The 57,252-nt window shown below is 52.2% G+C and carries 58 protein-coding genes (2 of these 58 running past the window's edge); 20 read left to right on the top strand and 38 right to left on the bottom strand.

From position 1 onward, the window contains the following. From entC to HV041_RS14125, 7 genes are all read left to right on the top strand, one after another. Positions 1–732: the 3' portion of an isochorismate synthase EntC gene (entC, locus tag HV041_RS14155; protein WP_048212328.1), read on the top strand. It extends 444 nt beyond the left edge of the window; 732 of the gene's 1,176 nt are visible here — the last part of the coding sequence; its start codon lies off the left edge, out of view; the stop codon is at positions 730–732. Positions 733–786: 54 nt separating this feature from the next. Next, positions 787–2,397 carry a (2,3-dihydroxybenzoyl)adenylate synthase EntE gene (gene entE, locus HV041_RS14150; protein ID WP_048212327.1) on the top strand — a complete coding sequence of 537 codons (1,611 nt, stop codon included), beginning with the start codon at positions 787–789 and terminating at the stop codon, positions 2,395–2,397. Positions 2,398–2,410: 13 nt separating this feature from the next. Continuing rightward, positions 2,411–3,268, top strand: a complete 858-nt coding sequence (locus HV041_RS14145) for an isochorismatase (RefSeq protein WP_115600785.1) — start codon at positions 2,411–2,413, stop codon at positions 3,266–3,268. Next, positions 3,268–4,023 (top strand): 2,3-dihydro-2,3-dihydroxybenzoate dehydrogenase EntA, encoded by a 756-nt coding sequence (gene entA, locus HV041_RS14140; protein ID WP_048212325.1) that lies wholly within the window; start codon positions 3,268–3,270, stop codon positions 4,021–4,023. The genes HV041_RS14145 and entA overlap by 1 nt, the downstream gene beginning before the upstream one ends. 2 nt (positions 4,024–4,025) lie before the next feature. Then, positions 4,026–4,439, top strand: coding sequence for a proofreading thioesterase EntH (gene entH / locus HV041_RS14135; RefSeq protein WP_048212612.1), 414 nt, complete (start codon positions 4,026–4,028; stop codon positions 4,437–4,439). 184 nt (positions 4,440–4,623) lie between these two features. Then, positions 4,624–6,729: a pyruvate/proton symporter CstA gene (gene cstA / locus HV041_RS14130; RefSeq protein WP_016152202.1), complete on the top strand. Its 2,106-nt coding sequence runs from the start codon at positions 4,624–4,626 to the stop codon at positions 6,727–6,729. Between the two features lie 63 nt (positions 6,730–6,792). Beyond that, positions 6,793–6,990: a YbdD/YjiX family protein gene (locus HV041_RS14125; RefSeq protein WP_003022064.1), complete on the top strand. Its 198-nt coding sequence runs from the start codon at positions 6,793–6,795 to the stop codon at positions 6,988–6,990. 98 nt (positions 6,991–7,088) lie between these two features. On the opposite strand, the gene HV041_RS14120 is transcribed toward HV041_RS14125, so the two are convergent. Beyond that, positions 7,089–8,177, bottom strand: a complete 1,089-nt coding sequence (locus tag HV041_RS14120; protein ID WP_182294234.1) for an oxidoreductase — start codon at positions 8,175–8,177, stop codon at positions 7,089–7,091. Between the two features lie 132 nt (positions 8,178–8,309). Between HV041_RS14120 and HV041_RS14115 the strand changes: the two genes are divergently transcribed. After that, positions 8,310–9,470: a pyridoxal phosphate-dependent aminotransferase gene (locus tag HV041_RS14115; protein WP_121584349.1), complete on the top strand. Its 1,161-nt coding sequence runs from the start codon at positions 8,310–8,312 to the stop codon at positions 9,468–9,470. A gap of 13 nt (positions 9,471–9,483) precedes the next feature. Here the strand turns inward: HV041_RS14115 and HV041_RS14110 are convergent, their stop codons facing one another. The 4 genes from HV041_RS14110 to dsbG form a co-directional block, all read right to left on the bottom strand. Beyond that, positions 9,484–10,101: a ParB/RepB/Spo0J family partition protein gene (locus tag HV041_RS14110; protein WP_048212322.1), complete on the bottom strand. Its 618-nt coding sequence runs from the start codon at positions 10,099–10,101 to the stop codon at positions 9,484–9,486. Beyond that, positions 10,086–11,309 (bottom strand): phosphoadenosine phosphosulfate reductase, encoded by a 1,224-nt coding sequence (locus HV041_RS14105; protein ID WP_165712215.1) that lies wholly within the window; start codon positions 11,307–11,309, stop codon positions 10,086–10,088. Before HV041_RS14105 ends, HV041_RS14110 begins: the two co-directional genes overlap by 16 nt. A gap of 122 nt (positions 11,310–11,431) precedes the next feature. Continuing rightward, the gene (locus HV041_RS14100; RefSeq protein ID WP_048212320.1) at positions 11,432–12,373 is read right to left on the bottom strand and encodes a LysR family transcriptional regulator; all 942 of its coding nucleotides are present in this window, start codon (positions 12,371–12,373) and stop codon (positions 11,432–11,434) included. Between the two features lie 225 nt (positions 12,374–12,598). Continuing rightward, a complete protein-coding gene (gene dsbG, locus HV041_RS14095; RefSeq protein ID WP_048212319.1) occupies positions 12,599–13,345 on the bottom strand; it encodes a thiol:disulfide interchange protein DsbG in 747 nt (248 codons plus the stop codon). A 374-nt stretch (positions 13,346–13,719) separates the two neighbouring features. Between dsbG and ahpC the strand changes: the two genes are divergently transcribed. Further along, a complete protein-coding gene (ahpC, locus tag HV041_RS14090) occupies positions 13,720–14,283 on the top strand; it encodes an alkyl hydroperoxide reductase subunit C (RefSeq protein WP_002894394.1) in 564 nt (187 codons plus the stop codon). A gap of 187 nt (positions 14,284–14,470) precedes the next feature. Beyond that, positions 14,471–16,036 (top strand): alkyl hydroperoxide reductase subunit F, encoded by a 1,566-nt coding sequence (gene ahpF / locus HV041_RS14085; RefSeq protein WP_121584350.1) that lies wholly within the window; start codon positions 14,471–14,473, stop codon positions 16,034–16,036. A 122-nt stretch (positions 16,037–16,158) separates the two neighbouring features. On the opposite strand, the gene uspG is transcribed toward ahpF, so the two are convergent. Together uspG and rnk are read right to left on the bottom strand one after the other, a co-directional pair. Continuing rightward, entirely contained in the window at positions 16,159–16,587 is a 429-nt protein-coding gene (gene uspG, locus HV041_RS14080; protein ID WP_005120854.1) for a universal stress protein UspG, read from the bottom strand. A gap of 196 nt (positions 16,588–16,783) precedes the next feature. After that, positions 16,784–17,194: a nucleoside diphosphate kinase regulator gene (gene rnk / locus HV041_RS14075; RefSeq protein WP_005120853.1), complete on the bottom strand. Its 411-nt coding sequence runs from the start codon at positions 17,192–17,194 to the stop codon at positions 16,784–16,786. A gap of 273 nt (positions 17,195–17,467) precedes the next feature. Here rnk and HV041_RS14070 point away from each other — a divergent pair, with 273 nt between their 5' ends. Together HV041_RS14070 and HV041_RS14065 are read left to right on the top strand one after the other, a co-directional pair. Next, entirely contained in the window at positions 17,468–18,298 is an 831-nt protein-coding gene (locus tag HV041_RS14070; protein ID WP_121584351.1) for an alpha/beta hydrolase, read from the top strand. A gap of 96 nt (positions 18,299–18,394) precedes the next feature. Then, positions 18,395–19,018, top strand: a complete 624-nt coding sequence (locus HV041_RS14065; protein WP_121584352.1) for a flavin reductase family protein — start codon at positions 18,395–18,397, stop codon at positions 19,016–19,018. 41 nt (positions 19,019–19,059) lie between these two features. Here the strand turns inward: HV041_RS14065 and rna are convergent, their stop codons facing one another. From rna to citC, 8 genes are all read right to left on the bottom strand, one after another. After that, positions 19,060–19,866 (bottom strand): ribonuclease I, encoded by an 807-nt coding sequence (gene rna / locus HV041_RS14060; protein ID WP_121584353.1) that lies wholly within the window; start codon positions 19,864–19,866, stop codon positions 19,060–19,062. 110 nt (positions 19,867–19,976) lie between these two features. Then, entirely contained in the window at positions 19,977–21,440 is a 1,464-nt protein-coding gene (gene citT / locus HV041_RS14055) for a citrate/succinate antiporter CitT (protein WP_048212313.1), read from the bottom strand. Positions 21,441–21,463: 23 nt separating this feature from the next. Next, positions 21,464–22,369 (bottom strand): triphosphoribosyl-dephospho-CoA synthase CitG, encoded by a 906-nt coding sequence (gene citG, locus HV041_RS14050; RefSeq protein ID WP_061067504.1) that lies wholly within the window; start codon positions 22,367–22,369, stop codon positions 21,464–21,466. Continuing rightward, positions 22,338–22,892: a citrate lyase holo-[acyl-carrier protein] synthase gene (gene citX, locus HV041_RS14045; RefSeq protein WP_182294233.1), complete on the bottom strand. Its 555-nt coding sequence runs from the start codon at positions 22,890–22,892 to the stop codon at positions 22,338–22,340. Before citX ends, citG begins: the two co-directional genes overlap by 32 nt. Before the next feature lie 3 nt (positions 22,893–22,895). After that, positions 22,896–24,428, bottom strand: a complete 1,533-nt coding sequence (citF, locus tag HV041_RS14040; protein WP_048212310.1) for a citrate lyase subunit alpha — start codon at positions 24,426–24,428, stop codon at positions 22,896–22,898. A 9-nt stretch (positions 24,429–24,437) separates the two neighbouring features. Then, the gene (locus tag HV041_RS14035) at positions 24,438–25,346 is read right to left on the bottom strand and encodes an aldolase/citrate lyase family protein (RefSeq protein ID WP_048212309.1); all 909 of its coding nucleotides are present in this window, start codon (positions 25,344–25,346) and stop codon (positions 24,438–24,440) included. Next, positions 25,343–25,639: a citrate lyase acyl carrier protein gene (gene citD, locus HV041_RS14030; protein WP_005120843.1), complete on the bottom strand. Its 297-nt coding sequence runs from the start codon at positions 25,637–25,639 to the stop codon at positions 25,343–25,345. The genes HV041_RS14035 and citD overlap by 4 nt, the downstream gene beginning before the upstream one ends. Beyond that, on the bottom strand, positions 25,636–26,712 hold the full coding sequence (gene citC, locus HV041_RS14025; protein WP_048212308.1) for a [citrate (pro-3S)-lyase] ligase: 1,077 nt from the start codon (positions 26,710–26,712) through the stop codon (positions 25,636–25,638). Before citC ends, citD begins: the two co-directional genes overlap by 4 nt. A gap of 389 nt (positions 26,713–27,101) precedes the next feature. Between citC and dpiB the strand changes: the two genes are divergently transcribed. Both dpiB and dpiA read left to right on the top strand, forming a co-directional pair. Then, a complete protein-coding gene (dpiB, locus tag HV041_RS14020) occupies positions 27,102–28,763 on the top strand; it encodes a sensor histidine kinase DpiB (protein ID WP_061067507.1) in 1,662 nt (553 codons plus the stop codon). Then, positions 28,732–29,412: a two-component response regulator DpiA gene (dpiA, locus tag HV041_RS14015; RefSeq protein ID WP_005120841.1), complete on the top strand. Its 681-nt coding sequence runs from the start codon at positions 28,732–28,734 to the stop codon at positions 29,410–29,412. The genes dpiB and dpiA overlap by 32 nt, the downstream gene beginning before the upstream one ends. A 149-nt stretch (positions 29,413–29,561) precedes the next feature. Here dpiA and dcuC read toward each other — a convergent pair whose 3' ends face one another. Continuing rightward, the gene (dcuC, locus tag HV041_RS14010) at positions 29,562–30,944 is read right to left on the bottom strand and encodes an anaerobic C4-dicarboxylate transporter DcuC (RefSeq protein ID WP_121584354.1); all 1,383 of its coding nucleotides are present in this window, start codon (positions 30,942–30,944) and stop codon (positions 29,562–29,564) included. A gap of 457 nt (positions 30,945–31,401) precedes the next feature. On the opposite strand from dcuC, the gene pagP reads away from it, so the two are divergent. Continuing rightward, a complete protein-coding gene (pagP, locus tag HV041_RS14005) occupies positions 31,402–31,965 on the top strand; it encodes a lipid IV(A) palmitoyltransferase PagP (RefSeq protein ID WP_048212304.1) in 564 nt (187 codons plus the stop codon). 189 nt (positions 31,966–32,154) lie between these two features. Beyond that, on the top strand, positions 32,155–32,364 hold the full coding sequence (gene cspE / locus HV041_RS14000; RefSeq protein ID WP_000034825.1) for a transcription antiterminator/RNA stability regulator CspE: 210 nt from the start codon (positions 32,155–32,157) through the stop codon (positions 32,362–32,364). Between the two features lie 51 nt (positions 32,365–32,415). Here cspE and crcB read toward each other — a convergent pair whose 3' ends face one another. Then, positions 32,416–32,799, bottom strand: a complete 384-nt coding sequence (crcB, locus tag HV041_RS13995; RefSeq protein WP_043015566.1) for a fluoride efflux transporter CrcB — start codon at positions 32,797–32,799, stop codon at positions 32,416–32,418. Positions 32,800–32,889: 90 nt separating this feature from the next. Between crcB and HV041_RS13990 the strand changes: the two genes are divergently transcribed. Further along, on the top strand, positions 32,890–33,678 hold the full coding sequence (locus HV041_RS13990) for a deaminated glutathione amidase (RefSeq protein WP_048212303.1): 789 nt from the start codon (positions 32,890–32,892) through the stop codon (positions 33,676–33,678). A gap of 128 nt (positions 33,679–33,806) precedes the next feature. Further along, a complete protein-coding gene (gene tatE / locus HV041_RS13985) occupies positions 33,807–34,010 on the top strand; it encodes a twin-arginine translocase subunit TatE (protein ID WP_048212302.1) in 204 nt (67 codons plus the stop codon). 97 nt (positions 34,011–34,107) lie between these two features. Here the strand turns inward: tatE and lipA are convergent, their stop codons facing one another. From lipA to HV041_RS13935, 10 genes are all read right to left on the bottom strand, one after another. Next, the gene (gene lipA / locus HV041_RS13980; protein ID WP_003022702.1) at positions 34,108–35,073 is read right to left on the bottom strand and encodes a lipoyl synthase; all 966 of its coding nucleotides are present in this window, start codon (positions 35,071–35,073) and stop codon (positions 34,108–34,110) included. Positions 35,074–35,279: 206 nt separating this feature from the next. Continuing rightward, positions 35,280–35,921, bottom strand: coding sequence for a lipoyl(octanoyl) transferase LipB (lipB, locus tag HV041_RS13975; protein ID WP_048212301.1), 642 nt, complete (start codon positions 35,919–35,921; stop codon positions 35,280–35,282). 113 nt (positions 35,922–36,034) lie between these two features. After that, entirely contained in the window at positions 36,035–36,298 is a 264-nt protein-coding gene (gene ybeD / locus HV041_RS13970; RefSeq protein WP_000850547.1) for a DUF493 family protein YbeD, read from the bottom strand. A 106-nt stretch (positions 36,299–36,404) separates the two neighbouring features. After that, complete coding sequence (gene dacA / locus HV041_RS13965; protein WP_048212300.1) at positions 36,405–37,616, bottom strand: D-alanyl-D-alanine carboxypeptidase DacA; 1,212 nt, start codon at positions 37,614–37,616, stop codon at positions 36,405–36,407. Positions 37,617–37,758: 142 nt separating this feature from the next. Next, positions 37,759–38,862, bottom strand: a complete 1,104-nt coding sequence (rlpA, locus tag HV041_RS13960) for an endolytic peptidoglycan transglycosylase RlpA (protein ID WP_061067511.1) — start codon at positions 38,860–38,862, stop codon at positions 37,759–37,761. A gap of 10 nt (positions 38,863–38,872) precedes the next feature. After that, positions 38,873–39,985 carry a peptidoglycan glycosyltransferase MrdB gene (gene mrdB / locus HV041_RS13955; RefSeq protein ID WP_003022718.1) on the bottom strand — a complete coding sequence of 371 codons (1,113 nt, stop codon included), beginning with the start codon at positions 39,983–39,985 and terminating at the stop codon, positions 38,873–38,875. Positions 39,986–39,987: 2 nt separating this feature from the next. Next, entirely contained in the window at positions 39,988–41,889 is a 1,902-nt protein-coding gene (mrdA, locus tag HV041_RS13950) for a peptidoglycan DD-transpeptidase MrdA (RefSeq protein ID WP_048212298.1), read from the bottom strand. Between the two features lie 30 nt (positions 41,890–41,919). Next, positions 41,920–42,387 (bottom strand): 23S rRNA (pseudouridine(1915)-N(3))-methyltransferase RlmH, encoded by a 468-nt coding sequence (gene rlmH, locus HV041_RS13945; protein WP_003022725.1) that lies wholly within the window; start codon positions 42,385–42,387, stop codon positions 41,920–41,922. A 3-nt stretch (positions 42,388–42,390) separates the two neighbouring features. Then, the gene (gene rsfS, locus HV041_RS13940; protein WP_003022728.1) at positions 42,391–42,708 is read right to left on the bottom strand and encodes a ribosome silencing factor; all 318 of its coding nucleotides are present in this window, start codon (positions 42,706–42,708) and stop codon (positions 42,391–42,393) included. A gap of 255 nt (positions 42,709–42,963) precedes the next feature. Further along, positions 42,964–43,575 carry an adenosylcobalamin/alpha-ribazole phosphatase gene (locus tag HV041_RS13935; RefSeq protein WP_165712213.1) on the bottom strand — a complete coding sequence of 204 codons (612 nt, stop codon included), beginning with the start codon at positions 43,573–43,575 and terminating at the stop codon, positions 42,964–42,966. Between the two features lie 97 nt (positions 43,576–43,672). Between HV041_RS13935 and cobD the strand changes: the two genes are divergently transcribed. Then, positions 43,673–44,767: a threonine-phosphate decarboxylase CobD gene (gene cobD, locus HV041_RS13930; RefSeq protein ID WP_121584356.1), complete on the top strand. Its 1,095-nt coding sequence runs from the start codon at positions 43,673–43,675 to the stop codon at positions 44,765–44,767. Here cobD and nadD read toward each other — a convergent pair. Genes nadD through leuS form a run of 4 tightly spaced genes read right to left on the bottom strand, consistent with a single transcriptional unit; the run spans position 44,742 to position 49,606 of the window. After that, entirely contained in the window at positions 44,742–45,383 is a 642-nt protein-coding gene (gene nadD / locus HV041_RS13925; RefSeq protein WP_086523834.1) for a nicotinate-nucleotide adenylyltransferase, read from the bottom strand. The two genes, cobD and nadD, sit on opposite strands and share 26 nt — an antisense overlap. A 1-nt stretch (position 45,384) precedes the next feature. Beyond that, entirely contained in the window at positions 45,385–46,416 is a 1,032-nt protein-coding gene (gene holA, locus HV041_RS13920) for a DNA polymerase III subunit delta (RefSeq protein WP_121584357.1), read from the bottom strand. Beyond that, positions 46,416–47,009 carry an LPS assembly lipoprotein LptE gene (lptE, locus tag HV041_RS13915; protein ID WP_048212293.1) on the bottom strand — a complete coding sequence of 198 codons (594 nt, stop codon included), beginning with the start codon at positions 47,007–47,009 and terminating at the stop codon, positions 46,416–46,418. The genes holA and lptE overlap by 1 nt, the downstream gene beginning before the upstream one ends. A 14-nt stretch (positions 47,010–47,023) precedes the next feature. Then, entirely contained in the window at positions 47,024–49,606 is a 2,583-nt protein-coding gene (gene leuS, locus HV041_RS13910) for a leucine--tRNA ligase (protein WP_086523620.1), read from the bottom strand. Positions 49,607–49,841: 235 nt separating this feature from the next. Between leuS and HV041_RS13905 the strand changes: the two genes are divergently transcribed. Continuing rightward, positions 49,842–50,324, top strand: a complete 483-nt coding sequence (locus HV041_RS13905) for a zinc ribbon-containing protein (protein WP_005121423.1) — start codon at positions 49,842–49,844, stop codon at positions 50,322–50,324. 96 nt (positions 50,325–50,420) lie between these two features. Here HV041_RS13905 and rihA read toward each other — a convergent pair whose 3' ends face one another. The 7 genes from rihA to corC form a co-directional block, all read right to left on the bottom strand. Further along, positions 50,421–51,356, bottom strand: coding sequence for a pyrimidine-specific ribonucleoside hydrolase RihA (gene rihA, locus HV041_RS13900; protein WP_121584358.1), 936 nt, complete (start codon positions 51,354–51,356; stop codon positions 50,421–50,423). Between the two features lie 116 nt (positions 51,357–51,472). Beyond that, positions 51,473–52,198, bottom strand: a complete 726-nt coding sequence (gene gltL / locus HV041_RS13895) for a glutamate/aspartate ABC transporter ATP-binding protein GltL (RefSeq protein ID WP_003022754.1) — start codon at positions 52,196–52,198, stop codon at positions 51,473–51,475. After that, complete coding sequence (gltK, locus tag HV041_RS13890) at positions 52,198–52,872, bottom strand: glutamate/aspartate ABC transporter permease GltK (protein WP_003022757.1); 675 nt, start codon at positions 52,870–52,872, stop codon at positions 52,198–52,200. Before gltK ends, gltL begins: the two co-directional genes overlap by 1 nt. Then, on the bottom strand, positions 52,872–53,612 hold the full coding sequence (gene gltJ, locus HV041_RS13885; protein WP_003022759.1) for a glutamate/aspartate ABC transporter permease GltJ: 741 nt from the start codon (positions 53,610–53,612) through the stop codon (positions 52,872–52,874). Before gltJ ends, gltK begins: the two co-directional genes overlap by 1 nt. Positions 53,613–53,774: 162 nt before the next feature. Beyond that, positions 53,775–54,683 (bottom strand): glutamate/aspartate ABC transporter substrate-binding protein GltI, encoded by a 909-nt coding sequence (gene gltI, locus HV041_RS13880; protein ID WP_048212290.1) that lies wholly within the window; start codon positions 54,681–54,683, stop codon positions 53,775–53,777. 356 nt (positions 54,684–55,039) lie between these two features. Further along, positions 55,040–56,578 (bottom strand): apolipoprotein N-acyltransferase, encoded by a 1,539-nt coding sequence (gene lnt, locus HV041_RS13875; protein WP_121584359.1) that lies wholly within the window; start codon positions 56,576–56,578, stop codon positions 55,040–55,042. Positions 56,579–56,602: 24 nt separating this feature from the next. After that, positions 56,603–57,252, bottom strand: partial view of a CNNM family magnesium/cobalt transport protein CorC gene (corC, locus tag HV041_RS13870; RefSeq protein ID WP_048212288.1) — the 3' portion only. Its footprint extends 229 nt past the window's final position; 650 of the gene's 879 nt are visible here — the last part of the coding sequence; its start codon lies beyond the right edge, outside the window; it ends in the stop codon at positions 56,603–56,605.

Here is a 57,252-nt window from a genome sequence, read left to right as displayed (position 1 = left end):
GTGCTGTCTCGCCTGATTGATGTGACCGCCGACGCCAATATCGACAGTGGTGCGCTGCTGGAGCGGCTGGTAGCGCAAAACCCGGCAAGCTACAACTTCCATGTGCCCATCGACGATGGTGGTGTACTGATCGGCGCCAGCCCGGAATTGCTGTTACGCAAAGAAGGCGACCATTTCAGTTCGCTGCCGTTGGCGGGATCTGCGCGTCGCCAACCGGACGATGTTCTGGACCGGGAGGCTGGGATCCGTCTGTTAGCTTCCGAGAAAGATCGCCATGAACACGAACTGGTCACCCAGGCGATGAAAGCGGTTCTGCGCGATCGCAGCAGTGAGTTGCAACTTCCTTCGTCTCCGCAACTGGTCACCACGCCCACGCTCTGGCATCTCGGTACCCCGTTTGAAGGTAAAGCCAATGCCCAGGAAAACGCACTGACGCTGGCTTGTCTGCTGCATCCAACACCGGCGCTAAGTGGCTTCCCGCATCAGGTCGCACGTAAACTTATCGCCGAACTGGAGCCGTTCGATCGCGAACTTTTCGGCGGCATTGTTGGCTGGTGTGATTCGCAGGGCAACGGCGAATGGGTCGTGACGATCCGCTGTGCGAAACTGCTGCGTAATCAGGTACGTTTTTTCGCCGGAGCCGGCATTGTACCCGCCTCGTCACCGATTGCGGAGTGGCGTGAAACAGGTGCCAAGCTATCCACCATGTTGAATGTTTTTGGACTGCATTAAGCGCCTGGTCTACCAGGCTATTCAGGCCTTATCGACAGGCTCTAAGGAGCAATAATGAGTATTCCTTTCACCCGTTGGCCGGAAGAGTTTGCCCGCCGCTACCGTGAAAAAGGCTACTGGCAGGATTTGCCGCTGACCGACATTCTGACCCGCCACGCCGATTGCGACCAGACGGCGGTGATTGACGGGGAACGCCATCTTAGCTACCGCCAGTTAAACCAGGTGACGGATAATCTTGCCTGTAGCCTGCGTTGTCAGGGGATCAAATCCGGCGAGACCGCACTGGTGCAGTTAGGCAACGTGGCTGAGCTGTATATCACTTTCTTCGCACTGCTCAAACTGGGCGTGGCTCCCGTATTGGCACTGTTTAGCCATCAGCGTAACGAACTCAACGCCTACGCAGCGCAAATTAAACCGGTGTTACTGATTGCCGATCGCCAGCATGCGTTATTCAGTGACGACGAGTTTCTGAATACCTTTGTTGCCGAACACGATTCAGTGCGCGTGGTCCAGTTGCTCAATGATGACGGCGAACACAATCTGCAAACGGCTATAAGCCAACCCGCAACGGCGTTTACCGCCACGCCATCGCCTGCCGATGAAGTGGCGTATTTCCAGCTTTCCGGCGGCACGACCGGGACGCCAAAGCTGATCCCGCGTACCCACAATGATTACTACTACAGCGTGCGCCGCAGCAACGAGATTTGCCATTTCACTGGAGAAACGCGCTATCTGTGCGCTATTCCAGCGGCGCATAACTACGCCATGAGTTCGCCTGGCGCGCTGGGCGTTTTCCTCGCGGGTGGAACAGTGGTGCTGGCGGCAGACCCGAGCGCGACGTTGTGCTTTCCGTTGATTGAACAGCATCAGGTAAACGTTACGGCGTTGGTACCGCCAGCGGTGAGTCTGTGGCTGCAGGCAATTCAGGAGTGGGGCAGTAACGCACAACTGGCTTCGCTGAAACTGTTGCAGGTGGGAGGCGCGCGGCTTTCGGCTTCGCTTGCCGCTCGCATTCCGGCGGAAATAGGCTGCCAGTTGCAGCAGGTCTTCGGTATGGCGGAAGGGCTGGTGAACTACACCCGTCTGGACGACAGTCCCGAGCGCATCATCAATACCCAGGGGCGTCCGATGTGCCCTGACGATGAGGTTTGGGTGGCAGACGCTGACGGTAATCCTTTACCACAGGGCGAGACCGGACGCCTGATGACGCGCGGTCCGTACACCTTCCGGGGTTACTTCAATAGCCCTGAACACAATGCCAGCGCGTTTGATGCTAACGGATTCTATTGCTCTGGTGATCTGATCGCCATCGATCGGGATGGTTACATCACCGTGCAGGGGCGCGAGAAAGATCAGATTAACCGCGGCGGGGAGAAGATCGCTGCCGAAGAAATCGAAAACTTGTTACTGCGCCATCCGGCGGTGATTCATGCGGCATTGGTCAGTGTGGATGACGAACTGATGGGCGAGAAAAGCTGCGCCTGCCTGGTGGTGAAAGAGCCGCTGCGCGCGGTACAGGTGCGTCGTTTTCTGCGCGAACAGGGCGTGGCGGAATTCAAATTGCCGGACCGTGTCGAGTGCGTTGAGTCATTGCCGCTGACCCCGGTAGGCAAAGTGGATAAAAAACAATTACGTCAGTGGCTGGCATCACGTTCACCGGCCTGAAGGAGAAGAAGAAATGGCAATCCCTAAACTGCAGGCTTATGCGCTGCCAACGGCGCTTGATGTTCCGGCAAATAAAGTTGACTGGGCATTTGAACCAGAACGCGCCGCGCTGCTAATCCACGACATGCAGGACTATTTTATCGGCTTTTGGGGCGAGAACTGCCCGATGATGGAACAGGTAGTGGCCAACATCGCCGCGCTGCGTCAGTACTGTAAAGCACATAATATTCCGGTCTATTACACTGCGCAGCCGAAAGAACAAAGCGATGAAGACCGTGCGTTGTTGAACGATATGTGGGGACCCGGCCTGACGCGCTCGCCTGAACAGCAAAAAATCGTCGATGCGCTGGCACCGGACGAAGCGGATACCATTCTGGTTAAATGGCGTTACAGCGCGTTTCATCGTTCACCGCTGGAGCAGATGCTAAGAGACACTGGACGTAACCAGCTGATCATCACCGGCGTGTATGCGCATATTGGCTGCATGACCACCGCGACTGATGCCTTCATGCGTGATATTAAGCCGTTTATGGTCGCAGATGCGCTGGCAGACTTTAGCCGTGATGAACACCTGATGTCACTGAAATACGTGGCGGGGCGTTCCGGTCGCGTGGTGATGACCCAGGAGTTACTGCCGACACCTGTTCCGGACAGTAAAGATGCGCTGCGCAGCGTGATTCTGCCGCTACTCGATGAGTCTGAAGAGCCAATGGATGACGAAAACTTAATCGATTACGGTCTGGACTCAGTACGTATGATGGCGCTGGCGGCTCGTTGGCGGAAAGTGCATGGCGATATCGACTTTGTGATGCTGGCGAAAAAACCGACCATTGACGCCTGGTGGACGCTGCTCTCCCGCGAGGTGAAGTGATGGCCGGATTTGACTTCACAGGGAAAACCGTCTGGATAACCGGCGCGGGAAAAGGCATTGGCTACACCACGGCGCTGGCGTTTGTTGATGCCGGGGCACAGGTTACGGGCTTCGACCGCGAGTTCGCGCTGGCAGAGTATCCCTTTGCCACTGAGGTGATGGACGTGGCGAACGCGCAGCAGGTGGCGCAGGTATGCGAGCGTTTGCTGGCGAATACCGGGCGTCTCGACATACTGGTGAACGCCGCAGGGATCCTGCGTATGGGACCAACCGACGCGCTGAGCGTGGAGGACTGGCAGCAAACCTTTGCCGTCAACGTGGGCGGAGCATTCAATTTGTTTCAGCAGACGATGGCGCAGTTTCGTCGCCAGCGGGGCGGGGCAATTGTCACCGTCGCATCGGATGCGGCGCACACGCCGCGTATCGGCATGAGTGCTTATGGGGCGTCAAAAGCCGCGCTGAAAAGCCTGGCGCTAACCGTGGGACTTGAACTGGCGGGCAGCGGCGTGCGCTGCAATGTGGTTTCGCCAGGCTCGACCGATACCGACATGCAGCGTACGTTGTGGGTCAGTGATGATGCGGAACAGCAGCGTATTCGAGGGTTTGGCGAGCAGTTTAAGCTCGGCATTCCGTTGGGGAAAATCGCCCGGCCGCAGGAGATCGCCAACACGATTTTATTCCTCGCCTCCGATCTGGCCAGCCACATTACGTTGCAGGATATTGTGGTGGACGGCGGCTCCACGTTGGGGGCATGACGATGATCTGGAAACGTCATTTAACGCTGGATGAACTGAATGCCACCAGTCAGAACACCATGGTGGCGCATCTGGGCATGGTTTATACCCGACTGAGTGATGATGTGCTGGAAGCCGAAATGCCGGTGGATGAGCGTACGCATCAGCCGTTTGGTTTGCTGCACGGCGGCGCGTCGGCGGCTCTGGCGGAAACGTTGGGGTCAATGGCGGGTTATCTGATGACTCGAGACGGGCAGTGTGTGGTGGGAACTGAGTTGAACGCCACGCATCACCGCGCAGTATCGCAGGGGAAAGTGCGCGGTGTGTGCCAGCCGTTGTATCTTGGGCGACAGAATCAAAGCTGGGAAATCGTCATCTTTGATGAACAGGGGCGGCGCTGCTGCACCTGCCGTTTAGGCACGGCGGTGATGGGGTGAAGTCACCCGGCAAAGTAAAATGAAATTGCAGGGTTAACAGGTAAATGAAGTGATCTAGTTAACAATGCAATGTAAATACTCAGTGATACTTCGGGTTTGCATGGTTGTCAGGTTGTTAAATCCAGAAAAGATGTTATAGAAACAAAATGTAACATCTCTCTGGATAGGACAACGGATAACAACTATGAATAAATCAGGGAAGTACCTCGTCTGGACAGTGCTCTCCGTAATGGGAGCATTTGCCCTCGGCTATATCGCATTAAACCGTGGTGAACAGATCAACGCGTTGTGGATAGTCGTGGCGTCGGTCTGTGTCTACCTTATCGCTTACCGTTTCTATGGCCTGTACATCGCGAAAAATGTACTGGCGCTGGACCCGACGCGTATGACGCCAGCCGTGCGTCATAACGACGGTCTGGACTATGTTCCCACCGATAAAAAAGTACTGTTTGGTCACCATTTTGCAGCGATTGCCGGAGCGGGTCCGTTAGTTGGACCGGTGCTGGCGGCGCAAATGGGCTATCTGCCAGGGATGATCTGGCTGCTCGCCGGGGTAGTGCTGGCCGGCGCGGTGCAGGACTTTATGGTGCTGTTTGTTTCTACCCGTCGCGATGGTCGTTCCCTTGGCGAACTGGTGAAAGAAGAGATGGGCCCAACGGCAGGCGTCATTGCGCTGGTGGCCTGTTTTATGATCATGGTGATTATCCTCGCGGTACTGGCGATGATTGTCGTGAAAGCGCTAACCCACAGCCCGTGGGGAACTTACACCGTAGCGTTCACTATCCCGCTGGCGATTTTTATGGGGATTTACCTGCGTTATCTGCGCCCGGGTCGCATTGGCGAAGTGTCGGTCATCGGTCTGGTGTTCCTGGTATTTGCCATTATTTCCGGTGGCTGGGTGGCGGAGAGTCCTACCTGGGCCCCTTATTTTGACTTTACCGGTGTACAGCTGACCTGGATGCTGGTGGGCTACGGTTTCGTGGCTGCCGTGCTGCCGGTCTGGCTGCTGCTGGCACCGCGCGATTACCTTTCTACCTTCCTGAAAATCGGTACCATTGTGGGTCTGGCGGTAGGGATCCTGATCATGCGCCCGACGCTGACCATGCCTGCGTTGACCAAGTTTGTTGACGGTACCGGCCCGGTCTGGAGCGGTAACCTGTTCCCGTTCCTGTTTATTACCATCGCCTGCGGCGCAGTCTCTGGTTTCCACGCGCTGATTGCCTCCGGCACCACGCCGAAGATGCTGGCGAATGAAGGTCAGGCCTGTTTTATCGGCTATGGCGGGATGCTGATGGAATCCTTTGTCGCCATTATGGCGCTGGTAGCGGCCTGTGTTATCGATCCGGGCGTCTACTTTGCGATGAACAGCCCGATGGCGGTACTGGCACCTGCCGGAACCACCGATGTGGTTGCGTCAGCGGCACAGGTCGTGAGCAGCTGGGGCTTTGTTATCACGCCTGATACGCTGCATCAGATCGCGAACGATGTCGGCGAACAATCCATTATCTCCCGCGCAGGCGGCGCGCCGACGCTGGCGGTGGGCATGGCGTATATTCTGCACGGTGCGCTGGGTGGCATGATGGATGTGGCATTCTGGTATCACTTCGCCATTCTGTTTGAAGCCCTGTTTATTCTGACGGCAGTAGACGCCGGTACGCGCGCCGCGCGCTTTATGCTGCAGGATCTGCTGGGCGTGGTGTCACCAGGGCTGAAACGTACCGATTCGCTGCCAGCGAACCTGTTGGCGACGGCGCTGTGCGTACTGGCCTGGGGTTACTTCCTGCACCAGGGCGTGGTGGATCCATTGGGCGGTATTAACACCCTGTGGCCGCTGTTTGGTATCGCCAACCAGATGCTGGCCGGTATGGCGTTGATGCTCTGTGCGGTGGTGCTATTCAAGATGAAACGCCAGCGCTACGCATGGGTGGCGCTGGTGCCAACCGCCTGGCTGCTGATTTGTACCCTGACCGCTGGCTGGCAGAAAGCGTTTAGCCCGGATGCGAAAATCGGCTTCCTGGCTATCGCCAACAAATTCCAGGCGATGATCGACAGCGGTAACATTCCGGCGCAGTACACCCAGTCGCAGCTGACGCAGTTGGTGTTTAACAACCGCCTGGATGCGGGTCTCACCATCTTCTTCATGGTAGTCGTTGTGGTGCTGGGTCTGTTCTCCATCAAAACTGCGCTGGCAGCGTTGAAAGAGGACAAACCAACGTCGAAAGAGACGCCGTACGAGCCGATGCCTGAGAATGTCGAAGAGATCGTGGCGCAGGCGAAAGGCGCGCACTAATATTCTCTTAACCAATGAGCCCTCTCCTGAACGGGGAGGGCGTTTGTACGACAGGGAATCACTATGTTTGAAACACTCGCCAAAGCCGGGAAGTATTTAGGTCAAACCGCCCGGTTAATGATCGGTGTGCCGGATTACGACAACTATGTTGAACATATGCGCGTCACGCATCCGGACCAAACGCCAATGACCTACGAAGAGTTTTTCCGCGAGCGCCAGGATGCGCGATATGGGGGCAAAGGCGGCGCGAAGTGCTGTTGATTTTTTGCCGGATGGCGTTAACGCTTATCCGGCCTACAACAATGCTTTGACCGTAGGCCTGAAAAGGCGAAGCCGCCATCAGGCAACCTGCACCATAGTCATACCGTAAACGACTCTACCTTTTCGAATGCTGCGCGCAGTGTCTCCGACGTTAACGTTACCGGCAGGGCGTGAATGGACTCCACCGGGCGCAGGGTGTGCGCAATCACTTTATCGATTTCTGCGCGATTATTGATATCCACGTCCAGTTGAGCTAATCGGGTTGGCAGGTTGAAGCGCTGATAGGCGGTGATTAACTGCGCCAGCACAGCATCTTGTCCCAACAACGCACTCTGCACCAGGATGCCGTACGCCACTTTAGTGCCATGTAAAAACTTCTCTGTTTGTGGGAGGACGGTCAGGCCATTGTGAACAGAATGCGCCGCCGCCACGCGGGTGTAGCGCTCGCCCAGACCACCAACCATACCACCGCCAGCAATGATCGCATCCACCACGTCGCAAAACGCACGGGTCAGTTCACCACGCTGCTTATCTGCCAGCGCCTGCTCGCTGCTTTCCAGTAGGATGTCGCGGATCGTCTGTGCGGCATTGATACCCAGACGAACAGTTAATGGCAGGTTTTCCGGCTGAGGCGCAAGTACGACGGCCTCGTACCACTTCGCTAGCGTGTCGCCGATACCTGCCAGTAGATATTCCTCTGGCGCATTGAGAACGATCTCGGGTTCGACCAGCACGAGGAAATTGGCATCAGGGAAAATTTCAAAATGCAGCGCCTGACCTGCATCGTTGTACCACACGGACAGCGGCGTCCAGGCAGCGCAGGTCGCCGCAATCGTAGGAATACCGACAAACGGCAAATCCAGACGACGGGCCAACGCTTTAGCGGTGTCGAGCAATGTTCCTCCACCCACGCCAATCACCACGCTGTGATTCTCTCCCGACTCTTTTGCCAGTTGAGTAACATCGGTTTCGCTGCAATGTCCCGTAAACAGTAGGCGCTTAGCCTCGGCAAGATGAAAGGCCTCTGGCAGATAAGGCCGGGCTGCATTGATGGCGCGCTCACCATATACCCAGACGGCGCGTGAGAGTTGATCCTTTGTGAAAAAATCGTTGAGTCTCGACAGGCTGCCGCGATGGGAAAAATAGTTAGCCGGGCCGGTGACGACGCGAATCTCGGTATTACTCATGTTGTGTTGTCCTTTTGGCTGTCCTGTCCAGGCAGGTTATTTTTATATAGACGTCTGAACGTCTTGATTGCCAAATACTAGCATCGTGCTATAGTGGCTTCAACCACAACATTACACGCTGGGATAACAATAATGAGTAATAACCCGCTGATTCCGCAAAGCAAACTGCCTAATCTGGGCACCACTATTTTCACGCAAATGAGCGCGCTGGCGCAGCAGCACCAGGCCATTAACCTCTCGCAGGGATTTCCTGATTTTGATGGTCCACTCTTTTTACAAGAACGTCTGGCGTATCACGTCGCGCATGGCGCAAACCAGTATGCGCCGATGACGGGCGTACAGCCGCTGCGAGAGGCCATTGCGGATAAAACCGCGCAGTTGTACGGCTATAGACCCGACGCAAATAGCGAAGTGACCGTTACTGCGGGGGCAACGGAAGCATTGTACGCCGCGATCACGGCACTGGTACGGCCTGGCGATGAGGTGATCTGTTTTGACCCGAGCTACGACAGCTATGCGCCCGCGATCGAATTATCCGGCGGCGAGGTTAAACGCATCGCGCTGCAACCGCCGTCTTTTCGCGTCGACTGGCAGGAATTTGCTGCGCTAATCAGTGACCGCACCCGGCTGGTGATCCTAAATACACCGCATAACCCCTCGGCTACGGTATGGCAGAAGGCGGACTTTGAGGCGTTATGGCAGGCTATTAACCGGCATGAGATTTATGTTGTCAGTGACGAAGTCTACGAGCATATCTGTTTTGCCACGCATGGGCATGCCAGCGTGCTGGCGCATCCGCAACTAAGGGCGCGCGCAGTTGCCGTTTCATCATTTGGCAAAACCTATCATATGACGGGCTGGAAAGTGGGGTACTGTGTTGCGCCACCGGCTATCAGCGCGGAGTTACGTAAGGTCCATCAGTATTTAACCTTCTCGGTCAACACGCCGGCACAACTGGCGCTGGCGGATATGCTGCGCGAAGATCCGACGCACTACCGTGAGCTGCCCGCGTTTTATCAGAGAAAACGTGATGTGCTGGTGAATGCGCTGCGTGACAGTCGGCTGGAAATACTACCCTGCGAAGGGACGTACTTTTTGCTGATTGATTACAGTGCTGTTTCTGATCTCAACGATGTGGCGTTTTGCCAATGGCTGACTAAAGAGGTCGGCGTGGCGGCGATACCGCTGTCCGTTTTCTGCGCCGATCCTTTCCCACATAAGCTGATTCGCCTGTGTTTTGCTAAGCAAGAATCGACGCTGCTGGCAGCGGCAGAACGCCTGGTTACGCTGTAGTGACGCGATTTCGCTACTTCACCGTCCAGGCTTTGGAGAATCGACGGTCGGCAAATAACTCTTGCAGACCGTTGATTTGCTTCAGACGTAAGACTTCGTCGCTATCCATCCCCAGTTCTTTACCGATTTTCTCTTCGCTCCAGCCTAATTGTGATAATTCACGAACGATTTCCGACATGGCATGGATTTGATGCCGCCCACGGGCACGATTGTGGCGGATTGTCGCCGCCATGCGCTCATGACGCCCGCGTTGCAGACAGGCAACGGGCAGATAACCTTTCAGGCGTGATTTTAGCGATGATTTGTTTTTGCCGATTTCATGTCGATGGAATCCGTCGACGATTTCATATTCTTCCGGGGTTGATTGAACCACGACGATCGGTTGTGTGAAGCCATCGGCTTCAATGGATTTCAGCAGTAGCTTTTTCTCCGGCGGCGCAACGTTATTTGGGTTGTAATCATTTGGCGAAATAGCGCTGTTTTTGATCCACAGAACGCAGTCTACCGGTTCTTCACGGAAAGGACTGACGCTATGGATTGCCATCCTGAATTCATTGATTGCTTCAATTCGTTCTTCTTCTGAAAGGCCAGAAAGAAAACCGGTGAGTTCCTGAGTTAGTCGTCGTTGCATAAGATCCCCCATTCCTGGCGTTTGGTTTTCATACGTTCGTTATAACGCTGATAGTTTTTCATTTTTGTGGGACTGAATGAGAGTGCCCGACACCAGTAGTCATTATTCAGCAGTACTTTGCAGATCCGTCTCCATGAGGGGATATCTTTAGAACCAATATCGTTTTCCTGGGTTTGAGGAATATTATCGATCCCTTTTTTCTTGTACCACTGTAAATAGACGGCGATTTTGTTGCGGTAGTGCTCTGCGGTCTGTTGCGGCATGCTGTCTAATAGCAGCATGGCGTACGCTTGCCAGCTTAAATGCTCAGGTTTTAATATTTTCCGGTGGCCGTAAAAATGGTTGTCATGACCGGCGTATATTCCGCCGCTTTTAACGCCGCTAACCCGGGTGCACATGGCTGCCCATCGCTGTGGCTCAATAACATGATACAGCCACAGTCCCTGGCGTTGTTCCGGGCCAAAGGGTTCGCAAATGCGCATATATCGTGTTGGCACGCCAGCCTGGTACATCAGGTTATACAGGGGGTTGCATGGCATTTTTGTTTTCGCAAACCATGTCCATATATCGGCTGTTTTCCAGTCATACACCGGATAGATATACCAGGTGTGTCCTCCCGGTGCGGCGGTAGTCCACGGTTTGTCATCGGCAAAACGTTGCTTACGTGAATGGGCAATGGCGACAAAACGGTTATATGACTCGTCGGCACGGATGCCTACCATCATTGCCGCAGGACGTTTTTCTGAAAACCAGTCAGCGAACTCACGAACGAATTGTTCAAAGGTCATGCCGGGTTGGTAGAAATGAAAGAAACTGGGATCGGTAATCGCATCTGCTGGTGGTTGCCGCACCCATTGTGTATTGGGTTCCCAACACTGCCATTCCGGTTGAAATTGTGAGAGAGAATTTTGGGTGGTGAGCGGTATTGCTACCCAATAAAAACGTTCTATAACGTCAGAATAGTGTTCTCGTAGCGCTTCAACATAGTCGATAGTACAAGAGAACTGGGCTTCCCAGTCAATAAACAATACGCTTATTTTTTTATGTAACTGGCGTGCAAGAGTGGCGGTGAGATGCATCATGAGCCCGGAGTCTTTCCCTCCAGACAGTGAAACGCACACGCGAGGCAGTGTTTCCAAAGTCCAGGTAATGCGTTCCTGAGCGGCTTCCAGCACGCTCTGACTCAGAAGGATTTTGTAAACAGACATAGCAAGTCCATACTGAAAGAATAAAAGAGTAACATCTCTAATGTATACTTTGAATAAGATATGCCAATTTACGAAGCGTGCAACCTTTAAATATATTCACTTAATGTATTTAAAATATTTTTTTATTTAGTGTATGTATGGTTCTTTGAGATGTCGCTTTTTTCGGTTTTTTTGTTTATTTTTGTTATGGAGTTCTCAAAGTTTTTGTTGTTAAGTGAGGCCCGGTTGTACATTAAAAATAGATTTATTGATGGCGGCTTAATATCTGTTCTGATTTTCTTTAAATTGAATAATGACGAATATAATTCAAAGGTTGGTTTAGGAATGAAACCAATGATATCTGTAATGGATATAATGTTGATAATAGACATTAGTGAATCACTAGAGAACCCGGTTTTACGATTGGCGAGAAAAGCATTTGTTTCCGACTGGTGCTCTTTTACACCAGCATCGTCAGAGAGAAACCGCGAAAACTGTTCTTCCAGTATTTCATTTAACGTTGTTTTTTCATTTATTCTGGGGTGGTTTTTGCCACAGACCAATACGGTCTCAATTGTCCTGAATGGGGTGCATATAATTGAGCGGTTAACGATCGGTGATGTCGTGATGACAACATCCGCTTTACGGTAGGCGAGTAAGTCTTCAGCGGTTTCCGATGTTATCAGAATATCACGATGTTCAATTTCAACATATTTGTCTTCCCTGATAGATTTAATTAACTCACTTATGTAGGCATTGCTGATAATTTGCGGACTGTAAATGACGAATTTTTTCTTCAGACTGGAGCTGTGCATGATATTTATTGTTTCTTCCAGACTGTTGAGATTGTTCTCAAGGTGATGGTGTAGATTGACCGCCGTTACGGTAGGCGTAATACCTTTCCCTGCCCGAATAAACAAAGGATCATTGAATTGAGTGCGAAGCCTTTGTAGCGACTGGCTAACGGCTGAGGGGGTAATAAACAGCGTTTCGGCGGCTTTGCTTATGCTCAGATTCTGATAGATACACTCGAAAATAACCAGCAGGTTCAGATCGAATTTTTTGAGGTCGTAAAGGTTAGCCATACGCTAATTCCTGTTTTAGTTTAGTTGTGAAATATTTCATTTTGTTATGTATAAGTTGTAATGCATTATCGTTTCATATACATGTAAAACTTAATGAATAGTTTACTACTACTTAAAATAGCACAGGCAGGGTTATTTTTTCGGTAAAAAGTGCTAACGGGTTAATTGATATAGAAAAGAAGAATGATTGATATGAAAATAATATCAATCATTCGTTGCGTATATTTATTTGGCTCCCATGATAATATCCAGCTTCTCTTTATCGGGCAAACCTACTGCCTGTTGCAGGGTATTATCTTTGCTCATGTAATAAATGGCGGGTGTGACATTGGCGCCTAAATCGTCCATTAGTTTTTGGTTGATATTCAGCGTCTTCATTTGCTCGGCAGGCGGGTTTGCTGGCAGTGCCAGCGTCATTTTGCCGCCGGAGGCTTCATAGTCGTGCCAGGTTTTAGCGGGGTCCTTGCTTGCCAGAATGGCCGCAGCGGTTGCCGGGCTTTCGGGTTTTATTACGCCAACCAGCAACGTGCGCAGTTGGACTTTACCGGCGTCCACCCACGGGCGCGCCTGCTGCCAGAACTGTTTACAATAGGGACAGAAGGGATCGGCAAACACATACACAATAACTGGCGCGTCTTTTTTGCCATCCAGAATCCACGACGCTTTTTCCATGCGTTGCCACATCTCGCGCCCGGCAGGGGCATAGATCTCTTTTTCTATCAGCGCATTACTCAGGTTTTCACCTTTCTCGTTATACATATAGCCGGAGATCGCCTGTTTTCCATCAGGCGTCACATAGATAGTGACCCCCATGTCCTGATATTTGCCCAGATAACCTTTCATGCCTCCCGGGGCGTCGAACGACTTCAGAATCGTAATGCCCTGTTTCTCAATCGCTTTCACGGGGGCAGGAAGCTCTTCAGCGTGGACGACTGCAGGGAGCAGAGCTAAGAGTAATGTACGTTTAAACATTGATTTTCCTTATAAAATTAGAAGGAAAGGGAGTTAAGTTGCAAAACCTATCGCAGCCATAGGTAAGATCGACAGTCTGTCGATTGCCCTTTCGGTAGTTGGGTGATGTAATCCCAATCGCTGTTACGACCTTGGTTAAGGTAATGTAGAGCGCAACACATAGCCAGTTCTGCTGGCACTGAAGTTACTTGCGGGTAACTCGGGTAATGAGGCTCCCTGCAAAGGGAGCCTTTTTTACTTTTAGAATAGGGTTTACACCATGCGGTTGAGTCGGTTGTTAGTTAACGCTTATTGATTTGATAAAGGAAACGCATTAGCCCTTATCAATGATTTTCGTTAACTTATCCCTCAACGAAAACACGGAGGAAGTACAGATGTCTTTGATTAATACCAAAATTAAACCTTTCAAAAACCAGGCGTTCAAAAACGGTGAGTTCATCGAAGTAACCGAGAAAGATACCGAAGGTCGTTGGAGTGTCTTCTTCTTCTACCCGGCTGATTTTACGTTCGTATGTCCGACCGAGCTGGGCGACGTTGCTGACCATTACGAAGAACTGCAGAAACTGGGTGTGGACGTTTACTCTGTTTCTACTGACACTCATTTTACTCACAAAGCATGGCACAGCAGCTCTGAAACCATCGCGAAAATCAAATATGCGATGATCGGCGACCCGACTGGCGCCCTGACCCGTAACTTCGACAACATGCGTGAAGATGAAGGTCTGGCTGACCGTGCAACATTTGTTGTTGACCCGCAGGGTATCATCCAGGCAATCGAAGTTACCGCTGAAGGTATCGGCCGTGATGCGTCTGACCTGCTGCGCAAAATTAAAGCTGCACAGTATGTCGCTTCCCACCCAGGTGAAGTTTGCCCGGCTAAGTGGAAAGAAGGCGAAGCGACCTTAGCGCCATCTTTAGATCTGGTCGGCAAGATCTAAGTCTGTTTTGCCTTGCGGCGCTGCGCTTGCATAGGCCTACGAAACCGTAGGCCGGGTAAACGAAGTGCCACCCGGCAATCAATGGGCGCAGACGCGCCCATTTCATTCCAGCACCATGACGCAAGTTGCATTGATGCGGCCCCGCGAATTCGGCTTGCATGATGATGTTTTCAGAGAGGGAAGAATAATGCTCGACACAAATATGAAAACCCAGCTCAAGGCTTATCTTGAGAAACTGACCAAACCTGTTGAGCTGATTGCTACGCTGGATGACAGCGCTAAATCGGCAGAAATCAAGGAACTGCTGACTGAAATTGCTGAACTGTCAGAAAAAGTCACCTTTAAAGAAGATAATACTCTGGACGTACGTAAGCCATCGTTCCTGATTACCAATCCTGGTTCTCACCAGGGGCCGCGCTTTGCCGGTTCTCCGCTGGGGCATGAGTTTACCTCTCTGGTTCTGGCGCTGTTGTGGACCGGTGGTCATCCGTCAAAAGAGGCACAGTCACTGCTGGAGCAGATCCGCGACCTCGACGGGGACTTTGAGTTTGAAACCTATTATTCGCTTTCCTGCCATAACTGCCCGGATGTGGTGCAAGCGCTCAACCTGATGTCTGTACTTAACCCACGCATCAAGCATACGGCGATTGATGGCGGTACATTCCAGAACGAAATTACCGATCGTAACGTCATGGGCGTACCGGCGGTCTATATGAACGGCAAAGAGTTCGGCCAGGGTCGTATGACGCTGACTGAAATCGTAGCGAAAGTGGATACCGGTGCAGAAAAGCGCGCAGCGGAAGAGTTGAATAAGCGTGATGCTTACGATGTGCTGATCGTCGGTTCGGGTCCTGCCGGGGCAGCGGCTGCGGTGTACTCTGCACGTAAAGGTATTCGCACCGGTCTGATGGGCGAACGCTTTGGCGGTCAGGTTCTTGATACCGTTGATATCGAAAACTACATCTCTGTACCGAAAACCGAAGGCCAGAAACTGGCTGGCGCACTGAAAGCACATGTTGATGATTACGATGTTGATGTTATTGATAGCCAGAGTGCGAGCAAACTGGTTCCGGCAGCTCAGGAAGGTGGTTTGCATCAGATTGAAACGGCTTCCGGCGCGGTGTTGAAAGCACGCAGCATCATCATTGCTACCGGTGCAAAATGGCGCAACATGAATGTTCCGGGTGAAGATCAGTATCGCACCAAGGGCGTAACCTACTGTCCGCACTGTGATGGCCCGCTGTTTAAAGGCAAGCGTGTCGCGGTGATAGGTGGCGGTAACTCGGGTGTTGAAGCGGCTATCGATCTGGCGGGTATCGTCGAGCACGTGACGTTGCTGGAATTTGCCCCGGAAATGAAAGCCGATCAGGTTCTGCAGAATAAAGTCCGCAGTCTGAAAAACGTCGACATTATTCTGAATGCGCAAACCACAGAAGTGAAAGGCGACGGCAGTAAAGTCACCGGTCTGGAGTATCGTGACCGCGTCAGCGGTGATATCCACAATGTGGAACTGGCGGGTATCTTTGTGCAGATTGGCCTGTTGCCAAATACCAACTGGCTGGAAGGCGCCGTTGAGCGTAACCGCATGGGTGAAATCATCATTGATGCCAAGTGCGAGACCAGCGTGAAGGGCGTTTTCGCGGCCGGAGACTGCACCACCGTACCGTATAAGCAGATTATCATTGCGACTGGCGAAGGTGCCAAAGCATCATTGAGCTCGTTTGATTATCTGATTCGCACCACAACCGTATAAGAAAGTAAGACTCACCTGCAAAAGAAGCGAAATGCCCGATAGCACAAGCATATCGGGCCTACAAATGGGATATCATCGGTTTGTAGGAGAAAGAGGCTACCGGAAGGTAGCCTCTTTTTTTATTAGCGAACTACCAGCACCGGTAAGGTAGCGTGGCGGACAACGCTGGAGGCGTTAGATCCGAGCAGATGGGTGCTGATTGATGGGTTACGCGATCCGATGACCACCACATCTGCATTCAACTCTTCACCCAATTCGTTTACCACATCACGCACGCTACCAAAGCGAACGTGCTGCTTAATGCGGGAAGGATCGATACTGAAGTGACCGACCATCGTTTGCAGACGGGTTTCCGCTTCGTGTTGCAGATGCTCTTCAAAACGACGAACGTCAGCGGCAAAACGGTGCAGACTCAGACTGGCAGAACCCGGGAGCACATGCAGCAGATGGATCACCCCTTTATCTTGTGCCAGAAATTCTGCATGGCGAACAGCCTTGTCGCTCAGTTCCATTTCGAATACATCAACAGGCATTATGATTGTGTTGTACATAAACATTCTCCTTGTCATTACATGAACACATAACAGCATAGTATTAAAAATGATTCTGTCAGTCACGACACAGATTTATGTTTTGCGAACAGGAGAAAAGGAAGTGTAGTAAGTGAAAGAAAGCAGGGGTTGAAGCGGAAAGAGGATGCGGATGCATCCCCTGTAAGATAAAGCGAGTCGCTTTGATAAGACAGAGTTAGCGCAGGTAGTCGCCTGCAGCTTCAGGCTGGTACTCAAGCTCGATGACTTCGAGGTGGGTCGATGTACCGCCCGGTAATTCCCAATGGATCGTATCGCCAACGCGCAGGCCCAGAAGCGCTGCACCGACTGGCGCCATTACCGAAAGCTGTGTACTGCTGTCAGTCATATTGGCCGGATATACCAGGGTACGTACACGCACTTCGCCATCGCTCAGATTGCGGAATTTCACGCGGCTGTTCATGGTCACCACGTCGTGCGGCATGGTTTCCGGGGAACACATTTGGGCGCGATCCAGTTCAGCGTTTAATGCGTCCGCTATCGGTAAACCAGCAAACGCAGGTTGCTCCAACAGGCGGTCAATGCGTTCCGCATCGAGGTCGTTAATGATAATAGTTGGTCTGGACATTTATTACTCCATGTCGTCGATACTGCGGATGCGCAGGTAAATAATCCCAAAAGAAAACCCTCACCGTCAGGCGGCAAGGGTTTAGCTTTTATGATGATACTGAGACTTACCCCATGTTTGAAGTGATTTAGTTCACATTCAGGCAAATCATCAATATTGCTGCAGATGAAGGGGGTGGCAAAAAACGTGATCGTTCTCAAATTTGCATTATGCTTTTTAAGCGCTCGCTGCGGGCGCGCCACGACAACTCAGTGTTCCTCGACAGGAGATCTCATGAGCCAGTACGACAAACTTACCTTAAAAGATGGCAGTTATTTGCATTTCAAAGACTGGGGAAGCGGCCAGCCCATTGTGTTCAGCCATGGTTGGCCGCTAACCGCAGATGCATTTGAAGATCAGATGTTGTTTCTCGGGTCGAAAGGATTTCGTGTGATAGCCCATGACAGACGAGGGCACGGGCGTTCGGCCCAGCCCTGGGATGGCCACAATATGGATCAGTATGCTGACGATTTGGCCGAACTTACCGCGTATCTCAATCTCAAAGATGCTGTGCATGTCGGGCACTCTACCGGCGGTGGCGAAGTTGCTCGTTATATTGGCCGCCATGGGACGCAGAGGGTCGCAAAAGCGGTACTCATTGGTGCGGTAACGCCCATCATGATCAAAACCGACTTTAACCCGAATGGTGTACCTAAGGAGGTGTTTGATGGCATTCGTGAAGGCGTTGTGAACGATCGTGCTGCCTTTTTCTATGAGCTGACGGCCGCATTCTATGGCTACAATCGACCGGGCGCAAAGGAGTCGAAGGCGGTCCGTGAAAGTTTTGTCGAACAGGGCTTACAAGGATCAATCAAAGCACTGTACGACTGTATCCATGCGTTCTCGGAAACAGACTTGCGTGAAGATCTCAAAAAAATGACCATCCCGACGTTGGTGATCCATGGTGACGACGATCAGATTGTCCCGTTTGAAACCTGCGGTAAGGTCGCGGCAGAAATCCTACCAGATGCGCAGTTGAAGGTGTATGCCGGTGGATCTCACGGTATTTGCACCACCCATAAGCAACAGATCAACGGTGACCTGCTCAACTTTATTCAGTCGTAATCGTTGGCAGATTGTTCTACGCTGATCTTCTTTTTCCAGGGGGATGAGCGAAGCATAATTTGTGCTGCGCTGACGTTAACTTCAACAGGGAACGCTATGTATTTCTATCAACCGTCACAGGGACACGGCCTGCCACATGACCCGCTAAATGCCATCATTGGACCGCGCCCGATTGGCTGGATTGCGTCGAGTGACAGTAACGGTCGGCATAATCTGGCACCGTACAGTTTCTTTAACTGCTTTAACTATCATCCACCGATTATCGGTTTTGCCAGCAGCGGCTGGAAAGACAGTGTGCAGAATATTATCGAAACAGGTGAGTTTGTCTGGAACCTGACCACCCTTGAGCTGGCCACTGCGATGAACGAAACGTCAGCCAGCTTGCCGCACGGCGAGGACGAGTTTTTTGCCGCCGGGCTTAGCAAGGCAGATAGCCGGATAGTCAACGTGCCGCGCGTGGCGCAAAGCCCGGTCAATTTTGAGTGTCGTTTATCACAGAGCCTGCAACTGACGGCCGCAGATGGCTCACCGGTTGATACCTGGCTGGTATTGGGGGAAGTGGTGGGCATCCACATCGATGAAACGCTGCTGGAAGACGGCATCTATCAGACGGCGAAAGCGAAGCCGGTACTGCGTGCTGGTGGGCCAACGGCGTATTATTCGATCAGTGAAACACACCGTTTTGATTTAGTTCGCCCGGACGCCCGAGCAAAACGCTAAGCTTACGGACCGACGCCAGCTTGCAGCGTCGGTCGCAAGTTTCAATATCCCACTTTGTCGATAATAAACTGTTTACCACAGCTACCTGGATGTGGTTGCGGTAAGAATGACTGTGCAGATAACGTCTGGTTGATGTTGTCGGCTTTCAGGGAGAACTGGATCTCAGTGAGATACGCTGGATTGCCGTGGCAGCTTAGCTTCACAGCTTTGACGTTCTCTTTGCCCCAGCTTTTGGCAACTGCAGCGTCAAATGCGTTACGGCTGACGGTTTTGCCGTAGTTTTCCGCCAGGAATTTGCCCACCTCGCTGTTCTTAACCTCATTATTCAGCCGTACCATCGTGCCAAAGTACGCGTCGGGATCAAAACCGAAACACGCGCCATGTTTGGCATACTCGTAACGTTCCAGACAGGATCTCCCTCCAGCGCCGGGCATTACAGCGCTGAGTTTTGCTGCGCTTTCCAGCGACAGTCCGGTTTCGGGGGCCGCGCATTTACGGCTGGCACGTGCTTCAGGCAGGTTGGGAATTGGTCGCGTTGCGCAGCCAAAACGCATCCAGCGGCGGTTGTCTACTCCACGGGCGGCAATGGATTTAGGCAGGCTGGGCCATAAACCGTGAACGGTCAGGAAATCCGCTTTGTCTGCGCTCTCTTTTTGTAAACGACATTCGTCAGGTTCCTGACGATTACGCTCGTATTGGCTCTGACAAAATCCGGTTTGCCAGGAGAGGGCCAGCACGTAGCTGTCAAAGTCAGCGTACTGTTTTGCCTGGAGTTCATCGGCCTGAGCCGCAGAAACTGGCAGCAGAAGCGCTGCCAGTAATGAAGAATAACGCCATGTTGATGTCATGATGATTTCGAATACTTATATAAATTCTGAATATCATCTATTTAATCATAAAAAATGCCAGTCAGGTTTAGCTGACTGGCATCATTTTCATCAGGCGTGAACCGAAATGATTAGCTCCACATTGCCAGAATCGGCCAGCCGACCAGCAGAAGCATAGAGATGTAGATAACGCCGAAGATAGCACCCAGACGCCAGTAGTCTTTAGACTTCACATAACCACAGCCGTAGATGATAACGCCAGGGCCTGTTGCATACGGAGTCAGACAGCCCATGATACCGATGGACAACACCAGCAGGATACACAGGTGTTCCATCGGCACGCCCGGGATACCTTTACCTACCGCCAGAATAACCGGCAGCATGGTGGCGGTGTGCGCAGAAAGGCTGGCAAACAGGTAGTGAGCAAAGTAGAACACCAGCACCAGAACGATTACTGTTGCGTTAGGCGAGAAGCCTTCCAGGTGCGTGCTCATGGTGTTGGCGAACCAGTCGATAAAGCCTGAACGGGTTAAACCGTTGGCCATTACTACCAGAGTGGCAAGGTTGACCAGGGTGTTCCATGCGCTGTTATAGCGGGTAATATCTTTCCACGGTACCACGTGCAGCGCCAGCATCAGGGAGACTGCCAGCAGGCCCACTGCGGTAGCGTCAATGAGCTTGCCACCGAAAACCCACAGACCCAGGCTGAGCAGAACCAGACCGATCAGCGTTATCTCTTTACGGGTCAGTTTACCCATGGTTTTCAGTTCATCACCGGCCCATGCGGCAACTTCAGCACTGTGGGTGACTTCCGGCTTGTACAGAACATAGGACAGCCACGGAGCAACGATCAGCAAAATAATACCGACCGGCAGGAAGCTGAGGAACCACTGCAACCAGCTGATTTGAATCCCGGCGATTTTGTTAACGAATTCCAGACCCAGTACGTTTGGCGCAGCGCCGGTAACGAACATAGAGGAGCTCAGGCTGGTACTGATAACCATCATCCACATCAGATATCCGCCGATACGGCGCGCGGAAGGATCGTTAGGGAAGGATTTAAACAGCGGCGGCAGGTTTTTGATAACCGGGAATACAGTACCACCGGTACGCGCGGTGTTGGACGGTGTAAACGGCGCCAGCAGAATGTCGATGATAACAATCGCATAGCCCAGCGTCAGGGTACGTTTCCCCATGAATTTCACCAGGAACAGCGCGATACGACGACCCAGACCGGTGACCTCATAACCCAGCGCGAAAATAAACGCACCAAACACCAACCACACGGTGGTGCTGGAGAAGCCCGCCAGACCCCATTTCAGCGCTTGCTTACCCGCTTTAAATGCCGGGTCGGCCAGTTCTGAAGCATCAAACAGCAGATAGTTGCTGCCGATAACGCAGATCGTTACGGCGATAAAGCTGATCGCTGTTGCCGGAATTGGCTCCAGGATCATACCGACGATCATCGCCACAAACACGGCAAAGTAGTGCCAGGCCTGTGGAGGCATTCCATCAGGGACGGGGATAAGAAACATGACGCCCATTACGACCAATGGGGCCAGTAACTTCCATATTTTATCTTTTGCTAAAGACATGTGTGATTCTCCGGAAAGGATCTTTAATTGTGATAATGATGAACTTGTGAAATCTGAGCTAAGAACCAGGTGACGATCAGCAGATCGGCGCAGCCTCCGGGACTGAGGTTGCGTTCAATGCACTGTTGGTCGAACTGGTGTAGGTATTCGAGATCGGCAGGGGTACGAATCCCCCCTTGCTGTATCAGGGCGGTGGCCTGCTGCTGTAGCCAACGCAGACCTTCTGCGCCGCCACGTGAAGCCACGTTGGTGTCGCCGTTGATTGACATCAGCAGCAATAAAGTGTCGAGTAACGCCAGTTCAGGGTCGCGGCCCTGAGTCAGCAGTGCGCGGTAGTGCGGCAGGGCATGCTGGATGACGAGCGGGTATCCCGCTTCGGCTTCGCCCCGTGCGCCGGTTAATCCCAGTTGCTGATAAAGACGTTGGCCAGCCGTGAGTTGTTGATTGTTCTGGCGCAGTTCGCGCTCGGTCAGGCCCCGGCAAAATGTTGCTGCCGTAGAGCAAATGGTTTCAGCGGTAACAGTCAGTTGGAGCTGGTGCAGGCGGCCAATGGCGGCACACAGCAGTCCCAGAGAAAAGATGCTGCCTTTGTGGGTATTTACCCCAGCGGTGGCGCGAAACATATCAGCTTCGCAGGCCATACCCAGCGGACGCAGTCCTTTCAATACATCCTCAGGCGACAGCTGTGCGCTAAACGCCCCATATTCAATAAAACGTGGCAGCCAGGCCTGGATAGCCTCTGCGCTGCGATGAAAATCTTCCAGCGCCATATCTTTATGCGCGCCATTATTAATGCGATCCACCAGACCCGGCTTGGGCGATAAGTTGACTTCAGTCAGCATGGCGCGCCAGGCAAGTGTTGCGTAGGCGTCGGGCAGATCCAGTGGAAGGACTGCGTTATTCGTCGATGTTGCGGGAATCGGCATCATGCAGCAGTGCCTCCATTTGAATGAGTAAGTCGGAAAGCGCGTGGGTTTTACCCCGCGCACATTCTGCAGCGCTTTGCTCGCACAACAGACAGCGGCGGGCAGGAAGCGCGAAATGACGCCGGGACAGAATTTCCCCTTCAGGGGTCAGGACATCGATGTCCCATAACCGTCCCAGCGGATGTGAATGCTCAAGCCCGATAGTGGCGAGCTTGAGGTCGTTGGCTGGTGCCTCGATGGACAACAGACCTTCCGGACCGCTGGCGGAGACCAGCGCAGTTTGCTCCCTGACAATCCAGGATGATTGTTTCGCCAGCGCAAGCAGGGCGATGACGCCGTGATTAAAGATGCGACGGGTTAATTCGCTGTCTTTGATCGGACCTGGCGCTACCACGGTAAAAGAGACCGATGGCGCGTGGTGACGCGTGAGCCAGGCATGTTGCCTCGCTTGTCTCTCATCACGGCTGGCGAGCAGCTCGGGAATGGAAACCGCGTGGCAGGTGGCGTGTTCAGGGAGCAGGTGCATGGCTTATTCCTTCACCTGATGCACAACGTCAATCACTGAGCCATCGCGATAACGCACAACGGCAATTACGCGGTCAGTAAATTCGATTGCGCGTGGCTGACCGGTAAGCTGCTGTGCACGTTCGCGTAACCATTCAATGGACACGACTTTCATACCCGCTTCTTGCAGACGTTCTGCCAGCTCAGGGCGCGCAGGGTTGACGGCGATACCGTGGTCAGTGACCAGGATATCAACGCTGGAACCTGGGGTTACGCAGGTCAGGACGTTATCAACCAGCGTCGGGATGCGCCCGCGAACCAGCGGTGCGACGATGATGGAAAGCGCTGCGGCAACAGCTGTATCACAGTGACCACCGGATGCGCCGCGCAGTACGCCGTCAGAACCGGTCAGTACGTTAACGTTGAAGTGGGTATCCACTTCAAGTGCGCTCAGCACCACGACGTCCAGACGATCGACAGAGGCGCCTTTTGAGCCCCAGTTGGCATACTGGTTAGCACTGATTTCAATGTGATTTGGATTGCGGGCCAGGGACTCAGCCGCATTACGGTCGAAGCTCTGTACATCCAGCAGTTTGCGGATTAAACCTTTCTCATGCAGGTCAACGATGGTGGCAGTGATACCGCCCAGCGCAAAGTCAGCACGGATGTCGCGGCTGCGCATTTTGTCTTCCAGGAAACGGGTAACGGCCAGAGACGCGCCGCCGGTGCCTGTCTGCAGTGAGAAGCCTTCATTGAAGTAGCCGGAGTTAGCAATAACCTCTGCTGCGCTGCGGGCGATCAGCAATTCGCGCGGGTTGGTGGTCATGCGAGTGGCATCAGCACCAATTTTGTCCGCATCACCGACCTGATCGATCTGCACGATCAGATCCACCTGATCCTGGGTAATGCTGGCTGGATTATGCGGGTAGGTCAGCAGCTGTTCGGTCAGCAGGACAACCTGTTTTGCGTTTTCGGCGTCTACGCGGGCATAGCCCAGTGAGCCGCAGCACGCTTTACCGGTATAACCGTTGGCGTTACCAAACGGGTCACAGGACGGCACGCCGAGGAAGGCGACATCAATGTTGAGCTCGCCGCTTTGTACCAGATGTACACGACCACCGTGAGAGTGGACCTGAACAGGTTCAGCCAGCAGACCGCGAGAGATCTCTTCTGCCAGCGGGCCACGCAGACCAGAAGTATAAATACGGCTGACGACACCCTGACGAATGTGTTCAACCAGCGGCGCATGGCAGTCGCTCAGGGAGCTGGAAGCCAGCGTCAGGTTTTTAAAGCCCATTGCAGCGATGGTATCCATCACCAGGTTGATCGTCAGATCGCCACCACGGAAAGCGTGGTGGAAGGAGATGGTCATGCCATCCTGTAAGCCTGAACGGCGAATGGCCTCTTCCAGGTTAGCGCACAGTTTTTTGTTGCGCGGTTTTTGCGCCTGTAATTCAACTTTTGCGGTGCTCTGATAAGCGGAAAGCTCGCTTTCTGCATGACGGCTCCAGGTCGCCACGCGATCCTGGCGTTGAGACTGTTCGATTTTCTGCGTCATTTTTTTGCCTTATTCTTCGCGAATGCCGGAAAGTTCTGCACGGGAGATAACCAGAAGGGCGCGCTCGATAACCGGGCTGTCGACCATCTTGCCGTTGAGGGAAACTACGCCACGGCCTTCACGGGCGGCGGCTTCAGCGGCTTCTACCACCAGACGTGCGTGAGCCAGCTCTTTGCGCGTCGGGGCATATAGGTTGTGCAGGAGTTCAATCTGACGCGGGTTGATGAGCGACTTACCATCGAAACCCAGTTGCTTGATGTGTGCGGCTTCGTGCAGGAAACCCGCTTCGTTATTGGCATCGGAATAGACGGTATCGAACGCCTGAATGCCAGCCGAACGCGCAGCCTGCAGAATTGAGCAGCGGGCAAACAGCAGTTCAGTACCTTCCGGGGAGCGTTCAGTGCGCAGGTTACGCACGTAGTCTTCTGCGCCGAGCGCAATACCGATCAGACGCTCGGAAGCATGGGCAATTTCTACCGCGCGGGTAATACCTAATGGTGATTCGATAGCGGCCAACAGACCGGTGCTGCCGGGTTCACGACCACAGGCTTTCTCGATGCGCAGGATTTCGCTTTCGATGTCGATGACATCCTGGGCGGTATCCGTTTTGGGTAAACGTACGATGTCAGCACCACCGCGTACCACGGCTTCAAGGTCGTTGATGCCCCATTCGGAGTCGAGGGCGTTTACGCGCACGATAGTTTCAACGTCGTGATACAGCGGATGCTGCAGCGCGTGATAGACCATGCGGCGCGCGGTGTCTTTCTCACGCAGTGCGACGGAGTCTTCCAGGTCGAACATCAGCGCATCTGCCGGGTAGATGAATGAGTTGCTGACCATCGCGGCGTTAGCGCCTGGTACGAACAACATGCTGCGGCGTGTGCGGGATTTACGTTGTTGTAAAGAATCGGAAATCATTGGCAATCCTCCCATGGCAGTGCCGGAATGCCGCTGGCGCGGGCCAGTAATGCTTCCAGTCGCGCACGTAAAATGCAGTCCAGTGCGCCTTTATCATCAACATTTAATTGCACGCCGCGGACGTTATAGCGGGACAGAACGTCCAGAATGGTGGCCCTGATGGCATCACCGAACTGCTTTTCGACGCTACTGTTAACCTGCAGGTCAATATCCTGCGTATCGAGCGGGGCGATGCGGATCATCACATCACCGGACTCGAGAGTGCCTGCGACGGCTGCCTGGTTTATTTTCATTTTTCACCTGTTGCTAATGCGGGGGTATTTTGGCGGACTGCCGCAGCCGATGAGGTTCGCTCAACCATGCTTTGCAAGTAGTGCAGCGTGGCCTCGGGTACCAGGGATGCGATAGCCGTGAGATCTTTTTTAACCAGCAGCTTGCGCACCCAGGAGGCGGAAATCGGCATCTCCTGGAAACACAGCCGCTCAATTTCCACCAGTTCAATCGGCGGGGCGGGAAGTGTTGGGGTCTCCAGCCAGTAGCGCATATCGTTGTTGTACTGGGAGGTGACGGTGCAATATGGCTCAGTACCGACGAAACGGTGCGTAACGCCGAGTGCCGGGGCCAGGTACTGACGGAAAATTTTCAGGTCTATTTCGGTGTAGCAGTGGTTAATAACGCTCTGCTCTTTAATGAAGTAGCACGGGAACGTGGCGCGAGAGATGATGTATTCCGAACCGCGGTGTACGGTTAAACGTGGAATATCTTTTGTCCCTTTGAGGACCAGGTCCAGTCGGTCTTCATACGGGAAACGCGAAGTATCTTCTTTCACCAAAAACAGATGCAGCCAGTCGCACTGTGCGGCGGCTTGTTGGATCAGAAAACGGTGCCCGTTGGTGAAGGGGTTGGCATTCATCACGATACAGCCAATTTTTTTCCCTTCACGGCGCTGTTTTGCCAGTGATTCAGCGTAACGTTTGAGGCGAGTGGTGCTGTTTTCCATCAGTACCATAATGCCGGGCACGCTGGTCAGCGTCGAAAAGCCGCACTGCTTAAACAGTGACTCATACTCGGTTTTGGTATAGATGAAGAGATGGGTGCAATGCCGCTCGTAGGCGAGGTTGATTAACTCAGTCGCCAGCGTCAGCGCTAAGCCTTCACCGCGTACGGATTCACAGATCGCGACGCATTTAATGATATTGCCGGCGATACCGCCACAGGCGATCAGACGATCGTTACGGGTGACGGTGATAAATACTTCGACGGTGGTATCAACGCTCAAATCGTTCTCTTTCAGAAATTGAGCGATAACCGCCATCTTTTTATTTTCTGAGCGTTTAACTTGCGTGAATATATTATTACCGAACATAGTAAATAGAGCCCCGATGGTATATTTGTTACTGGGTTTCTGTTTTTGTTGCTCTGTTTAGCAACTTGATAACGTTTTGTTTGCAATTGAAGGGAATGTTTTTTTATTACGGAGTATTTCTTTTTTTCCCTGTTGCATACATCGTAAGGAGTATTTTGGCGGCAAATTTTGATTTATTTCACAATAAGTTAGATGGTTTTAATGTGTTTTATGGTTTTAAGTTTTTTAATTAATTTAACCCGAAAATAGCGTGTGGTTTTTATTTGTTTAATTGATTTAAGGTGGGGAATCTGTAACGATCCTATTTTAGGCCGTGACTTGTAAATAAAACATTTTTATTACATATACAACGAAAAATAAGTTTCGGTTAACGTCGGTGAGGAAAAAACATGTCAAAAAAGAAAAATAAAACACGGTTTCCTTTTTTTCGCAGTCTGGCGTTTCCGTTGCGTATTTTTCTACTCATTCTGGTCGTTTCTGTTTTTATCATCGCGGCGTTAGCACAATACTTTACCGCCAGCTTTGAAGATTATCTGACAACGCATGTCCGCGATATGGCAATGAATCAGGCGAAAATTATCGCTTCCAACGACAGCATTATTGCTGCCGTAAAGCACCGTGATTACGAGCGTCTGGCAACGATAGCGGATAAGTTGCAGAGCGGGACTGACTTTGACTATGTGGTTATTGGCGATACCCACTCGATCCGTCTTTATCACCCTAATCCGGATAAAATTGGCTACCCCATGCAGTTCACCAAACCCGGCGCGCTGGAGAAAGGGGAAAGCTACTTTATTACCGGTAAAGGATCTATCGGGATGGCGATGCGCGCCAAAACCCCTATCTTTGATGATGATGGTAAAATCATCGGTGTTGTCTCAATTGGCTACCTGATCAGTAAAATAGACAGCTGGCGCTCGGATTTCTTACTTCCGATGGCTGGGGTGTTCATTCTGTTGTTACTGGTGCTTATGTTACTTTCCTGGTTTTTTGCCGCCCATATTCGGCGTCAGATGTTGGGTATGGAGCCTAAACAAATCGCGCGGGTGGTACGTCAGCAGGAGGCGCTGTTTAGCTCAGTCTACGAAGGCTTAATTGCTGTTGATCCTGACGGGTGCATTACGGCGATAAACCGCAGTGCGAGAAAAATGCTGGGGCTCTCGTCGCCTGGACGTAAGTGGTTGGGTAAGCCGATTGCGGACGTCGTTCAGCCAGCAGACTTTTTTACCCAGCAGATTGCGGAAAAGCGCCAGGATGCGATGGTTAACTTTAATGGGTTGAGTGTTATTGCCAACCGCGAGGCTATCCGCTCAGGCGATGAACTGCTCGGGGCAATCATCAGTTTTCGTAGTAAAGATGAAATTGCTACCCTTAATGCGCAATTAACGCAGATCAAACAGTATGTAGAGAGCCTGAGAACGCTGCGCCATGAGCACCTGAACTGGATGTCGACCATCAATGGCCTGCTGCAAATGAAAGAATATGACAAGGTTCTGGCCATGGTGCAGGGAGAATCCCAGGCGCAGCAGCAACTCATTGATAGTCTGCGCGGCGCTTTCGCCGATCGTCAGGTTGCAGGCCTGCTGTTTGGCAAGGTACAGCGTGCGCGGGAACTGGGTCTCACAATGACCATTGTGCCTGGCAGTCAACTGCATAAACTTCCTGAGGGGTTGGATAGCACAGAGTTTGCAGCAATTGTTGGCAATCTGCTTGATAATGCTTTTGAAGCCAGTTTGCGTACCCAGCAGGGTAACAAGGTCGTTGAACTCTATCTGAGCGATGAGGGCGATGAGGTGATCATCGAAGTCGCCGATCAAGGTTGTGGCGTACCGGAAGCATTGCGCGAAAAAATATTTGAACAGGGTGTGAGCACTCGTACCGATGAACCAGGCGAACATGGCATCGGTTTGTATCTGATTGCAAGTTATGTGAGGCGCTGTAATGGGGTTATTACGCTCGAAGATAACGCCCCCTGCGGCACCTTATTTTCTTTATTTCTTCCGAAAGTGAAAAAAAACAATGACGGAACCATTAACGCTGTTAATCGTTGAGGATGAAACGCTACTGGCGGAAATGCATGCTGAATATATCCGCCATATACCCGGTTTTAGCCAGATATGGCTGGCGGGTAATCTTGCGCAGGCAAGAATGATGATTGAGCGTTTTAAGCCCGGTTTGATTCTTCTTGATAATTACTTGCCGGATGGCAAGGGCATAACTCTGTTACACGAGCTGACTCAGGCACGTTACCCTGGCGGCGTGGTGTTTACCACGGCAGCCAGTGATATGGATACGGTCTCCGAAGCCGTACGCAGCGGGGCGTTTGATTATCTGGTTAAACCCATAGCCTACGAGCGACTGGGGCAGACGCTCACCCGCTATCAGCAACGCAGAAGAATGCTGGCCGGTAATGACAGTGCCAGCCAAAAACAGATTGATGAAATGTTTAATGCCTATGCGCGCGGTGAGCCGAAAGGGGATTTGCCGACGGGGATCGACGCGCTAACGCTGAATGCTGTACTGAAGTTATTTGCTGATCCGACGGTACATCATACTGCGGAAACGATCGCCCAGGCGCTAACCATCAGCCGTACAACATCCAGACGCTACCTGGAGTACTGTGCCAGCCGCCATTTGATCATTGCAGAGATTATTCACGGGAAGGTAGGTAGACCGCAGCGTATTTACCACGGCGGCTAATACACGTCATCCTTTAAGCTGCCTCTTTGTTGGCTGCGTGCAGAAACCCCAGTCACATAGTTATCTATGCTCCTGGGGATGTCTTCACTTGCCGCCGCGATGCAGCATAAATGATTTTGTGTATTAAGGTCAGGTATTAACAGGTATCGTTAACCGCCAATCAGGGCAGACGTTGCCGGTACCATCACTTCAGTGGCGATAATCACAATCAGCAGTCCGACCATTACCGGAACAGAAGTTCGTTTTACGACTTCAAACGGTGAAATCTTCGCCATCCCCGCGACAGCCACAACCACACCGGATACCGGGGAGATTGTGCGTCCGAGGTTTGACGCCTGCAGCATTGGGATCGAAAGGTAGGCAGGGTTGATACCGGAAGAGTGCGCCAGTTTTGGGATCATCTCAACGAAGGCGTAGAAAGGCGCGTTACCGGAGCCCGTGGTCATTGCGGCCAGCATGGTCAGAATCACCAGGACCAGCATCAGAATAATGCTCGCAGAACCAAATGAGGTGGCGATAGAGATCAGACTCTGAATAAAGCCAATGGTGCTCAGACCCTGAGCAAATACACCGGCTGCAACTAACAACATGACGACGTTAGCAAAGGCATCTGCCATTCCGCGGTAGGCGACTTCCAGACCTGAGAAAACCTTCTGGGTGTTGAATCCGCGGATGAACTCCAGCACTGCGGCAATAAGCATGCACAGCACCAGAATCGTGATAATGTGCAGTTGCGGGCCCCATTTACCATCAAAAATCAGTACACCGACGATCGGGGTAAACGGCAGAACGGCGTAAAACGAGGGAGCCGTAGTGGTGATTTCTGCCACATCTAACATTTCGTGAGAGATGTTCTCTTTTTTATCCAGATAGCGCTGCCAGAAGTAATGAGCAATCGCCATACCAATAATGGCAGCAATGGAAATCGGCAACGTGGTTTTAAACGCGAAGTCGATCAGTGGCATTTCCGCTGCTTTTGCAGCCAGCACGACATCCCCGGAAGTTGGAGAAAGAATGATTGCGGCAGGGGAGGCGCAAATGGCCGCCGCAGCACCACGACTGATCCCAACGTTAACCATGACCGGAAAGAGTGTCGCCATCAACAGCACGCCCAGCCCGGTTGCCGAAGAGACTGCCAGTGACATCAGGCAGGCAACAAAATAGGCGGCAATCATTAGCATGTAAGGCGAGTTGATATATTGCAGGGGCCTGGAGGCCAGCTTAACGACCATATCGTTCGCGCCGATATGCGTCATGTAGGCGGCAAAACCACACAGCATCATAATCATCATGCCGAGGTCGCCGCCGCGGCTCATCAGCAAAATTTTAATATATTCAACAATATCTGTCGCGGTGTAGCCGGTACTTTCGGCACTGCCGGGCAGAACTTTATGTCCCATCAGGGCGCTGATAATCAATAAAACCAGGCCCCCGACAAACAATACGCCGGTCGCGGAATAACCTTTAATGATGTAGCGAGCCACACCCACAATAACAACGACTCCAATAAGGAGTTCTATAAATGTCAACATTGTTTCCCCTGTCATATTGACGCCCAGAAAGTAAAAAAACTAAAAAAAGCATAAAGCGGTGTGAGAATGTGCCTAATAAACACCTGCCTCTTGCTGATTAAAATCAATAAAAATACGGATTCAACCGATGGCGCAGGCGTTTTATCAACATAGCGGATGAAAAGGGAGTACGGCAATCAAAAACTGTGAAACACTCTGGTTTTATGTGTTATTTTGTTTTGTGATGATGCATTAATGTTAATTGATTGTAATTTATTTGGTGTTTTTGCGTAAAAGAAGCCGGTTAATAGAAATAAGAGAACATGTCACATATAAAAACCACAATAAATATAATGACAACGATCTGAAATTTATATGTGGAGAATATTCTGATTTTTTATTAGCGCATCTTTGTTAAGCTAACATTAAGGTTTTGTTTGCTACAATTAATACTAACTCCCAGGATGGTAATTAAGTCGTGATTGTCGCTAAACGTTATTTTCTCATTTTTTCATTTCTTTTTATTCAGTTAGCCTTTATTCCTCAGGGTTTTGCTGAGGATAAAGGGTGGTTTGATACTTTTAAAGATAATGTCAGTGAAACCTGGCAGCAGCCTGAGCATTATGATCTGTATGTGCCGGCCATTACCTGGCATGCGCGTTTTGCCTACGATAAAGAGAAAACCGATCGCTACAACGAACGTCCCTGGGGGGCAGGATTTGGCCAGTCCCGTTGGGATGATAAAGGTAATTGGCACGGGCTCTATATTATGGCCTTCAAGGATTCCTTTAATAAATGGGAGCCGATTGGCGGCTATGGCTGGGAAAAAACCTGGCGACCGCTGGCCGATGATAATTTCCGTCTGGGGCTGGGCTATACAGCTGGTTTCACCGCGCGCGATAACTGGAACTATATTCCCGTGCCATTGATCCTGCCGTTGGCATCGATAGGCTATGGGCCGGCAACGTTCCAGATGACCTACATTCCGGGTACGTATAACAACGGAAATGTCTACTTTGCCTGGATGCGTTTCCAGTTTTGACAGGCTACCTGTATTGTCAGGTGGATTATTATAAACTTGTTTAAAAACAGATGGATACATTGTTTGTCCGAAAAATAACGCGACATTTATCACTTTTTGACAAAGTTCGACTGGACAAAGTGCATCACAATTGTTGTACTGATACCCGACACAGCATTTGTGTCTATTTTTCATGTAAAGGTAATTTTGATGTCTAAGATTAAAGGTAACGTTAAGTGGTTTAATGAGTCCAAAGGATTCGGTTTCATTACTCCGGAAGATGGCAGCAAAGACGTGTTCGTACACTTCTCTGCAATCCAGACCAATGGTTTTAAAACTCTGGCTGAAGGTCAGCGCGTAGAGTTCGAAATCACTAACGGTGCCAAAGGCCCTTCTGCTGCAAACGTAATCGCTCTGTAAGCATACGACAGCAAGCATTCAAAACCCGCTTAATTGCGGGTTTTTTTTCGCCTAGTGTGCAGGAGAGGCAGAAACCAGCCAGAATGCCAGAGCTGTCATCGCAAATGAACCCAACAGGTTAACCAGCACATTCACCATTGCCCAACCAAAGCGTCCCTCTTGCAGCAAAAACACGACTTCTGCCGAGAAGGTTGAAAACGTCGTCAGTCCTCCGCAGAAACCGGTGGTAATGAGCACTTTCCACATTGGATCAATGTTTGTCATGCGGTTAAACCACGCCAGCCCCATGCCAATAATAAACGCGCCAATCAGATTTGCTGCCAGCGTACCGAATGGGATGGCCTGATGCAGCGGATTGAACCGCATGCTTAACATCCATCTTGCTACGCTTCCTGTACCGCCACCGATAAAAACTGCTAAAAGGAGTTGTAACACTGCATAATCCTGCTATTTGATTGTATATAGCGTGAGTGTAACGCTGAATAATCGTTGTTGGCGAGCTTAACCCATTTTTCTGGAGGGAATATGTTTGTTGCAGCAGGGCAATTTGCCGTGGGCCCCTCGTGGGAAAAAAATGCGGAAACGTGTGTCCAGTTGATGTCTCAGGCCGCAGGAGAAGGCGCATCTCTGTTGGTGCTGCCGGAAGCGCTGTTGGCCCGTGACGATCTCGACCCCGATCTATCGGTGAAGTCAGCCCAGCTACTGGAAGGCGGTTTTCTGACGCGGTTACAGCAAGAGAGTGCGCAAAATGAGATGACGACGATTCTGACGATTCATGTTCCCTCTGTACCTGGCCGGGCGTTGAACATGCTGGTTGCGTTACGGAGAGGTCGGGTTATCGCCCATTACGCAAAATTACATCTCTATGATGCCTTTTCGATTCAGGAGTCGCGGAATGTCGATGCAGGTGAGGCTGTAGCGCCATTGCTGGACGTAGACGGATTAAAGGTAGGGTTAATGACCTGCTATGACCTGCGCTTTCCTGAGCTGGCATTGGCGCTCGCGTTACAGGGGGCTGAAATCCTGGTCTTACCGGCGGCCTGGGTGCGAGGATCGCTCAAAGACCATCATTGGACAACGCTGTTGGCGGCAAGAGCTCTGGATGCAACCTGTTATGTGATTGCTGCGGGGGAGTGTGGTAACAAGAATATCGGTCAAAGCCGGGTTATCGATCCGTTTGGCGTGACGATTGCCGCTGCGGCGGAAACGCCTGCGCTGATAATGACGGAGGTTTCTGCTGAGCGGGTGAGGCAGGTCAGGGCGCAACTTCCTGTGTTACGTAACCGCCGCTTTGCGCCACCGCAATTATTATGACGTTTTTTTAAACAAGGCTTGATTCACCTTGTTACAGATTGCTATTGTGTGCGCGCGTCGAAAGGCCGTTAATATTCTCAGGTTAATATGGCGCTTTATGCAGCCTGGTTTAAGTTAAGAAGGTATCTATGGGTGAGATTAGTATTACCAAACTGCTGGTGGTTGCCGCACTGGTCGTTCTGCTGTTTGGTACCAAGAAGTTACGTACACTGGGTGGAGACCTGGGAACGGCAATTAAAGGCTTCAAGAAAGCGATGAACGATGATAATGCCGATGCTAAGAAAGATGCTGACGGTAGCGTTCAGACTGAGAAGCTTTCCCATAAAGAGTAATGTCAGGAGCACGATGCTCATACTGCATACTCTGCATGAAAAAAAACCGGCAATTGCCGGTTTTTTTATTGCTGAAATGTAAGTGAGTATTACACGATTACTTCACTTCCAGCCCTTTCGCCTGCATGTCCGCATGATAAGAAGAACGAACAAATGGGCCGCAGGCTGCATGGGTAAAGCCCATTGCCATGGCTTCAGCCTTCATCTCATCAAACTCGTCCGGGCTTACATAGCGCTGAACCGGCAGGTGGTGACGGCTTGGCTGTAAATACTGCCCCAGCGTCAGCATGGTCACGCCATGGCTGCGCAGGTCACGCATAACCTCAATGATTTCAGCATTGGTTTCACCCAGACCCACCATCAGACCGGATTTGGTTGGGATCTCAGGGTGCGCTTCCTTGAAACGTTCCAGAAGCTTCAGTGACCAGTTGTAATCAGCCCCAGGGCGTACGTTACGGTAAATACGCGGAACGTTCTCGAGGTTATGGTTAAACACGTCTGGCGGGGTGGCCGTGAGGATATCCAGCGCACGATCCATACGACCACGGAAGTCAGGTACCAGCGTTTCGATTTTAATCGACGGGCTTTTCTCACGGATTGCGGTGATACAATCCGCGAAATGCTGAGCGCCACCATCGCGTAGATCGTCGCGGTCAACGGAGGTAATGACAACATAGCGTAGCGCCATGTCCGCAATCGTCTGGGCCAGTTTTAACGGTTCGTTAGCATCAGGGGCAACCGGGCGACCGTGGGCAACGTCACAGAATGGACAGCGGCGAGTACAGATTGCGCCGAGGATCATAAAGGTTGCGGTCCCGTGGTTGAAACATTCTGCCAGGTTAGGGCAGGACGCTTCTTCGCAGACAGAGTGCAGGCCATTTTTGCGCATCGCTGCTTTGATACCCTGGATGCGAGTGGAGTCCGCTGGCAGTTTTATTTTCATCCATTCCGGCTTACGCAGCAGGGCTTCGCGCTCTGTTGCTACATTTTTTACCGGGATAAGAGCCATCTTATCGGCATCGCGGTATTTAACACCGCGTTCCATCACAATGGGTTTACTCATAGCTTGCGTGTTCCAGTTGCGAATTACGAAGGAAAGCGTTTCAATTCAAGGGAATGTTGCATTTATCAACTATTTTTGAATTAGTGATACGCAGTATATCATTGAAACGGGCCAGAAAGCAGCCTGACAGGCTGGCAAAATGTAAAATAGTTGTTGTTTTGTGCCATTTGCCACAACATATGCTGCGGCAAACGATAACCTGTTTTTCAGTCTGCGATGTACTCGTGGGGGGGATTGCCCAACAGCGCTAAAATGTTAGCCAGCAGACGAGGACGCACGCTCTCGGTCGTGGCTGCGCTATCCCACTGCGATACTTTCGCCATCTCCATTCCGGCGTAACCACAAGGATTGATACGCAGGAAAGGCGACAAATCCATATCCACGTTGAGCGCTAAGCCGTGAAACGAACATCCTCTACGAATACGTAATCCCAAAGAGCAGATTTTCTTCTCCCCAACGTATACGCCAGGCGCATCAGCGCGCGGATGGGCGTCAATACCTATCTCCGCAAGCGTATTCACCACGGTTTGTTCCAGCAGTGTTACCAGTTCACGCACGCCCAGTTTGCGGCGTTTGAGATTCAACAGAACATACATAACCTGCTGGCCGGGTCCGTGGTATGTCACCTGACCGCCCCGATCGCTCTGGATAACGGGAATATCACCGGGCATCAGTACGTGCTCTGCTTTACCGGCCTGACCCTGGGTAAAGACAGGATAATGCTCTACCAGCCAGATTTCATCATGACTATGTTCATCGCGGGTATCGGTGAATTCGTGCATGGCCAGAGAGACTGGCTCGTAGGGTTGAAGACCGAGCTGGCGGACAAGAATTTTATCCTGATACAAAACGGCATCTCCGTAGATACTCACATAGAGTAGAGAATGTTAAAGAGGGGGAAAGTATATCACAGGGGGGAGGGGTTACCCGAGCGGGGATGCAGCGGGTAACCGACAGGCTTTTACAGCACCATACGTACGATATCGATATTACCTAATTCTTCGTACAGTGTTTCAACTTGCTCAATGTGTGTCGCATTAATAGTGATAGAGACCGAGTGGTAATTGCCTTTGCTGCTCGGTTTTACCGTTGGGGAGTAATCACCTGGCGCATGGCGCTGTACCACTTCAACCACCTGATCAACCAGCTCAGGCAACGCCTGCCCCATTACTTTGTAAGTAAATGGAGTAGGGAATTCAAGCAGTTCGTTAAGTTTGGTTTTCATGTCAGCTCCGGCGTTACATCAAAAAATAATAACTCCCACGGCGCGTGGGAGTTATCTGGATACCTAGTATATGGGGACGTAAATCACACTTTCAAGTGTTCGATTTTTAGCCAAACCAGTGATGGAACATTAATTTAATGTAATCAATGATTTTTCCAAAGAAGTTGCCTTCCGGGATTTCCTGCAGAACCACCAACGGACGCTGTTCAATGGTTTTGCCATCAAGCTGGAAGTTGATGGTGCCGACAACCTGGTTTTTCTGCAGCGGTGCATGCAGTTCTGTGGTGTTCAGAACATAGCTGGCTTTCAGATCTTTCATGCGGCCGCGTGGAATAGTCAGGTACACGTCTTTATCGACACCTAATGACGCACGATCGGTATTACCAAACCAGGCCGGTTCTGAAGCAAACTCTTTGCCGACTTTCAACGGGTTCACGGTTTCAAAGAAACGGAAGCCCCAGGTCAGCAGTTTTTTACTTTCAGTTTCGCGGCCTTTATAGGTGCGACCACCCATCACGGCGGAGATCAGACGCATCTGGCCTTCGGTTGCGGATGCAACGAGGTTGTAGCCAGCTTTGTCAGTGTGGCCGGTTTTGATACCGTCAACATTCAGGCTGTTATCCCACAGCAGACCGTTACGGTTGAGCTGGCGGATACCGTTAAAGGTGAACTCTTTTTCTTTATAGATAGAGTATTCGTTGGGCACGTCGCGAATTAGCGCCTGACCAATCAGTGCCATGTCACGGGCCGAGCTGTACTGACCGTCAGCATCGAGACCATGAACGGTCTGGAAGTGGGTGTTTTTCAGGCCCAGCGCATTCACATAGCTGTTCATCAGACCGACGAAAGCATCCTGGCTTCCGGCTGCGAAGTCCGCCATTGCCACGCAAGCATCGTTCCCTGATTGCAGGTTAATACCACGGATCAATTGAGAAACAGGAACCTGCATGCCAGGTTTGAGGAACATCAGCGATGAACCTTTAAACACCGGGTTGCCCGTAGCCCAGGCGTCGTTGCCGACGGTGACCAGATCGGTTTCTTTGAATTTCCCGGCTTTCATCGCCTGGCCGATGACGTAGCTGGTCATCATTTTGGTCAGGCTGGCGGGGTCACGGCGAGAGTCCGCATTTTGTTCTGCGAGAACTTTGCCTGAATTGTAGTCAATCAGGATATACGACTCCGCATCGATCTGCGGAACACCCGGGATCATGGTTTTAATATTCAGGTCATCTGCATGGGCAGCAGAAAGAGAGGCTGCGCAGAGAGCCGCGGTGAGCGCCATGCGCTGCACGAAACGAGCGGAAAAAGTGGTCTTCATGGTCTGAACTACGACGTCCGTGGTGAAATTAAAAAAAGTGCCCTACTATAGCAAATGCATAACTGGCAGGCATCTGACTTTCCGCGTGACTTTGTTAATGTCATTTACAGAAATTGACAATTCAGATGCCTGGTTTACGTTATTACACGCCGGTGATGAAGGACTGTAATTGCGCCTCGGATTGCAGACGCTGCTGCAGTGTGGAGGCTTCAGCCTTGCTGGCGAATGGCCCCATCTGAATACGCCAAACGGCACCGTTTTGCACAACCCGGCCCGGAACGCCAAACTGCTGACTTAAACGCTTTTGATACTGCTGTGCACGCGCCTGCTCGCTTACCGCACCAACCTGAACGACGTAACGACCGTTGGCTGCAGCTGCCGGAGTGGCAACGGCGACGGCTGGTGCTGCTGCAACAGTCGGTGTTGTGGCTGGCGCAGTCACAGGGGCAGCCGGTTGTGGCGCTGGCGTCGGTTCGCTACCTTCAAGCACGCCGGAAGCGAGCGTAGTCGGCGCACCGAGGAATCCACCGCTGTTTACTGGTGCTCCGGTAGGGTCATCGCTTTTCAGCGTGGAATTGCTGATCGGGCGGATATCTCCTTGCGGCTGACCCGCATCCGGTGTAGCAGGCATGCTGCCACCGCCGCTTAAATCAGGGCGAGAGGGCAGGGCATAGGTTTGTTTGGCCACTGTCGTACAGGCCATACCTGGGCCGGACAGAGAACCATCCTGTGCGACAATGATAGGATCGATACGCACTTTCGTGTTGTTAGATGTGTTCAGACGATCGGCTGCTGCTCGCGACAGCGAAACGACGCGATCGTTGCCATATGGGCCACGATCGTTAATGCGTACGACGATCATTCGACCGTTTGCCAGGTTAGTAATTCTGGCATAGCTTGGAATGGGCAGCGTCGGGTGCGCAGCAGTCAGCTGCATCGGGTCGAACGCTTCACCTGATGCGGTCAAATTACTTCCTGGCTCCGCATCGTAAATGGCGGCCAGTCCAGCCTGGCTAAAGCGGGAGGGATCCTGGACTATCTTGTAGCTCTTACCGTCACGCTGATAGTCCTGATTCGCCGTTGGGTTCAGGGGTTCAAAACGCGGATCGGCTCCGCTGATTTCAACAATCGGACCATTACACACCGCAGGTTGCGGCGCGACGGCAGCCTGTTGCTGACCATCATCACTTGAACACGCCGCGAGCATTCCTGCTGCGATGCAGATTCCAATCCACTGCTTACGCATTGCGTACCCCTTACACGCTTTTTGACAACATTTTTCTATGGGTGTGGATCGACATGACAATCCCGAACCCGGCCATCAGCACGATCAGTGCAGAGCCTCCGTAACTGACCAGTGGGAGTGGAACCCCAACTACAGGCAGAATACCGCTCACCATACCAATATTTACGAAGACATAAACGAATAATATCAACATTAAACCACCGGCCATGACGCGACCAAAGGTCGTTTGTGCGTGGGCGGCGATCCACAATCCGCGCATAATCAGCAAAATGTACAGGGCAAGCAGGATTAAAATCCCTACCAGACCCAGCTCTTCCGCCAGTACTGCAAAGATAAAGTCAGTATGACGTTCGGGCAAAAACTCCAACTGCGACTGCGTACCATGCAACCAGCCTTTGCCGCGTAGCCCACCTGAACCAATAGCAATTTTAGACTGAATAATGTGATAGCCCGCGCCCAGCGGATCGGTTTCCGGGTCGAGAAGCATCATCACGCGTTGTCGCTGGTAATCATGCATCAGGAAGAACCACAGTATTGGAATAAATGCGGCCACCAGAACCACAGCAACGCCGATTAAACGCCAGCTCAAGCCGGAGAGGAACAAGACAAACAGGCCGGAAAGCGCAACCAGGATTGAGGTGCCGAGGTCAGGCTGCGCGGCAACCAGCAGCGTGGGCATAAAAATGAGCACCAGCGCTATAGCCGTATTCTTCAGCGAAGGTGGGCAGACATCGCGGTTGATAAAGCGCGCCACCATCAGTGGGACGGCTATCTTGGCGATTTCCGAGGGCTGAAAACGCACGATTCCCAAATCCAGCCAACGTTGTGCGCCTTTGGAAATGGCGCCGAAGGCATCGACAGCAACCAACAGGATGATACAGAAGATATAGAGGTACGGCGCCCAACCTTCATAGACTCTGGGAGGAATTTGCGCCATCACCACCATGATGACCAGCCCCATAGCGATCTGGCCGACCTTACGTTCCATCATGCCAATATCCTGGCCGCTGGCGCTCCAGATGACCAGCGAGCTGTAGACCAGCAGGGCCAGCAAGATAAGCAACATTGTGGGATCGATATGAATTTTGTCCCAGAATGTTTTTTTGTTCGGATTATCCGTCACGATTATTGGTCCTCACCTGCTGCAACCGCCGGGTTTTCAGCAGGCAGATTGGTGTTGTTGTCACCCAACATAATGTGGTCAAGGATCTGGCGCATGAGTGTACCTACAGCCGGACCGGCCCCACCGTTTTCGAGGATCATCGCGACAGCGACCTCGGGTTTGTCATAGGGCGCGAATGCAGTCATCAGTTTGTGGTCACGTAAACGTTCGGCGATCTTATGTGCGTTATAGGTTTCATTGGCTTTCAGGCCAAATACCTGCGCGGTACCGGATTTCGCCGCAATTTTGTAGGGTGCGCCAGCAAAATACTTGTGCGCAGTCCCATTAGGGCGATTCGCTACACCGTACATACCGTCTTTGGCGATTTCCCAGTAGCCAGAATGAATGTCACCGACAGGAGGCTCATGTGGCTGTACCCACGGCACTTGCTTGCCGTTTTCCGCTGTGCTCATCAGCAGATGAGGGACTTTCACCATGCCGTCGTTGATGAGGATCATCAGCGCTTTACTCATCTGGATAGGTGTTGCTGTCCAGTAGCCCTGACCGATACCGACAGGGATTGTATCACCCTGGTACCAGGGCTTTTTAAACCGTTTTTGCTTCCACTCGCGGGTTGGCATGTTACCCGCGCGCTCTTCAGCGAGATCGATGCCCGTATAATGGCCGTAACCAAACTTGCTCATCCACTCAGAAAGACGGTCAATCCCCATATCATAGGCGATTTGATAGAAAAACGTATCAGCGGACTCTTCCAGAGAACGGGTGATGTTCAGATGACCGTGACCCCATTTTTTCCAGTCACGGTAACGTTTCTCTGAACCGGGTAATTGCCACCAGCCCGGATCGAATAGCCCGGTATTGCGGGTAATAACGCCTGCGCTTAACGCAGAGACCGCCACATAAGGTTTAACCGTGGACGCCGGAGGGTAAACGCCTTGCGTGGCGCGGTTAACCAGTGGGGTATTGGGGTCATTGAGTAACCCGGAATAATCTTTGCTGGAGATGCCGTCCACGAACAGGTTCGGGTCATAGCTTGGCATAGAGACCAGTGCCAGGACACCGCCAGTACGCGGGTCTGTGACCACGACGGCGGCACGGCTACCCGCCAGCAGCGTTTCAATGTATTGCTGGAGTTTCAAATCAAGCGTCAGATAGATATCGTGCCCGGCCTGCGGCGCCACTTCTTTAAGCTGGCGAATAACGCGGCCGCGGTTATTGACTTCAACCTCTTCATAACCGGTTTGACCATGAAGTACGTCTTCGTAATAACGTTCAATACCCAGCTTACCGATGTCGTGCGTCGCCGCGTAGTTGGCCAGCTTGCCGTCTTTATCCAGGCGTTCAACGTCTTTATCGTTGATCTTCGATACGTAGCCGATCACGTGGGTCAGTGCAGAGCCGTAGGGGTAATAGCGGCGTTTATAGCCTTTAACTTCGACGCCAGGAAAACGATACTGATTCACGGCAAAGCGTGCGACCTGAACTTCAGTCAGGTTGGTTTTTACCGGAATAGAGGTGAAGCGGTGTGAACGGGCGCGCTCTTTTTTGAAGGCGGCAATGTCATCGTCCGTCAGATCGACGACGTTACGCAGCGCGTCGAGCGTATCCTGAATGTTGTCGACCTTTTCCGGCATCATTTCTATCTGATAAATGGTGCGGTTAAGGGCGAGGGGAATTCCGTTGCGGTCATAAATGATGCCGCGGCTGGGGGCGATAGGCACCAGTTTGATGCGGTTCTCGTTCGAACGGGTCTGATAATCAGTAAAGCGAACGATTTGCAGATTATAAAGATTGGCGATTAGCACGCCAGTGAGCAGCAAAATCCCCAAAAAAGCGACCAGCGCCCGGCGCACAAACAGCGCGGACTCAGCCGTATAGTCGCGAAAAGAATTCTGTAGTTTCATCCGCTGCTTAATCTACTCAAGAATCAATGATCACTCACGGTGATAAGGATGGTTGGTGGTAATGCTCCACGCCCTGTACAAACTCTCTGCGACCAGCACCCGGACAAGAGGGTGGGGAAGGGTTAATGCAGAGAGTGACCAGCTTTGCTCCGCTGCCGCTTTACAGGCGGGGGACAGTCCTTCCGGTCCGCCAATCAACAGACTGACGTCACGACCATCCAGTTTCCAGCGTTCCAGCTCGGTCGCCAGTTGTGGCGTGTCCCAGGGTTTTCCTGGGATATCAAGGGTGACGATGCGGTTTTTGCCTGCGGCGGCCAGCATCTGTTCACCCTCTTTGTCGAGAATGCGCTTAATGTCCGCGTTCTTGCCGCGTTTTCCTGCCGGGATTTCGATCAGCTCAAAGGGCATGTCTTTCGGAAACCGGCGCAGGTACTCCGTAAAACCGGTTTGCACCCAGTCAGGCATTTTCGTACCCACAGCGACAAGTTGCAGCTTCACGCATTAACTCCAGAGTTTTTCCAGTTCATACAGGCGACGGCTTTCTTCCTGCATCACGTGGACAATCACATCACCAAGATCGACGACGATCCAGTCAGCTACGTTTTCGCCTTCTACGCCAAGCGGCAGCAGACCGGCGGTGCGAGACTCCTGAACAACGTGATCGGCGATAGACATGACATGGCGGCTGGACGTGCCAGTGCAGATAATCATGCAATCGGTGATACTGGATTTGCCCTGAACATCTAAGGCGATGATGTCTTGACCTTTCAGGTCATCAATTTTGTCGATTACAAAATCCTGGAGTGCTTTACCCTGCAAGTGTTCCCCCTGGGTGAAAAAGAGTTAAAAACGTCTGTTAGTATACCTGAACCAGAGGCGATATCGGGACAAATGTCTCCGAAAGCGCTTTTGAGGTGCGCTATCATCCCACCCCACGCAACAGAATGCATCGCCATTTTTGTAAAACAATTTCTGCAAAGCTCTGAAAGGCGGGAAAAGTCAGGTTGCGGAGAATAGCAGCCTGTCATAGGGTGTCAATGGGAGAGAGGCCCTTCGGCAGAAAAAACAGTGCATTCACTCACCCTCGTGCCACACGGCGCGACTATTGAGAACTTTCAGAACTGCAAAGTCGTCACAAAAATCAATGGCACTCCAGCATCCCTGTTCGATGCGAAAGTGCCACATGGCGGCCGTGGGCATGGACAGCAGCCGGGCCACCAGTACGCTCAGCACGCCCTGATGACTTACCACCAACAGATTTTTACTGTCTTTGTATTCAGCAAGCTGAGCAATGAAACGTTCAACACGCTGTGAAAATGCCTGAAATCCTTCGCCATTAGTTGGGGTTGCGTTCTGCCAGTCGTTACACCATACGGCATAATTTTCAGCGTCTTCGCGCGCAAGATCGCGATGATGGCGCATTTCCCAGTCGCCAAAGAACATCTCATTAAGTTCAGGCATGACACACACAGGAACATCGCGTTCCGCCAGAATCAGTTGGGTTGTATGGCGGGCGCGTTCCAGCTCGCTGCACAGAACGTTGTCGAAAGGGACATTGCGTAGCAGCCCACTCAGTGATTGCGCCTGAACAATCCCCCGTTCCGTTAGCGGTGTGGGGGCATGACCGCTGTATAGCCCAGCGACATTGGCTTCGGTTTCTCCGTGACGTACTAACCAGAGTCTCATTTTTTCCTCTTGGGGCTATTCGCACAAAATATGATGCTTGCCCTGATTGCGCAGAGATTTTTTCAATAAAATACCCCTTTTTAACTGGAGCGGCACGATGTCTTTATTGAAGAGCGCGCACGGCGGTAATACCCGAGAAGCCGCCGCATTGTTGGGCATCCCGCCTGAGCAATTGCTGGATTTTAGCGCGAATATTAACCCGCTGGGTATGCCCGCAACCTTAAAATGCGCGCTTATCGACAATCTGGACAGGGCTGAATGCTACCCGGACGTTGACTACACCCAGTTGCATGCGGCGCTGGCGCAGCATCACCAGATACCTGTTTCGTGGATCCTCGCGGGGAATGGCGAAACAGAATCTATCTTCACCCTGGTTAATGGGCTCAAGCCGCGTCATGCGATGATTGTTGCCCCTGGATTTGCTGAATACCGCCGGGCGCTGGAATGGGGAGAATGTGCGATCCATGAATTTGCGCTGCGCGAGGAGGATGGCTGGCAGCTCACCGCCACGATCCTTGATGTGTTAACGCCAGAGCTGGACTGCCTTTTTCTCTGTACGCCCAACAACCCTACAGGGCTATTGCCCGATGGTCATCTGCTTGCTGCGATAGCAACGCGCTGCGCTGAATTGGGGATTACCTTGATTCTGGATGAAGCCTTTATCGATTTTATTGCCGGGGAGGAAGGTTTTATTCCGCGGCTACAAGAGAATCCGCACATTTGGGTTCTTCGCTCGCTGACCAAGTTCTATGCGATACCGGGGTTGCGACTGGGTTATCTGGTCAATAGCGATGAACAGGCCGTGGCACGGATGCGCAGCCGACAAATGCCGTGGTCAATTAACGCATTTGCCGCGCTGGCGGGAGAGCTGATTCTTAGCGATAGCGCCTACCAGCAGGCGACGTGGCAATGGCTGGCACAGGAAGGACAGCGATTTGATCAACAATTGCAAACACTGCCCGGCCTGACAGTCTATCCCGGTCGGGCTAACTATCGGCTGTTACGCTGCGATCGACTGGATATCGATTTGCAAAAATCACTGCTGGAACAACATGTTTTGATCCGCAGTTGTGCCAATTACCCTGGCCTGGACGCGCGTTATTACCGGGTTGCTGTTCGCAGTAAGGACGAAAATAACCGCCTGTTGGCGGCATTAAACAACACGCTTAGCGGTACAAACCCTGCTGGTTGATATAGTCGAGCACGGCGCGTGGCAGTAAGTCGTCGCACGGCTCGCCTTTTTCCAGGCGTTCGCGGATAAGCGTGGCGGAGATATTGAACCACGGCGTTTCGGCAAGGTAAATCTTACCTGCCGGCAGGTTATGCAGATCATCTGCCGTATGGGTCAGATGATTTTCCAGCCACTGCTGGTGCTGTTCCTGTGCCATTTCGAGCGGGTAACCCGGACGTCGACACACGATAAGATGGGTGTTGTCCAGAATCGTGTCGTAGTCATGCCAGGAAGGAAAGGTCAGCAGTGAATCCTGACCAATAATGAATGCCAGCGGTGCATCCGGGCCTTGTTCCACACGCCACTCTTGCAGCGTTTGCGCGGTGTACGAGGCGGTATCGCGTTTTAGCTCGCGTTCATCCAGTGAAAACAAAGGTTTGTCGGCAATGGCCAGCTCAAGCATATGTTTACGCTGAGCGCTGGAGGCTTCCGGTTGTGCACGATGTGGTGGCACGTTATTGGGCATGACAATGACCCGAGAGAGGCCAATCAGATTAGCCAGAATTTCAACGGGTTTCAGATGACCATAATGCACCGGATCAAAGGTGCCGCCGAACAGAGCCTGCAATGATTTCATATCAACCATCAATAAAAACATCTGCCAGTGATTTATGGCAAAGCAACAGGGAAAGTCCCTCAAGCTCTGCCCACACTGACTGACCATAGTCTTGTTTAAGCATAATTTCCGTACGTGTTAACAGCGTGACCGCCTGACGTAACTGCGTGGGAGTCAGTCGGTTTAACGCTTCTCCCATCATGCCACGGCGATTTTGCCATACCCGATGTTTGTCAAACAATGCCCGTAATGGGGTATGGGCCGACTGCCGTTTCAGGTTCACCAGCAGTAATAATTCCCGCTGCAGAGTACGTAACAAAATAACGGGTTCACTGCCTTCAAGACGGAGCTGTTGCAGAATATGCAGCGCGCGTTTGCTTTTGCCCATCAGCAGCGCGTCCACCCAGTGAAACGGGGTAAAGTGCGCGGCATCGTTAACGGCTTGCTCCACACGAGGCAATGTTAATTTACCGTCAGGCCAAAGTAGCGACAACCGCTCCAGCGCCTGCGCTAACGCTAGCAGATTGCCTTCGTAGCAATAGCATAAGAGCTGGTTGGCGGCGTCATCCAACTGCAGATTATGATGTTTCGCCCTTGCGGCTACCCAACGCGGAAGCTGTGCCTGTTCAGGTGTCTGGCAACTGACCAGTACCGCGTTATTCGCCAGTCCGGTATACCATGCGGCGTTTTCCTGGGCTTTGGTCAGCTTGTTACCACGAACAATAAGCAGCAGATCGTCATGTAGCAGTGTGACGAGCGAGGCAAGTTGTTCGTTAATGGCGGCATTGGGGCCATTTTCTGGCAGCTGCAGGAGTAACGTTTGACGGCTGGCAAACAGGCTCATCGCCTGGCAGAGTGAAAAAATTTCCCCCCAGTCGGTGCTGTTGTCCAGGGTGAAAGCGTGGTGTTCTTCGAACCCTTGCGTTGCGGCAGCCTGGCGGATGGCATCCTGGCTTTCCTGCAATAAGAGGGGATCGTTACCTAAGAGTAAATACGCCGCGCGCAGCCCTTCATTGAGCTGTGCGCGGAGTTGTTCAGGGTACAACTTGAGCATCAGTTACCCAGCGTGGTGGAAACACGCGCCGGAGAGGAGGACGCTGGCGCTGCAGTTTTCACTGCAGGCTCGACGTCATCGCCGGATGACTGAACATCAGCAATATGTACGCTTGGCAGTTTACGAATCAACTGCTCGGCCGCCTTGTCGTACATCTCTTTAACGATCATCTCCTGCTCGTTATCCTTCGCCAGTGCCGCTTGCGGGTTGTCGAAGAATGAACGATAGACTTTAGCGCTGATCGGGTAAATATCATGGCCCGGGATCAGGACTGAAGCACTCACGGACATCACCATCTGGTATTCAGCGGTTTGACCGTTCTGGAACACGGAGGCGGTATCCTGCGAAATGCTGACCGCGCCAAGGCGTAAGGACGGAACGTCTTTGCGCGTTGAGCTGTCTTCCAGCAGTGTAACGCCATTCAAACGCAACTGATTACGCACCGCCCGGCTTAACGGGCCGTTCGGATCACCCGTGACCAGAATCATGGTTTTCATCGTGGGGGGAACCTGCGTAGTACTACGCAGATGCCAGCCACACCCGGCGGTGACCAGCACCGCCAGAGATAACAACAATGTTGTCAGAAATCGCACGCTTCCTCCCGCGCTTAGCCAACGACCAGATTGAGGAGTTTACCCGGTACATAAATCACTTTACGTACGGTAACGCCATCAAGATATTTTGCCACCAGAGGCTCCTGGCCAGCACGTTCACGAACCTGCTCTTCAGTGGCGTTTACCGGAACGGTGATTTTGCCACGTACTTTGCCGTTTACCTGAACCACAACCAGCGTTGAGTCTTCAACCATTGCGGCGTCATCAGCTACCGGCCACGGCGCATTGTCGATATCGCCTTCGCCTTTCAGCGCCTGCCACAGGGTGAAGCAAACGTGTGGGGTGAACGGGTTGAGCATGCGTACAACGGCCAGCAGCGCTTCCTGCATCAGGGCACGGTCCTGCTCGTCTTCCTGCGGTGCTTTCGCCAGCTTGTTCATCAGTTCCATAATCGCCGCAATTGCGGTGTTAAAGGTCTGACGGCGACCGATATCATCAGTCACTTTAGCAATGGTTTTGTGCACGTCGCGACGCAGCGCTTTTTGATCTTCCGTCAGTGCAGCAACGTTCAGCGCCGGAGCATCACCCTGTGAAGTGTGCTCATAAACCAGTTTCCAGACACGCTTCAGGAAGCGGTTTGCCCCTTCTACGCCGGATTCCTGCCATTCCAGTGTCATATCAGCCGGAGAGGCGAACATCATGAACAGACGCACGGTGTCCGCGCCGTAACGTTCAACCATGACCTGCGGGTCGATACCGTTATTTTTCGACTTGGACATTTTGCTCATGCCGGTATACACCAGTTCATGGCCTTCAGCATCCTTCGCCTTAACGATACGACCTTTTTCGTCGCGCTCAACGATGGCGTCAACCGGAGAAACCCAGTTGCGTTCGCCGTTTGCGCCAACGTAGTAGAACGCATCGGCCAGCACCATTCCCTGACACAGCAGCTGTTTAGCCGGTTCGTCAGAGTTGACCATGCCCGCGTCGCGCATCAGTTTGTGGAAGAAGCGGAAGTAGAGCAGGTGCATGATGGCGTGTTCAATACCGCCAATGTAGATATCAACCGGCAGCCAGTAGTTTGCCGCTTCTGGGTCCAGCATGCCTTCGTTGTACTGCGGGCAGGTGTAGCGCGCGTAGTACCAGGAGGACTCCATAAAGGTATCGAAGGTGTCGGTTTCACGCAGGGCAGGCATACCGTTAACGGTGGTTTTCGCCCACTCCGGATCGGCTTTGATCGGGCTGGTGATACCGTCCATGACGACATCTTCTGGCAGAATTACCGGCAGTTGATCTTCTGGTGTCGGCAGTACGGTACCGTCTTCCAGCGTCACCATCGGAATTGGCGCGCCCCAGTAACGCTGACGGGAAACACCCCAGTCGCGCAGACGGTAGTTAACTTTACGCTCACCGACACCCAGAGCGACCAGCTTGTCGGCAATGGCGTTGAACGCGTCTTCGAAGGCCAGGCCGTCAAACTCACCGGAGTTAAACAGCACGCCTTTTTCGGTCAGTGCCTGCTCGGACAAATCCGGCTCTGCGCCTTCAGAAGTCAGAATTACCGGCTTGATGGACAGGCCATACTTGGTGGCAAATTCGTAGTCGCGCTGATCGTGACCCGGAACGGCCATCACCGCACCGGTGCCGTATTCCATCAGGACGAAGTTTGCCGCCCAAACCGGGATTTCTTCGCCAGTCAGCGGATGAACCGCTTTAAAGCCGGTATCGACGCCTTTTTTCTCCATGGTCGCCATTTCGGCTTCAGCAACCTTGGTGTTACGGCATTCGTCAATGAAGGCAGCCAGTTCCGGGTTATTTGCCGCCGCTTTTTGCGCCAGCGGGTGACCTGCGGCAACGGCCAGGTAGGTCGCACCCATAAAGGTATCCGGACGGGTGGTGTAGACGGTCAGCGTGTTGTCGTAACCGTTCACGTTGAAGGTGATTTCTACACCTTCAGAACGGCCAATCCAGTTACGCTGCATGGTTTTAACAGTATCAGGCCAGTGATCCAGGTTATCCAGATCACGCAGCAGTTCGTCAGCGTAAGCGGTGATTTTGATGAACCACTGTGGGATCTCTTTACGCTCAACTTTGGTATCGCAGCGCCAGCAGCAGCCGTCAATAACCTGTTCGTTCGCCAGTACGGTCTGGTCGTTAGGGCACCAGTTCACCGCAGAGGTTTTCTTGTATACCAGACCTTTTTTGTACAGTTCGGTGAAGAACTTCTGTTCCCAGCGGTAATATTCCGGGGTGCAGGTCGCCAGCTCACGGCTCCAGTCGTAACCAAAGCCCAGCATTTTGAGCTGGTTTTTCATGTACGCGATGTTGTCGTACGTCCACGGTGCTGGCGCGGTATTGTTTTTTACCGCCGCACCTTCCGCAGGCAGGCCGAACGCATCCCAGCCAATGGGCTGCAGTACGTTTTTGCCCAGCATGCGCTGGTAGCGGGCGATCACGTCACCGATGGTGTAGTTACGTACGTGGCCCATGTGTAGTCGACCAGAAGGATAGGGAAGCATAGACAGGCAGTAATACTTCTCTTTGCTCTCGTCTTCGGTAACTTCAAATGTGCGCTTCTCATCCCAGTGAAGCTGTACTTTGGATTCTATCTCTTCCGGGCGGTATTGCTCTTGCATGGCAGCCAGTGGTCCTGTTTTCAATACAGCTACAAACGTAGCTCTAGATGTGGTGTTTCAGATCCGCATAGCATAGCCCAAACGCCCGCGTCAAAACAGCCTTTCGCGCATTCAGCGTTGAATTCCCGCAAGGATAATTCTTGCACGAATTTACACACTCTGTGGACAGTCTTGCAAAGCGTAGCGTAAATAACGTCTATTATTATAGACAGTTAACGACCCAGGAGGCGAAGCGATGAACAAGGTTGCTCAATATTACCGTGAACTGGTGACGTCACTCAGCGAACGTCTGCGTAACGGCGAACGCGATATCGATGCGTTGGTGGAGCAGGCGCGTCAGCGAGTTATGCAGACCGGGGAGTTAACCCGAACCGAGGTGGAGGAACTCACAAGGGCCGTCAGACGCGACCTGGAAGAGTTTGCACTCAGTTATGAAGAGAGTCTCGATGAGGAGACAGACAGCGTCTTTATGCGAGTCATCAAGGAGAGTATCTGGCAGGAACTGGCCGATATTACCGATAAAACGCAGCTTGAATGGCGCGAAGTGTTCCAGGATCTCAGTCATCATGGGGTTTATCACAGCGGCGAGGTGGTTGGGTTGGGGAATCTGGTCTGCGAGAAGTGTCACTTCCATTTAGCGGTGTACACTCCGGATGTGCTGCCGCTGTGTCCGAAATGCGGACACGATCAGTTCCAAAGACGGCCATTTGAGCCGTAATCGCTTATTGCCGGATGGCGACGCAAAGCGTCTTATCCGGCCTACAAATTGCACGATTTTGTAGGCCGGATAAGCGTTAGCGCCGTCCGGCGTGTATCAGGCGTAAAACTTCAGCCGTTCCGCCAGCAGATCGACAAATCCCTGGCGATCAACGTCCACCATCACGGTGGCGTTTGGCTTATTGCCGCTCAGGAAGTAGTAGTCCACCACGGTCATGCCCTGCGTGTATTTGCCCTGAGTTTCCACACCAACCCAGCGATCAACGGTGGTAAACAGTTCCGGTTTCAGCAGCCAGGCAATAGTGCAGGGGTCGTGCAGCGGCGCGCCGATGAATCCCCATTTTTCGTCTTTGTGATATTCAAAGAAGAAGTCGAGTAGTTCAGCAACGATCGTTGAAACAGGATTGCCAATAGCGCGGAACCGTTCGGTATCTTCGCGATGTATTTGCGCTTTATGCGTGACGTCCAGACCAGCCATCACCACCGGAATGCCCGACTGGAATACGATTTCAGCGGCTTCAGGATCCACGAAAATGTTGAACTCAGCGGCGGGCGTCCAGTTTCCGAGCCCCATCGCACCACCCATTATCACGATACGGGCGATGTTGGCGTGCAGTTCAGGATGGCTATTCAGTAGCAATGCCACGTTGGTTTGCGGCCCGGTGGAGACAATGGTCACTGGCTCTGGGCTGTCACGCAGGGTTTTCGCCATCAGTTCCACAGCGGTACAGGCCTGTGGCGCAAAGGCGGGTTCCGGGAGCGCCGGGCCATCTAACCCACTCTCGCCGTGGACGTTATCGGCAATAATCAGATCGCGCATCAGCGGTTTCACAGCGCCACCGGCGACGGGAATATCACTACGATTGAGCAGTGTTAGCATGCGTAATACGTTACGCAGCGTTTTGTCGGGCGTCTGGTTCCCGGCTGACGAGGTTACCGCTTTCACATCCAGTTCAGGTGAGGCGAGGGCGAGAACAATTGCGATAGCGTCGTCATGACCTGGATCGCAATCAAACAGGATCGGAAGTGCCATTGTTGCTCCTTGTAAGTGGGACTCTGTGACAAGGTTAACGCTGGGCTGTATCTGTTTCGAGAAGTGAAGAGGTAAATCGTGAGATGGCGCGCACATGGCGATGCGCGCCAGCAAGATTAGTGCAGGATTTTCGCGAGGAAGTCTTTGGCGCGGTCCGATTTCGGATTGGCGAAGAACTCTTCTTTCGGTGAGTCTTCAACAATTTTCCCTTCATCCATGAAGATCACCCGGTTCGCCACTTTACGCGCAAAGCCCATTTCGTGGGTTACCACCATCATGGTCATCCCTTCATTGGCCAGTTCAACCATAACGTCCAGTACTTCGTTGATCATTTCAGGATCAAGCGCCGATGTCGGTTCGTCAAACAGCATGGCGATAGGATCCATACATAGCGCCCGGGCGATAGCGACACGCTGTTGCTGGCCCCCGGATAGCTGGGCCGGGAACTTCTCGGCATGTGCTGACAGACCAACGCGTTCCAGTAACTTTTGCGCTTTGTCGCGGGCCGGCTTTTTATCGCGCTTAAGCACTTTTACCTGCGCCAGAGTCAGGTTCTCAATGATCGACAGATGCGGGAACAGTTCAAAGTGCTGGAACACCATACCAACACGAGAGCGCAGTTTGGCCAGATCGGTTTTTTTATCATTTACCACGGTGCCATCAACGGTGATGACGCCCTGTTGCACTGGCTCCAGGCCGTTTACCGTCTTGATAAGCGTTGATTTACCGGAGCCTGACGGGCCACAGACAACCACCACCTCACCTTTTTTCACTTCCGTGGAGCAGTCGGTCAGCACCTGAAAGTGACCATACCATTTAGAAACATTTTTCAGGGTAATCATTAAACTGTCCTTTTCTTCAAATAGCTGACCAACAACGATGCGCTCAGACTGAATACAAAATAAACGGCGCCAGCAAACAGGATCATTTCAACCTGCGTGCCGTCACGCTCACCAATGGTGGAGGCGGTACGGAAGAAATCTGCCAGACTCAATACATAGACCAGCGAGGTATCCTGGAACAGTACGATGCCCTGGGTAAGCAGCAGCGGCACCATTGCGCGGAATGCCTGTGGCAGAATGATCAGCTTCATCGACTGCCAGTGGGTCATCCCCAGCGCCAGCGCGGCGCTGGACTGCCCACGAGAAATACTCTGGATACCGGCACGGATAATTTCGGAATAGTACGCGGCTTCAAACATCGAAAACGCCACCATCGCCGAGATCAGGCGAATATCGGTTTTTGGCGACAGGCCCAGCACGTTTTGCAGGAAGCCGGGCACAATCAGGTAGAACCACAGCAGCACCATTACCAGCGGAATAGAGCGGAATACGTTGACGTAGCCCTTCGCAAACCAGGCAATCGGCGCAAAGCTCGACAGTCGCATGACGGCAAGGATGGTCCCCCAGACGATACCAATGACGACCGCTGTAACGGTGATTTTCAACGTGATGATCAATCCGTCCAGCAGATACGGCAGGGAAGGGACGATAGAACTCCAGTCAAATTCGTACATTATTTGCCTCCCAAATTGCCAGGCAGGCGGATTTTGCGTTCGACGAGATTCATCACCAGCATGATGACGGCGTTAATCAGGACGTAGGCCAGCGTGATGGCGGTAAACGATTCCCATGCGTGGGCGGAGTAATCCAGCAGCTTGCCCGCCTGCGCCGCCATATCCACCAGACCGATGGTGGAGGCGATTGCGGAGTTCTTCACCAGGTTCATCATCTCTGAGGTCATTGGCGGAACAATCACGCGATAAGCGTTTGGCAGCAGGACGTAGCGATAGGCTTGCGGCAGCGTCAGGCCCATCGCCAGCGCGGCGTTTTTCTGCCCGCGAGGCAGGGACTGAATCGCGGCACGAACCTGCTCACAGACGCGCGCGGCGGTAAACAGCCCCAGACAAAGCATGGATGAGAGGAAGAACTGAATGTTGGGATCCAGTTCTGACTTGAACCACATGCCAATGTTTTCCGGCAGCAGTTCAGGAATGACCAGATACCAGGTAAAGAACTGGACGATGAGTGGAACGTTACGAAACAACTCAACGTACAGCGTGCCGATCCCGGAAAGGAAACGATTTGGTACGGTACGTAAAATGCCGAATAAAGAGCCTATGAGGAAAGCGATAATCCAGGCGGTGATAGATAACGCGACCGTGACCTGGAAACCACTCCAGAGCCAGCCGAGATAGGTGGTGTTGCCGAACGGGGCCTGTTGTAAAAAAATCCCCCAGTTCCAGTCTATAGACATAAATCTACTCCAGAAAAAAAAGGGTAGCAGCGCTACCCTCGAAGATTGTTATTCGGCGTTTTGCGGTTTTCAGGCCTGATGGGGAACGACCATCAGGCTTATAGTCTGTCCGTGCCAAGTAACAATCGAGAGGGCAAGGTGAACTCGCCCCATTTATTTTAGTTAGTTAAGCGCTTTATCATTCGGTGATTTGAACAGAGCCTTCATTTCGTCTGACAGTTCGAAATTCATGTTCAGGTTCTTCGGTGGAATTGGATTTTTAAACCACTTATCAAACCATTTCTCAGCTTCGCCTGAGGTCTGAGCCTGGGCAATGGTGTCATCCATCAGCTTTTTGAACTCAGGGTCATCTTTGCGCAGCATACAGCCGTAGGCTTCCTGAGATTGCGGCTTGCCGACAATCTCCCAGTTATCCGGTTTCTTCGCTTTCGCGCGTTCGCCAGCCAGCAGGGCGTCATCCATCATAAAGGCAACGGCGCGGCCGCTTTCCAGAGTACGGAAAGAGTCACCGTGGTCTTTCGCGCTGATGATGCGCATATCCATTTTTTGTTCTTCGTTCAGCTTGTGCAGCAGGACTTCTGAGGTGGTACCTGAAGTCACGACCACGGCTTTGCCTTTCAGGTCAGCGAAATCTTTGACGTCACCGCCTTTTTTCGCCAGCAGACGGGTGCCGACAACGAAAATAGTGTCAGAGAAGGCTGCTTGTTTCTGGCGCTCAACGTTGTTGGTGGTGGAACCACATTCAAAGTCGAAGGTACCGTTTTGCAGCAGCGGAATACGGTTCTGAGAGGTAATTGGGATCAGTTTCACCTGCAGGTCAGGCTTGTTCAGCTTTTTCTTCACCGCTTCAACAATTGCGTTGGAGTAATCCTGTGAATAGCCGACCACTTTTTGCTGATTATCGTAGTAAGAAAACGGTACCGAGGATTCACGGTGTCCGACGACGATTACGCCATTTTTAGCGATCTTATCCAGCGTACTGCCTGCCGCTGGTGCTGCGTCTTCTGCGTGCGCCAGACCAGCGGACATTCCCATGACCAGCATGGCTGTGGCGAGCTTACGTAATTGCATATCCAACTCCTTTATCGTCTGCGCCGGTGACGCATTGATACCCATTGTGATGTTGTTATTGTTTGCTACTTAAACGTGCAGTCTTGTATATGTTTGTTAACATTTAGTTTGGATGAATGTAAAGAATTTGCTGTGTTATTGTTTATTTTTGCGAAGTGCGCCGCACCATTTGGGGGCAAAAATATCCTGTTGCACTTTTCGGGTGCTACCTTCGCTCAACTTTGGTGCGACCAGGTTGCACATTCAGCCAAAACAGCGTTTGCCTTGTAGAACAAAGCAATAGACGTGCCAGAATGGGATGTGGGAAATGTTTATGGGCCGGATAAGCAAAGCGTTATCCGGCCGGGGAGGGGAGGTTACTTACGACGTTGACGCAGGCTCATGACCACCGCACCAAAGCCAAACAGTGCGGTCAGCAGCCACAGCGGCCAGTTACCGGTACGAGCATAAGGGGTTAAGCCCGTGGTCGGCGTAACGCTGGTGGTCAGAACCTGACGGGTAAACTGCGGGATCATCGCCTGAATTTCACCCTGCGGGCCAATCACCGCGGTAATACCGTTATTGGTGCTACGCAGCAGCGGGCGTGCCAGCTCCAGAGAACGCATCCGCGCCATCTGGAAGTGCTGCCACGGACCAATGGACTTACCGAACCAGGCATCGTTGGAGATAGTCAGCAGGTAGTCAGTATCCGGACGGAAGTTATCCCGAACCTGTTCGCCAAGAATGATTTCGTAGCAGATGGCAGCCGTCAGCTTAAAGCCGTGCGCATGCAGCTGTGGCTGTACATAAGGTCCACGGCTGAACGAAGACATTGGCAGGTCAAAGAACGGCGCTAACGGGCGTAGGATCGATTCCAGCGGGACAAACTCACCAAATGGGACAAGGTGATTTTTGTTATAGCGATTGGTCGAGTCATAACTGTACGGACTGTCTTTACCCAACGTGATGATGGTGTTGTAGGTGTCGTAACGATTCTGTTTGTTCAGGCGAGCATCTACAATCCCGGTAATCAGCGTGCTGTTTTTCGATTTCAGCAGGTCATCCATCATGCTCAGAAAACGCTGCTGGTTAATTTCCAGATCCGGAATAGCAGATTCTGGCCAGATGATGAGCTGTGATTTACCCATCTCGGGCTGGGTGGCGTCGAGATAAATCTTCAGGGTGTTGAGTAACTGACTTTCATCCCATTTGAGCGACTGTGGAATGTCGCCCTGCACCATCGACACTTGCGTGGTTTTTTCCGGCTCCAGCGTATACCACTGGATATAGCGTAGCGGGAAGGGCAGCGCGAAAAGTATCACGGCCACGACCAGCGGACGCCAGTTACGGCTGACTAACGCCAGCACCAGCAGGCCGCTAACCATCATCAGCAGGAAGTTGATTGCCTCTACGCCCATTACCGGTGCAAGCCCTTTTAGCGGGCCATCAATTTGGCTGTAACCAAACTGCAGCCATGGGAAGCCGGTCAGGACCCAGCCGCGCAGGAATTCAGTTATCTGCCAGATAACCGGCGCGGCAATCGCTACCCGAATCCAACTGGTTTTCGGCCACAGACGCGACAGAATGCCAGCAAACAGACCGGTGTAGAGGGAAAGGTAGGCGGCAAGCAGAACCACGAGAAAAACGTTTACCGGCCCCGGCATGCCGCCAAATTGCGCGATGCTGACGTAGACCCAGTTGATGCCTGAACCAAACAGGCCCATTCCCCAGAAATAGCCAATGGCAGCAGACTGGAGAGGACGGCGGTTGAGGGTAAGAGCCTGCAGACCCATCAGCGAAATAATCGCGGCGGGCCAGATGTCATACGGAGAGAACGCCAGCGTCCCGCAGGCACCGAATAATAACGCCAGCAGCAGGCGCATGCGCTGGCGTTCAATTAATGGGGCAAATGCCATGTAGTCTATGATCCAGTTTCGGGTTTATTCGTCCAGTTTGGGCTGGGGTGAGTCGTCCGGAATTCTGACATGAACCTGAATAATACGACGGCTGTCAGCCATCGCCACTTTGAACTGGTAACCATCAATGTCGATGGTCTCACCGCGAGCGGGTAAATGACCAAAGGCCTGCATAACCAGCCCGCCAATGGTATCGACTTCTTCGTCGCTAAAGTGGGTCCCGAAAGCGTCGTTGAAGTCTTCAATCGACGCCAGCGCGCGAATAGTCCAGGTGTGGCGACTGAGCTGACGGAAATCAATATCGTCTTCTTCGTCGTACTCATCTTCAATTTCACCGACAATCAGTTCAAGGATGTCCTCAATGGTCACCAGACCTGAGACACCGCCAAACTCGTCGATGACGATAGCCATATGATAACGCTGGGAGCGGAACTCTTTCAGCATGCGGTCAACCCGCTTGCTTTCAGGTACGACAACCGCCTGGCGTAACACTTTCTCCATGCTGAAGGCTTCGGCATCGCTGCGCATAAACGGCAGCAAATCTTTGGCCATCAGAATCCCTTCAATGTGATCTTTGTCTTCGCTGATCACCGGAAAACGCGAGTGGGCAGACTCGATGATCACATCGAGACATTCGTCCAGGGTCTGGTTGCGTTTCAGGGTAATCATCTGAG

This window comes from Citrobacter sp. RHBSTW-00029 (genome assembly GCF_014104295.1).
Lineage (GTDB): Bacteria > Pseudomonadota > Gammaproteobacteria > Enterobacterales > Enterobacteriaceae > Citrobacter > Citrobacter youngae.
The sequence above is the reverse complement of the archived record's forward strand: the minus strand, read 5'-3'. Positions and strand labels throughout refer to the sequence as shown.

Bases quoted from the DNA above. Each gene is read 5' to 3' on its own strand.
- HV041_RS14065 (WP_121584352.1), top strand. From the start codon at position 18,395: ATGTATTTCTATCAACCGTCACAGGGACACGGCCTGCCACATGACCCG.
- HV041_RS13905 (WP_005121423.1), top strand. From the start codon at position 49,842: ATGAACAAGGTTGCTCAATATTACCGTGAACTGGTGACGTCACTCAGC.
- cstA (WP_016152202.1), top strand. From the start codon at position 4,624: ATGAATAAATCAGGGAAGTACCTCGTCTGGACAGTGCTCTCCGTAATG.
- HV041_RS14100 (WP_048212320.1), bottom strand. From the start codon at position 12,373: ATGGCTAACCTTTACGACCTCAAAAAATTCGATCTGAACCTGCTGGTT.
- HV041_RS13990 (WP_048212303.1), top strand. From the start codon at position 32,890: ATGTTTGTTGCAGCAGGGCAATTTGCCGTGGGCCCCTCGTGGGAAAAA.
- nadD (WP_086523834.1), bottom strand. From the start codon at position 45,383: ATGAAATCATTGCAGGCTCTGTTCGGCGGCACCTTTGATCCGGTGCAT.
- holA (WP_121584357.1), bottom strand. From the start codon at position 46,416: ATGCTCAAGTTGTACCCTGAACAACTCCGCGCACAGCTCAATGAAGGG.
- citF (WP_048212310.1), bottom strand. From the start codon at position 24,428: ATGACGCAGAAAATCGAACAGTCTCAACGCCAGGATCGCGTGGCGACC.
- dcuC (WP_121584354.1), bottom strand. From the start codon at position 30,944: ATGTTGACATTTATAGAACTCCTTATTGGAGTCGTTGTTATTGTGGGT.
- citT (WP_048212313.1), bottom strand. From the start codon at position 21,440: ATGTCTTTAGCAAAAGATAAAATATGGAAGTTACTGGCCCCATTGGTC.
- gltK (WP_003022757.1), bottom strand. From the start codon at position 52,872: ATGTACGAATTTGACTGGAGTTCTATCGTCCCTTCCCTGCCGTATCTG.
- citC (WP_048212308.1), bottom strand. From the start codon at position 26,712: ATGTTCGGTAATAATATATTCACGCAAGTTAAACGCTCAGAAAATAAA.
- cspE (WP_000034825.1), top strand. From the start codon at position 32,155: ATGTCTAAGATTAAAGGTAACGTTAAGTGGTTTAATGAGTCCAAAGGA.
- gltL (WP_003022754.1), bottom strand. From the start codon at position 52,198: ATGATTACCCTGAAAAATGTTTCTAAATGGTATGGTCACTTTCAGGTG.
- entA (WP_048212325.1), top strand. From the start codon at position 3,268: ATGGCCGGATTTGACTTCACAGGGAAAACCGTCTGGATAACCGGCGCG.
- HV041_RS14070 (WP_121584351.1), top strand. From the start codon at position 17,468: ATGAGCCAGTACGACAAACTTACCTTAAAAGATGGCAGTTATTTGCAT.
- citD (WP_005120843.1), bottom strand. From the start codon at position 25,639: ATGAAAATAAACCAGGCAGCCGTCGCAGGCACTCTCGAGTCCGGTGAT.
- HV041_RS14115 (WP_121584349.1), top strand. From the start codon at position 8,310: ATGAGTAATAACCCGCTGATTCCGCAAAGCAAACTGCCTAATCTGGGC.
- citG (WP_061067504.1), bottom strand. From the start codon at position 22,369: ATGATGCCGATTCCCGCAACATCGACGAATAACGCAGTCCTTCCACTG.
- rlpA (WP_061067511.1), bottom strand. From the start codon at position 38,862: ATGCGTAAGCAGTGGATTGGAATCTGCATCGCAGCAGGAATGCTCGCG.
- HV041_RS14145 (WP_115600785.1), top strand. From the start codon at position 2,411: ATGGCAATCCCTAAACTGCAGGCTTATGCGCTGCCAACGGCGCTTGAT.
- gltJ (WP_003022759.1), bottom strand. From the start codon at position 53,612: ATGTCTATAGACTGGAACTGGGGGATTTTTTTACAACAGGCCCCGTTC.
- ybeD (WP_000850547.1), bottom strand. From the start codon at position 36,298: ATGAAAACCAAACTTAACGAACTGCTTGAATTCCCTACTCCATTTACT.
- lnt (WP_121584359.1), bottom strand. From the start codon at position 56,578: ATGGCATTTGCCCCATTAATTGAACGCCAGCGCATGCGCCTGCTGCTG.
- dsbG (WP_048212319.1), bottom strand. From the start codon at position 13,345: ATGTTTAAACGTACATTACTCTTAGCTCTGCTCCCTGCAGTCGTCCAC.
- dacA (WP_048212300.1), bottom strand. From the start codon at position 37,616: ATGAAGACCACTTTTTCCGCTCGTTTCGTGCAGCGCATGGCGCTCACC.
- HV041_RS14120 (WP_182294234.1), bottom strand. From the start codon at position 8,177: ATGAGTAATACCGAGATTCGCGTCGTCACCGGCCCGGCTAACTATTTT.
- rnk (WP_005120853.1), bottom strand. From the start codon at position 17,194: ATGTCCAGACCAACTATTATCATTAACGACCTCGATGCGGAACGCATT.
- entH (WP_048212612.1), top strand. From the start codon at position 4,026: ATGATCTGGAAACGTCATTTAACGCTGGATGAACTGAATGCCACCAGT.
- HV041_RS14110 (WP_048212322.1), bottom strand. From the start codon at position 10,101: ATGCAACGACGACTAACTCAGGAACTCACCGGTTTTCTTTCTGGCCTT.
- HV041_RS14125 (WP_003022064.1), top strand. From the start codon at position 6,793: ATGTTTGAAACACTCGCCAAAGCCGGGAAGTATTTAGGTCAAACCGCC.
- leuS (WP_086523620.1), bottom strand. From the start codon at position 49,606: ATGCAAGAGCAATACCGCCCGGAAGAGATAGAATCCAAAGTACAGCTT.
- gltI (WP_048212290.1), bottom strand. From the start codon at position 54,683: ATGCAATTACGTAAGCTCGCCACAGCCATGCTGGTCATGGGAATGTCC.
- ahpF (WP_121584350.1), top strand. From the start codon at position 14,471: ATGCTCGACACAAATATGAAAACCCAGCTCAAGGCTTATCTTGAGAAA.
- HV041_RS14105 (WP_165712215.1), bottom strand. From the start codon at position 11,309: ATGTCTGTTTACAAAATCCTTCTGAGTCAGAGCGTGCTGGAAGCCGCT.
- HV041_RS13935 (WP_165712213.1), bottom strand. From the start codon at position 43,575: ATGAGACTCTGGTTAGTACGTCACGGAGAAACCGAAGCCAATGTCGCT.
- uspG (WP_005120854.1), bottom strand. From the start codon at position 16,587: ATGTACAACACAATCATAATGCCTGTTGATGTATTCGAAATGGAACTG.
- mrdA (WP_048212298.1), bottom strand. From the start codon at position 41,889: ATGAAACTACAGAATTCTTTTCGCGACTATACGGCTGAGTCCGCGCTG.
- citX (WP_182294233.1), bottom strand. From the start codon at position 22,892: ATGCACCTGCTCCCTGAACACGCCACCTGCCACGCGGTTTCCATTCCC.
- dpiA (WP_005120841.1), top strand. From the start codon at position 28,732: ATGACGGAACCATTAACGCTGTTAATCGTTGAGGATGAAACGCTACTG.
- rihA (WP_121584358.1), bottom strand. From the start codon at position 51,356: ATGGCACTTCCGATCCTGTTTGATTGCGATCCAGGTCATGACGACGCT.
- ahpC (WP_002894394.1), top strand. From the start codon at position 13,720: ATGTCTTTGATTAATACCAAAATTAAACCTTTCAAAAACCAGGCGTTC.
- entE (WP_048212327.1), top strand. From the start codon at position 787: ATGAGTATTCCTTTCACCCGTTGGCCGGAAGAGTTTGCCCGCCGCTAC.
- tatE (WP_048212302.1), top strand. From the start codon at position 33,807: ATGGGTGAGATTAGTATTACCAAACTGCTGGTGGTTGCCGCACTGGTC.
- HV041_RS14035 (WP_048212309.1), bottom strand. From the start codon at position 25,346: ATGATTTCCGATTCTTTACAACAACGTAAATCCCGCACACGCCGCAGC.
- lipA (WP_003022702.1), bottom strand. From the start codon at position 35,073: ATGAGTAAACCCATTGTGATGGAACGCGGTGTTAAATACCGCGATGCC.
- cobD (WP_121584356.1), top strand. From the start codon at position 43,673: ATGTCTTTATTGAAGAGCGCGCACGGCGGTAATACCCGAGAAGCCGCC.
- dpiB (WP_061067507.1), top strand. From the start codon at position 27,102: ATGTCAAAAAAGAAAAATAAAACACGGTTTCCTTTTTTTCGCAGTCTG.
- rna (WP_121584353.1), bottom strand. From the start codon at position 19,866: ATGACATCAACATGGCGTTATTCTTCATTACTGGCAGCGCTTCTGCTG.